We start from the raw sequence: 52,030 nt of genomic DNA, 5'->3' as shown, positions 1-52,030 counted from the left end.
TGCCCTGCCCCCGGCGCCCCCTGTTGTGGTCCCCCGCCAGGGTTGTGGGGGGGGGGGGGGGGGTGGGTGGGGGGTGGGGGGCGGGGGGGGGGGGGGGCGGGGGGGGGGGGCCCCGGCCCCCACGCCGCGTACGGGGTGCTACTTGATCTCGTCGGCGGTGTAGTAGTCGGAGTCGACGAGCACCTTGGTGACGTCGTCCTTGGTGACCACGACCGGGTCGAGGAGGTACGACGGAACGACCTTCTTGCCGTTGTCGTAGGTCTCGGTGTCGTTGACCTCGGGCTCCTCGCCCGCACCGACGGCGACGATCATGTCGACGGTCACCTTGGCGAGCTCGCGGGTGTCCTTGAAGATCGTGGAGTACTGCTCACCGGCGTTGATCGACTTCACCGACTGCACCTCGGCGTCCTGACCGGTCACGACCGGGAGGTCGGCGGTGGTGTAGCCGTTGCCCTTGAGCGCGGCGATGATGCCGAGCGAGAGGCCGTCGTAGGGCGAGAGGACGCCCTGGACCTTCGTGGAGGCGTACGTCTTGGTCAGGATGTCCTCCATGCGCTTCTGCGCGGTGGCGGGGTCCCAGCGCAGGATCGCGGCCTGCTTGAAGTCCGTCTGACCGGAGGGGATGACGATCTCGCCGGACTTGATCAGCGGCTCGAGCACCGACATGGCGCCGTCCCAGAAGAAGGTGGCGTTGTTGTCGTCGGGCGAACCACCGAAGAGCTCGACGTTGTAGGGGCCCTCGCCCTTGGCCTTCAGGCCCTCGACGAGCGAGGTGGCCTGCTGCACGCCGACCTGGAAGTTGTCGAAGGTCGAGTAGTAGTCGACGGCCTCGGTGTCGCGGATGAGGCGGTCGTAGCTGATGACCGGGATCTCCTGCGAGTCGGCGGTCTCGAGGACCTCACCGAGCGCGGTGCCGTCGATGGCCGCGACCACCAGGACGTCGACGCCCTTGGTGACCATGTTCTCGACCTGGGAGACCTGGGTCGGGATGTCGTCCTCGGCGTACTGCAGGTCGACCTTGTAGCCCTCGGCCTCGAGCTGCTTCTTGATGTTGTTGCCGTCTGCGATCCAGCGCTCCGAGGACTTGGTCGGCATGGCTACACCGACGGTGCCCTTGTCGCCGCCCTCGCCGCCGTCGCCGCCGCATGCCGCGAGGCCGAGCGCAAGCGCTGCCGCGGTGATCGTGGTGAGTACCTTGCGCACTTACCTGCTCCATTTCATCTACGGCCGCGTCGGTAGGCCTACGCGCCGCTGTCGGGGGTGCCGGAGACCGGCGCACGGGCCGGTTCCCAGGTGAGTCACATCACAGATGTGAACGCTCACATCGAGACAGGCTGCCTCCTCATGTCCGAATGCGTCAAGTGCAGGACGACGATGTTTCCGACTCGTGACTTACGGGAGGCTCCGTTGATCATCTCCGCCCGCACAGGCAATCCACAGACTGACCGTCTCGCCGGTACGACGAGACGTTCCGGTTGGTCTACCGACGAGTAACAGGCAGAAACGTCCCGTCGTACCCGAGACCGCGATCAGATGTGGGTGACCGCCACCAGCGCGCCCGACCCGCCCGGCCAGGCAACCGCGATCGACTCGTCGCCTTCCGCCTCCGAGCCGTCGGCGACGCGCTTCACCGTGACCGTGAAACCGCCGGCCTCGATGTGGGGCGTGGCGCCGTGGGAGCGGATGGTGACACCGTCGAGGTGCGGTACGGCGTCCGGGGACCACGAGCCGGTGCCGGCCGCGGTGACGACGGCAGCGCGGCGCTCGACCAGCCGGCCCTGGTCGTAGACGTCCATCGGCTCCTGGGTCGCACCGGTGAGCGCCGCGGCCAGCAGCGCCCGGACGGCCACCGGGTCGGCGCAGGCGTCGTAGACGTAGCGCGTGCCCAGCGCCGAGTGCTCGGTGGTCGCCATGAGGAAGTCCTCGGCGCCGTCGAGAGGCGCCTCCCGGTAGGAGACCGGGAGGTGGACGACGGACTCGCCGACCGCGAGGAGCACGCACTCGATCCCGACCCTTCCGGCCGGATCGTCGAACCGGTAGGAGCCGATCGTGCTTGTCAGGTCACCCTCGCACCACGCCTGGGTGGCGAGCCAGGCGCCGAAGATCTCGTTCTTCGACGGAGTCAGCGTGGCCTTGTGAACGATCGACATGACCCGTTATCTACCAGGTCAGGACACCTTGTGGCTATCGCCTTCGCCGTTCGAGGAAGCGTCGGTCCCGGAACCGGCCTCGGCGTCGATCTCGGAGTCGATCTCGGCATCCTCCTTGGCGCGGGCGGCGTCGACCGCCTTCGCGGCCCGGGCCTCGACCTTCTCGGCGAAGGCCCGGCGCTGCGGGTCGAGCACGAAGAAGGAGAGCACGCCGCTGATCACGAACGCGACGATCACCGCGAGGAAGATGTCGACCTCGCCGGCGACCAGCGCCCAGACACCGGCGACGATGCCGAAGGTGGCGACCAGCGACAGCAGCCGCAGGCCGGTGTAGATCAAGAACTCTTTCATCGCGAGGCTCCCTCGGTGAGCTCGACGACCGCCGGGGCTGCGGGCGCAGCGTACGAGTGCTGCGAGGTCGAGGAGAAGTAGTTGATGCCGATGAAGTTGAACCACAGCGTGGCCAGCCCGATCAGCGCCACGATCGCGGCCTTCTTGCCCTTCCACCCGGCGGTCGCGCGGGCATGCAGGTAGCCGGCGTAGACGACCCAGGTGATGAACGCCCAGACCTCCTTGGGGTCCCAGTTCCAGTAGGAGCCCCAGGCCTCGTGGGCCCAGATCGGACCGGAGATCAGCACCCCGAAGGTCCAGACCGGGAACGCGAAGGCGTGGATCCGGTAGGAGACCCGGTCGAGGTTGTCGAGGTCGGGCACCCGCGCCAGCAGGGCGGCGTCGGGGAAGCGCGCCTTGAGGAGGTACGTCACCGAGGCGATGCCGCCCAGCGTGAACCCGCCGGTGGCGATGATCGCCGCGATGACGTGGATGACGAGCCAGTAGGAGTTGAGCGCCTCGGTCAGCGGCGCGACCGGCTCGTAGAGCCCGACCACAGCCAGCATCAGCACCACGACCGTGAAGCCGAGCACCCACGGCGCCATCCAGGACAGCTTCAGCCGCCGGTGGAGAGCGACGTACGCGGCGGCGACCACGAACGAGCCGGAGATCGTGAACTCGTACATGTTGCCCCACGGCACCCGGTTGGGGTCGGCGGCCATCCCACGGCCGACCAGCGCCACCAGGTGGCACACGACCGCGATCGCGGTCAGGAGCAGGCTGAGGCGTCCGAAGAGGGCTGCCCGGTGCTCGCGTACGGCATCGGCGGGGTTCGCCGGGGCCTCGGCCGGCGCGCCGGCGCCGACGAGCTCCTTCTCCGCGACCGCGGCCCTGGCGCGCGACTGCCAGGCCGACCACTCGACCAGCGCGCAGAGCAGCGCCAGGAAGTAGACGACGCCGGCGGCCGTGATGGCCTGGTTGCTGAGAACGCCCCAGGTGTGGTCAGACATCCTTCTCCTCCTGTGTTCGCGCGCCTCGTAAGGTCTCGACAAGGCCGGTGACGACGGCTTCGGTGTCTCCACCGCCGGAGCGGTCGAGGGCGGCGATCTCGACCAGTGTGCGCCCATCGACGCGGCGGGCGCGAACCCACACCCGTCGCGGGCGGATGAAGAGGGACCCGAGCAGCCCCACCAGGGCGAGCGAGACGCCGAGGAGCGCCCACTCCTTGGCGGGCGACTTCGAGATCTGCACCCGGTTCCACTGCTGGACGTCGTCGAAGGAGATCGATCCCAGACCGTCGGGGAGCTCTGCCGTCTCCCCCAGGCGCAGGTTGAACGCCTTGCCGGACTCGTCGGGCGACATCATGTTGGCCTTGGAGGTGTCGAGCGCGTAGACCGACTGAGGCCCGGCATCGAGGTTGAGGTCGCCCCGGAAGCCCTGCAGCGAGAGCATCGCGTGCGAGCCGTCGCCGATGTCGCCCATCAGGTTGACCGGCTCGCCGTCGACCGTGCCCTCGAAGGGGTAGAACAGCCCCTGGAAGCCGATCTCCTCGGGCGAGGCGTACGGCGCCTTCACGACCCCGAAGGAGAGCAGGTTCTGGCTCTGCGGGAGGAAGATCGTCGGGCCGGAGTAGGCGACGTTGCCGTCGCCGTCGCGCACGGTGATCACCGGTGCGTAGCCGTGGGCGAGCAGGAAGACGTCGGTGCCGCCGATGGTCAGCGGGTGGTTGACCCTGAGGTCATAGCTCTTCTCATCGCTCGAACCCGCCGTGTAGCGGATCTTCGAGTTGAACCCGCGCGCGGTCCCGGCGCCCGCGCCGGTGGACAGCCACTCGGCGTGGAAGTCGTCGATCTTGAAGCTGAAGTCGTCGAGGTCCTCGGGGGCGAAGAGCGAGCCGGACTTGAAGTCGTCGTACTGCGAGAGCTCGTTGGCGAAGCCGTACTCCTCCCCCACCAGCACGATCACGCCGCCCTTGTAGCCGAACAGGCTCCCGGTCGCGAACGCGACCAGCACGATGATCAGCGACATGTGGAAGATCAGGTTGCCGGCCTCGCGCAGATAGCCCTTCTCCGCCGAGACGGACTCCCCGTCATCGTCCTTCCGGATGCGGTAGCCGCGGAGCTGCTTCCGCGCCGCGGCGAGCACCTCGGCGGGCTCCTCGTCGGTGACGTACGTCGCCGAGTCGGGCAGCCGGGTCAGCTTGGCCGGGGTCGCCGGCGGCTGGGCACGCATGGCCCGCGCGTAGACGAGGCAGCGCGGGATGATGCAGCCGACCAGGGAGACCATCAGCAGCAGGTAGATCGCCGCGAACCACGGCGTCGAGTAGACGTTGAAGAGCCCGAGCTTCTCGTAGATCGGCGTCAGCGTCGTGTGCGCCTCGCGCCATTGGTCGGCCTTGAGCGAGTCGACCCCGTCCTGCGGGATCAGCGACCCGGGAACGGCCGCGAGCGCGAGCAGCAGCAGCAGGATCAGCGCCGTACGCATCGAGGTCAGCTGGCGCCAGCCCCAGCGTGCCAGCTCGCGGGCGTTCAGCTCGCCCGGGCGGCGTCCGCCTTCGTTCTTCTCCTGGTCGGGAGCGGTAGTAGTACTCATAGCGCGATGCCCTCCCAACGCTGGACGAGCTGGACCTGCAGCCACTGGACGCCGTTGTCCCACCAGCCGGTGAGCATGGCGATGCCGATCAGGATCATCAGTACGCCGCCGATGATCGTGATCGCGCGGGTGTGCCGGCGGAACCAGGTCAGCGCGACGGTGGCCTTGCGCCACATCACCGCGACGAGCACGAACGGGATGCCGAGCCCGAGCGCGTAGACGGCGAGCAGCAGGCCGCCGCGGGCGGCGGTGCCCTGGTCCCAGGCGAGGCCGGCGATGACACCGAGCGTCGGACCGGTGCACGGGGTCCAGGCCAGCCCGAAGAGGAAGCCGAGCAGCGGCGCCGCGGCCAGCCCGACGGCCGGCACCTTGTGGAACTTCAGGTCGCGCTGCAGCAGCGGGATGAAGCCCATGAACGCGACGCCCATGATGATCGAGAGCACACCGAGCACCTTGGTGCCGGTCTGCTGGAACTCGAGCAGCTTGTAGGCGATCCCGCCCACGGTGATGCCCATCAGGACGAACACGACCGAGAATCCGGCGACGAAGAGCAGCGACCCGGCGAGCATGCGGCCACGGCGTACGTCACCGGAGGCGAGGTCGGCACCGGACAGGCCGGTGGCGTAGGAGAGGTAGCCCGGGAGCATCGGCAGCGTGCACGGCGAGACGAACGAGAGGAACCCGGCCAGCAGCGCGACTGGGATCGCCAGCATCAGCGACCCGCTCCCGGCGGTGCTCGCGAACCAGTCGGTCACGACGGTTCACCTGCCGAGGTGATGAGCTCGTCGAGCGTACGAGCCGAGGGGATCTCGCCGCGGATCAGCGCCGCCACCCGTCCCTCGGTGTCGAGGATCGCGGTGGCCGGGATGGCGCGGGGCGCCAGGGAACCCTTGAGGGCGAGGACTGCGGACCCGTCGGGCGAGTAGACCGAGGGATAGCCGATGCCGTAGTGCCGCTCGAACGCCTGCCCCTGCGCGGCCGAGGCGTCGCGGGTGTTGAGCCCGACGAAGGCGACCTCGTCGCCCAGCTCCTCGTAGGCGGCCTGGAGCATCGGCATCTCCTTGCGGCACGGCGCGCAGCCGGTCCACCACACGTTGAGCACCGTGACCTTGCCCCGGGTGTCGGCCAGGTCGAACGGCTTGCCCTCGAGGGTCTCGCCGGTGAGCTCGACCGGCTCGCCGCGATCGGCGACCGGGATCTCCTGGGTGCGGCCGTCACCGGAGATGTAACCGGCTTCGTTCGTGCCGGTCTGCCCACACGCGGCCAGCAGCCCCACCGTCACCAAGGTGAGGAGGAGGCCACCCAACTTCTTACGCACGCGCAGGACTCTTCCTGACAAACCTGAGAGCCCCGTTAATCTTCGTCCATGTCGCCGGCCGAGAACGGCGCGTACTTGTCCTTCGCGGGCAGCATGTCGCCGGCCGGCTCGCTGTAGGAGAGCGCGACGAACTCGTCGTCGACGAAGTGCAGCGAGGTCAGCGAGCACAGCGCGCACTGGCGGCGGCGCGGGTCGTGCAGGAAGCTGCGGCCCTCGATGTGGAGCCGGGTGGTCCAGATCGGCAGCTGGTGGGAGACGATGACCGCCTCGTGGCCCTTCGCCATATCCCGGGCGTCGTGGATCGCGGCCATCATCCTGGCCACGATCTCCAGGTAGGGCTCGCCCCACGACGGCTTGAGCGGGTTGAGCAGCTTCGGCCAGACCTTGGGGTCCTTCAGCGGCCCCATGCCGTCCTTGAAGCTCTTGCCGACGAAGAGGTTCTCCGACTCGAGCACCCGCTCGTCGAGCGAGATGTCGACGCCGAGCGCCTTCGCCAGCGGCCCGGCGGTCTGCTGGGCGCGCTCGAGCGGGCTGGAGATGACATGGGTGATGTCCTGCCCGGCGATCCGGTCGGCGACCCGCTCGGCCATCCGCAGGCCGAGCTCGGAGAGGTTGAACCCGGGCCGGCGGCCGTAGAGGATGCCTTCCGGGTTGTGCACCTCGCCGTGGCGCAGCAAGTGAACCGTGGTCTCGATACTCATGACATCACCTTCGCACTGGCCTCGGCGGCGTACGGAAGCGCCTCCGTGATCTGGGAGATCGCCCGCTCGTCGTGGGCGGAGGAGAGGAACCAGGCCTCGTAGGCGCTCGGCGGCAGGTAGACGCCCCGATCGAGCATGGCATGGAAGAAGGCCTTGTACGCCGCCTCGTCGGTGGTCTTGGCCTCGTCGAAGTTGCGCACCGGCCGGTCGGTGAAGAAGACCGAGAACATCGTGCCGGTGGACTGGATGACGTACGGGAGACCGACCTTGGTGAAGCTCTCCTCGATGGCGGCCTTCACGACGTCGGCGGCCTGGGTGATGTGGTCGTAGACCTCGTCGGTCGCCAGGCGCAGCGTGGTGAGGCCGGCGGTGGTCGCGACCGGGTTCCCGGAGAGCGTGCCGGCCTGATAGACCGGCCCGTCCGGGCTGAGCGAGCCCATCACGTCGGCGCGGCCGCCGAAGGCCGCCGCCGGGAAGCCGCCACCCATCACCTTGCCGAAGGTGACCAGGTCGGGCGTCCAGCCCTCGTGCTTGCCGTCCAGGCCCCACTGCCCCTGCTTGCTGGCCCGGAACCCGGTCATCACCTCGTCGGAGATGAACAGGGCGCCGTTCGCCGTGCAGGTGGTCGCGAGGAACTCGTTGAACCCGGGCTCCGGCGGGACGACGCCCATGTTGCCCGGCGAGGCCTCGGTGATCAGGCAGGCCACCCGGCCTGCGTATTCCTCGAACGCCGCCGTGACCGCGGCCCGGTCGTTGTAGGGCAGCACGACCGTGAGCTCGGTGCTGCTCTCGGGGACGCCCGGGGTGCCGGGGATCGCGTGGGTGACCAGCCCGGAGCCGGCGCTGGCGAGGAGGGAGTCGACGTGGCCGTGGTAATTGCCGGCGAACTTGAGGATCACGTCGCGCCCGGTGAACCCTCGCGCCAGCCGAATGGCCGACATCGTCGCCTCGGTGCCGCTGCTGACGAACCGCACCTTCTCGACCGGCGCCCGCTCGACGATCGCCTCGGCGAGCTCGACCTCGGGAGTGGTCGGAGTCCCGTAGGAGGTGCCCCGGGTGACGGCCTCCAGGACCGCCGCCTGGACCTCCGGATGGGCATGACCCAGCAGCATCGGGCCCCAGGAGCAGATCAGGTCGACGTACTCGTTCCCGTCGACGTCGGTCAGCCACGCCCCCTTCGCCTCCCGGATGAAGCGCGGCGTCCCGCCCACCGCGTTGAAGGCGCGCACAGGCGAGTTCACGCCGCCCGGCGTCACGGCCTTCGCCCGGGCGAAGAGCGCTTCGGATGCCGCTGCGGACAGGGTGGGAGCATCGGTAGGCACGGCGCCATTCTCGCCGAGACCACCCCGGATCCCCACTTTCGGCCTCACCCGTTGGCGATAACAGCCCCTGGAGGCAGACCCGGATCGGCGTTGGAGATGTCGTTGATGCTGAGCGGACCGGCGTACTGCCACACGCCGCCGAGCTCGCCGGCGAGCGGGGCGGACGGGCCGCCGAGGCCGGTGGTCGTCGTCCCGTTCCCGACCTCGAACCCGCCGCGCGCGGTCCACGGCGTCGTGAACGACGCCTCCGGCATCTCACCCTCGGCACTGCCGTCGCCGAACTCCGGGCGCATCCCGTTGAGGTAGATCTCGATCTGCCGGCGTTCGGCGTTGTAGACGCCGATCACGACGTTGACGTCGTCGGGCACCCAGACATCGGCGCGCACCTCCGCGACCGCGGCATCGGCGTCATCGCTCTCGGCCATGCGGAAGTAGACCTGCCCGCCGGATCCATCACTCTTGAGGCGGTAGCCGAGCGTCCACGCGGCGGCGTTGTCGCCCGCCTGCTGAGCGATCACGGCCGACCGCGTCGGGTCGGTGAACCGAACGGATGTGGCCACCGAGAACGACACGGCCGAGTCGGTCACCGGGTGGTCCAACGCGATGCTCTGTTCGGGCGCGCCCGGCAGCGCCAGGACGGCACCTGGGAGGTACTGGTCACCGGCGCCCTCGACGCGGAGCTGGGCACCGTACGAGCGATCGGCCAGTACGCCGGACTCGACCGTGTCGGTGCCGACCCCGAGGTTCCACTCCGCGGCCATGCTGGTCGCGTACCCCTCGTTGGTCTCCAACGACACGCGCTCGGCGATCACGGCCCCGGAGGCCGCGTTGCCCCAGATCCCGACCTCGTCGACCGTCGCGGTGGCGCAGCCGGCCGCAGCGAGGGACGCGCTGCCGCAACCCAACCTCCAGTCGGTGCTGTCCCACGCGTCCGCGGCATACGTCACGCTCGATCGGGCCACACCGTCGACCCAGAGGGTGAGCTCGTCGGCAGCCGCCCGATAGGTGACCGCGAGGTGCGTCCATGCACCCCGGATGCCGGGCGCCGAGGCGAGCTCGGCACCCGTCGCCGAACGGCGTCCGGCGACCCAGCTGGCCGTCTCCGCGTCGTACCCGATCTCAAGCGCATCGCCTTCGGGGGACGCGGCGGAGACCAGGGTCATGGACTCGGCTGCCTCGACGTGGGCCCACAGCGCGACCGTGAAGTCATCGGCGGTCGAGATCCCGGCGGTCGTCGCAGTCGCAGGCGTCCCAGCATCGAACCGCAACCCGACGTCGTCGCGTCCGAGCGGCGAGGTCCCGGCACCTCCGAGGTCCAGCTCGCCGGATTCGGGGTCCGCGCCTGTGTTGGCACCAGGGGCGGACGCGTCGTTGAAGGACCACTCCACCAGGGGCTCGTTGCGCGGCACGAAGAAGTCGTAGCTCGCGAAGGAGCCCCACTGGCCAGCCCTGTCCCGGGCTTGGACGCTCAGCCTTCGCACACCGCTCCCCGCCGACGTGAACTCGATGGATCGCGGCCTTCCGGCCGCTGTCGCGATGGGCTCGCTCAGGCCCGAGGGCTCGTCGCCGGTGGCACCCAGGACCACCCATCGGTAGGCGTCCACATCGACGTCCCCCGCGGCGGCCTTCAGCTCGAAGGATCCGGTCTCGCCGACGTGGTTGCCGGTGTGGGGACAGACCGTGGGCGTCTCGGCGGACCCGCATTCGGGGAAGTCGAGGCTCGACACGACCGGCGCGAGCGGCGCGGCGTCGACGGGTGCGGCCATCGCGGCTCCCGGGGCCAGGGATCCGGCCGCCAGCAGCACGCCGAGACCAGCAACAAGGAGCGACGACGCGGGACGCATGGGGGAACTCCTGACTCCAGGGGATATGAAGAGCGGCGGTCCGGTCCAGGGGCCGGCGCAGCGCACGGAATCTACGCAACGTCGTTACGTGTTTCCCTCGTTTGGCCATCCCGTTCCGGACCTGTGGCACTACGGTTACCGACATGGCGTGGCGACTCCCGTCGCGAAGGACCTGCTCCGTAATCCGACGTGACACTGTTCACATGCAGATCCGGCTGATAACCTACAGTCGTTAGATAAACAAGTTTCGGGATTCAGCGTCACAGACCACGACAACCTGCGTCTCATCAGCGTCTCGTTAACTGGAACGCAATGTGCCAGTAAAACGTGACGCGCGTAACTTTGACGTGAGACGGTTCGTTGTAAGCCTTGCGATATGGGGAGCAAGACCCGGGGCGTTCCATCTCGGGGATTGAGAGGGAGATTCGATGTCCGCTACGCGCTACAACCGCCTTCAGAAGGCGACGGCGCTCGTTCCGCTCGCGCTGTTGAGCGCGGCCTGGACGGTCAACGTCACCGGTCTGACGCAGTCGAGTGCCACCGCATCAGGGACCAGGTATGACGACGCGTTCAGCCTGCCCGACGGGACATCGGTCCCGACCGAGGCGATCGAGGCGCCGGCCAGCGTGTCGGCCTCGACCAACGAGGGCGACAAGTCGCTGCCGGGGACGGCCAGTGCCGCCGGCATCCCGTCGGCCGCGCTCGCCGCCTATCAGCGAGCAGCCACGGTCATCAACGCCGCCGACGCCGCCTGCAAGATCGACTGGCCGCTGATCGCCGCGATCGGGCGGGTCGAGTCGAACCACGGTCGCGCCAACGACAACCGTCTCAGCGCCGAGGGCGTCTCCACCCCCGGCATCTACGGGGTGCCGCTCAACGGCAAGGGCAACGTCTCCCAGATCACCGACACCGACGGTGGACAGTACGACGGCGACACCAGCTACGACCGCGCGGTCGGCCCGATGCAGTTCATCCCCTCCACCTGGGCGATGGTCGGCGTAGACGCCGACGGTGACGGCAAGCGCAACCCGCAAGACATCAACGACGCCGCCCTCGCGAGCGCCGTCTACCTCTGCTCCGGCAACGACGACCTCTCCACCGACCAGGGCGCGCGGGCAGCGGTCTTCCGCTACAACCACAGCCAGTCGTACGTCACCACGGTGCTCGGTGTCGCCGAGGCCTACCGCTCCGGTGACTTCACCTCGATCCCGAACAGCACGATCCCGGTCGACTACGCGATCCCGCGGATGGAGGCTCCCAAGCCCTCGAAGCAGAAGGGCCACGAGCTCCGCGCAGGCGGCCAGCAGACCGGCCCGCGCGGCGGCTCCTCGCAGGCTCCGTCCAACCCGTCCAGCGAGGCCCCTTCCGGGGAGACTCCCGGCGGGAGCACCGGCGGCGGAACCGGCGGCGGCGGTGACGACGGCGGCGCCACCACCGACCCGGGGAAGGCGCTGGAGCCGGTGACCAAGCCGGTCGAGAAGGTGGTCGCAACCGTCGGCGAGCTCACCACTGTCTGCACCAACGCGGTGGTCGACCAGCTCGGCTCCGTTCTCGCCCGCACCGTCCCGCAGAGCACGATCGCCGACTGCGTGGCACAACTGCAGGGCAAGACCCTGCCCGAGGCCACCGATGCGGTCGGCGGCATCCTGACGGGCCTGCTGAGGCTGCTCGGTCTCGTCAAGTAGTTCCGAGGCATACGCGAAGGGCCCCGCCGGACGGCGGGGCCCTTCGCATGTCTGGAGCGCTCAGGCGGCGGGCTCGTCGTCCTCGTACTCCGTGACGAAGGCCCGGCCGGCCTCGCGGACCGCGGCCAGGGAGGATGCGTCGGCGAGCAGTGAGCTGAGGTGGTAGTCGGCGACCGACTCGGCCAGGGCAGCCGAGTTCGCCGAGGCCTTCTCCTCGTCGCGCCGGCCGTGCCAGAGCCGGTGCTGGGCGCCTTCGTTGAGCGAGAGCAGCATCAGCGCGGTCGCGGCCGGGTCGGTCTGACGCAGCTCGCCGCTGTCGACGCCGAGCTCGAGGAGCTGGGCGGCCGCGTCACGCAGCTTGTCGCCGTCCTCCTCGAAGCCCGCGAAGACCTGCGGCTGCGCGAGCGCGGCCACCTCCAGCTCGTAGAAGTCGAGCGGGGCGGTGCACAGCTGACGGACGTCGGTGTAGAGGAAGGCGTAGAGCCGCGGAGCGACCGGGCCGTCCTCCTCGAGAAGCTTCTCCGCGAGGGTGAGCGACTCGCGGTTCTTCTCCATCAAGGCGGAGAGGATCTCCTCCTTGGACTTGTAGTAGTAGTACATCGAGGACTGACGCAGTCCGACGCACTCGGCGATCTGACTGATCGTCGTCGCTGCGACCCCTTGAGCGGTGAAGAGCCTGGATGCCTCTTTGAGGATCTCTTCCCGCGGGTTCGCCGAATCACGTCCACTGTTGCGCGGCCGACCGGTGCGCTTGGGGCTGGCCAACTCTCGATTGGTCACGGGCTGCAGTCTACTCTCAGGATATGTTCCACGTCACAGAGCTGAGCGGCTGATCCGGCGAGAACGTCAGCCTCGCAGCCAGCCAGCCGCTTCGGTGGCCCAGTAGGTCAGAATGACGTCCGCGCCCGCCCTCTTGAAGGCGGTGAGTGTCTCCAGGATCGCCGGTTCGCGGTCGATCCAGCCGTTCGCGGCGGCGGCTTCCAACATCGAGTACTCCCCTGAGATGTTGTACGCAGCCACCGGAACATCGACAGACTCACGCACTCGCTGCAGGACGTCGAGATACGGGAGCCCGGGCTTGACCATCACGATATCGGCACCCTCGGCGACGTCAAGGAGCGCCTCGCGGACGCCCTCCAGCCCGTTGGCGGGATCCTGCTGGTAGGTGCGCCGGTCGCCCTTGAGCGCGGAGTCGACCGCCTCACGGAACGGGCCGTAGAAGGCCGAGGCGTACTTCGCGGAGTAGGCGAGGATCGAGACGTCGGTGTGGCCGGCGCCGTCGAGAGCGTCGCGGGTCACCGCGACCTGCCCGTCCATCATCCCGGACGGGCCGACCATGTGGACGCCGGCCTCGGCGTGGGCGATCGCCATCTGGGCGTAGATCTCGAGGGTGGCGTCGTTGTCGACGGAGCCGTCCTCGGCGAGCACACCGCAGTGACCGTGGTCGGTGAACTCGTCCAGGCACAGGTCGCTCATCACGGTGAGCGCGTCGCCCACCTCGGAGACGACGTCGGCGATGGCCACGTTGAGGATGCCGTCGGGGTCGAGCGCTCCCGAGCCCACGGCGTCCTTCGTCTCCGGGACACCGAAGAGCATGATGCCGCCGATGCCGGCCGCAGCCGCCTCAGAGGCCGCCTTGCGCAGCGACTCGCGGCTGTGCTGGACGACGCCGGGCATCGTCGAGACCGGGACGGGCTCATCGATCCCCTCGCGCACGAACGCGGGCAGGATCAGGTTGGCGGGGCGTACGGCCGTCTCGGCGACCATCCGGCGCATGATCGGCGTGCGGCGCAGCCGGCGGGGACGGATCACGGGCTTCTCGATGCTCATCTGCACTCCATCGTGAATGGGTACGTTCCACGGTAGTGCAACAGCCGCGTGCACCCATACTCGGGAGCACGCGGCTGTCGGAAGTGGAACCGTCGGATCAGGACGTACGCGAACGGCGGCGCGAGGCGGGGCGCCGGTCGGACGGCTTGGCGACCGGCAGACCCTGCTCGACCAGCGACGCACGACGCGCGGCGCCGAAGGCGGCGAGCGCCTCGGTGAGCGCCTCGATCGACGGCTCGGGCGACATCACGTCGACCCGCAGGCCGTGCTCCTCGGCGGTCTTGGCGGTGGCCGGACCGATCGCCGCGATCACCGTGGAGGTGTGCGGCTTGCCCGCGATACCGACCAGGTTGCGGACCGTGGACGAGGAGGTGAAGACCACCGCGTCGAACTTGCCCGTCTTGATCGCGTCGCGGGTCGGCGCGGGCGGCGGGGCCGCCCGGACGGTGCGGTAGGCGGTCACGTCGTCGCACTCCCAACCGAGGTCGACCAGGCCGGCGATGAGGTTCTCGGTGGCGATGTCGGCACGCGGGAGGAAGACCCGGTTGATCGGGTCGAGGTCCTCGTCGTACTCCGGCCACACCTCGAGCAGGCCGGCGGCCGACTGGTTGTCGGTGTTCGGCACCAGGTCGGGGCGGAGGCCCCAGGCCTCGAGCGCCTGCCCGGTCTTCTCGCCGACAGCGGCGATCTTCAGACCGGAGAAGGCGCGGCAGTCCAGGCCGTACTCGTCGAACTTCTCGCGTACGGCGCGCACCGCGTTGATCGAGGTGAAGGCGATCCAGTTGTAGCGGCCCTCGACCAGGCCGCGTACGGCCTTGTCCATCTGCTGCGGGTTGCGCGGCGGCTCGACGGAGATCGTGGGGACCTCCTCGGGCACGGCACCGAAGCCCTTCAGCTTCAGGGACAGCGCCGGCGCCTGCTCCTTGGTGCGGGGCACGAGCACGCGCCAGCCGAAGAGCGGCTTCGTCTCGAACCACGAGAGCGTCTCACGCAAGTTGACCACCTTGCCGATCACCACGATCGCCGGCGGCGCCATCCGTGCGGCACGGGCGTCGACGGCGATGTTCTCCAGCGTCGACTCTACCGTCGACTGCTCGGTCGTGGTGCCGACGCGGGTGATCGCGACCGGGGTCTTGGCCGGGCGGCCGGCCGCGACGAGCTCCTTGGCGATGTCGCCGATCATGCCGACACCGGAGAGGAGGACGAGCGTGCGGCTGTCCGCGTACTGGCTCCAGTCGATCTTCTCGTTGCAGGTCACGACCGCGACCTCTTGGTGGTCCTTGGTCGTCAGCGGGATGCCGGCGTAGGCCGGGACGGCCGACACCGACGAGACGCCGGGGACGATCTCGAAGCCGATGCCCGCCTTGGCGCAGGACTGCGCCTCCTCGGGACCGGAGGCGTAGAGGAAGGGGTCGCCGGTCATCAGGCGCACGACGCGCTTGCCCAGCTTCGCCTGCTTGACGACGGCCTTGGCACGGGCGGCGTTGGCCAGGGGCTGGCCGTCGGTGCCGAATCCGCCGTCGATGAACTCGGGTCCGACCGGTTCCGGGGTCTCCTCACCCTCGGCCGGCTCGACCGGCTCGGGGATGCCGAGTACGCCGCGCACCATCGAAGCGTGCTCGGGGGCCTCGGTCACGACAACATCGGCCTGCTTCAACAGGTCGATCGCCCGTACCGTCAGCAGCTCAGGGTCACCGGGACCGCTGCCGACGAAGGACACCCAGCCCAGTGGGGTGGCCGAGCTGTGCTCGGCCGTCTGCTCGGTGGTCTTTGCTCGGGTCATGCGTTGTGCACCTTGTCCTGCTCGGGAGCGGTCTGGGGGGAACCGCCCGTGTCCATGACAGCCTGGCCGGGGTCAGTGGTGGGATCGTCGGTCAGGTCTGCTGCACCCTCGGCGAGCATCTCCTCAGCGAGCCGGCGCCCGACGCCTGCGGCGTCGTCGAGCGGCCCGGATGCGGAGAGTCGGATCGAGAGCGAGCCATCGAGTGAGAGCGCAACTGCCCGCACCCACAGCTCTGGTCCTTCCTCACCCTCAACCACGTCGGCGAGGGTCCCGATGGGCGCGGCACAGCCACCTTCGAGGGTGGCGAGCACCGCGCGTTCCGCCTCGACGGCCGCTCGGGTGGGCGAGTCGTCGAGGGAAGCCAGAATCTTGCGTACGTCGGCATCGGCGTCGCCCGCGCGGCACTCGACCGCCAGGGCTCCCTGACCAGGAGCGGGCAGCACCTGGATCGGGTCGAGGATCTCGGTGACCTCGTCGAGCCGGTCGATGCGGGCCAGGCCGGCGCGCGCGAGCACGACGGCGTCGAACTCGCCCGAGCGGACCTTGCCGATGCGGGTGTCCACGTTGCCGCGGATGCCGGCCAGCTCCAGGCCGAGGCCGAGGGCCTTGATCTGGGCGACCCGTCGCGGCGAGCCGGTGCCGACCCGCGAGCCCGGCGGGAGCTCACCGAGGGTCAGGCCGTCGCGGGCGACGATCACGTCGCGCGGGTCCTCGCGCGGCAGGATCGCGAGCAGCTCGATGCCGTTCTCGGGGTAGGTCGGCAGGTCCTTGAGGGAGTGGACCGCGAGGTCGATCTCCTTGGCGTGGAGCGCGTCGCGCAGCGCGCTGACGAAGACGCCCGTCGAGTTCGCGCTGGTCAGCGGAGTGTTCGCCGCCTGGGTGCGGTCGCCGTCGGAGACGATCTCGACCATCTCGACGATGTGGCCCTGGGCGCGGAGCATCTCCGCGACGAGGGTCGACTGGGTCACGGCGAGCTGGGAACGGCGGGTGCCGAGGCGAAGAGTTCTCATGCGTGGTCTCCTGGGACGTCGGCCCGGGTCACCGCGGAGACGGCCTCGGGGTCGAGCGCGAAGAGCTCGGCGAGCGCAGCGGCGTAGGACACCGCACCGGTCTCGTTGGCGAGCTCCTTGACCCGGACGGTCGGCTCGTGGAGCAGCTTGTCGGCCACGCGGCGTACGGTCCGGAGGACCTCGGCACGAGTCGCCTCGTCGAGGCCGGGCAGCTTGTTGTCGAGGCGCTCCATCTCGGCGGCCACGACACCGGTGGCCATGCTCCGCAGCGCGACCACGGTCGGGGTCACCGCGGACTGGCGACGAGCGCTCAGGAACGCCGCGACCTCCTGGGTGACGATGTCGCGGACCGCGAGCACCTCCTTGCCGGCGGGCGAGGCGTGCAGCTCGTCGGCGAGGGCGGCCAGGTCGATCAGGGTGGCCCCGGGGAGCGACCCCGCGGCGGGGTCGATGTCGTGGGGCAGGGCCAGGTCGATCAGCGCGATCGGGTGGCCGCTGCGGTCACCGACCATGTCCGCCGGGACGAGCAGCCCGCTGGCGCCCGCGCAGGTGATCACGATGTCGGCGGCCGCGACCTCCGCGGCCAGCTCGTCGAGGGCGGCGGAACGCGCTGAGTACTCGTTGGCGAGGCGCTCGGCGTTGGCCGTGGTGCGGTTGACCACGACGACGTCGGCGGCTCCCAGCCGGGAGACGGTCGCGGTGGCCAGCCCGGCCATCGCACCGGCGCCGACGACGGCGACCCGCTTACCGCGTACGTCACCCACGGCTCGCGCGGCGCGGCTCAGCGACGCGGTCACCAGCGACGGGGCGGCCTGGTCGATGTCGGTCTCCGCGCGCGAGCGCTTGCCGACCCGCAGCGCCTGCTGGAACAGGCTGTTGAGCGCCGGTCCGACCGTGCCCATCTCCTGGCCGAGCTGCAGGGCCGCACGGGCCTGTCCGAGGATCTGGCCCTCGCCGACGGCCATCGAGTCGAGCCCGGCGGCCACCTTGAACAAGTGGGAGACGGCGCCGTCGTCGTAGTGGACGTAGAGATGCGGCAGCATCGTCTCGAGCGTCTGACCGGCGCCCTCGATGATGCGGCGGGAGAGCTCCTCGACGGAGCCGTGGAAGCGCTCGACCTCGGTGTAGATCTCGAGCCGGTTGCAGGTCGCGATGACCGCTGCCTCGCTGACGTGTTCACAACCAGCCACGTCGGTGAGGAGCTTCTGCAGGCCGTCCGCGTCCACCGCGGCCGCCTCGAGCAGCGAGACCGGCGCGGAGTTATGCGAGATGCCGACAACAAGGACACTCATGCCCTGATCCCTTCCTCGGAACCATTGTCCACCGTCCCGTCGGCTTCTGCAGCCTTGCGCGACTCGTGATACGCCAGGATCTGCAGCTCGATCGAGAGGTCGACCTTGCGTACGTCGACACCCGTCGGCACGTTCAGGACGGCGGGCGCGAAGTTGAGGATGCTGCTGATGCCGGCCCCGACCATCGCGTCGGCGACGTCCTGGGCCGCGGTCGCCGGCACCGAGATGACTCCGATGGAGACCTGCTCGGCCGCGACGATCTCGGCCAGGTCGGCGAACGGCCGGACCTCGAGCCCGGCGACCGTCCGGCCCTGCATCGGCTCGGCGGCGTCCAGGAGCGCGACGGTGCGGAAGCCTCGGCTGCTGAAGCCGGAGAAGTTGGCGAGCGCCTGACCCAGGTTTCCGATACCGACGATGATGACCGGCCAGTCATGGGTCACGCCGATCTCGCGGGCGATCTGGTAGCTCAGGTAGTCGACGTCGTAGCCGACCCCACGAGTGCCGTAGGAGCCCAGGTAGGAGAGGTCCTTGCGCAGCTTGGCCGAGTTCACCCCGGCGGCGGTCGCGAGCTCCTCGGAGGAGCAGGACGCGATGTTGCGCTCGGCGAGCGAGGTCAGCGCCCGGAGGTAGACCGGAAGCCGGGCGACTGTCGCCTCGGGGATGTCCCGGTGGGGGTCCTGGGCACCGCTGCCCTCGCCCGTATTCGTACTCCGTGCCGTCACGCTCTGCTCTTTCAATGCCGGCGCCACAGACGGGGGCTTTTTAGCCCGGGATCGCCCTGCGGCTCAGCCACCATACGGAGTTTGTGACCGCGAGAACAAACTCGCAGACCGTCGGCTAGCACACGTGTTTGCGGAGTTGTCAGAGGGGGGTTGTTCAGGGTAATGGGCCGATCGACAGTTATTCTGGGGAGCGCGCCAGCGCTGCCCTCAGCCGCTCCTCGGAGACGCGCCAGAAGTCGTGCTGCTTCCCGTCGACGTACGTCACCGGCACCTCGTTCGTGAATCGCTCGCGCAGCTCCTCGTCGGCGTCGATGTCGACCTCGGCGTAGTCGTCCCCGACCACCTTCTCGAGGACCAGCCGAGCCTCGTCGCACAGATGGCAGCCCTGACGGGAGTAAAAGGTCACACGGGGTTCCATCCGACCATCTTGACACCTGGGCCCCTTCACGGCGTCCGGACCACTACTGTTGGCGAAATGAGCAGCGCCAGCGACCGCCGCCGTGCCGAACTGCGGCGAAAAGACCTCAAACGCCGCTCGGCTCTCGCCGGCGAGGCATCGGCCGCGGCCGCGGAGATCGAGGCCTGGCTCTATCCGACGACCGGAGACCCGACGGCGGCAGCGTTCTTCGACGTGGACAACACGATCATGCAGGGCGCGACGATCTTCCATCTGGCCCGCGGCCTGCACCGGCGCAAGTTCTTCCGGACCCGGGACATCGCCTCGGCGGCGTACAAGCAGGCCTATTTCCGGGTGGCCGGGGTCGAGGACCCGGCCCACATGGAGTCGGCGCGCTCCTCGGCCCTGTCGTTCATCCGCGGCCATCGCGCCGAGGAGGTCGAGAGCTTGATGGAGGAGATCTTCGAGGAGGGCATGGCCCACCGGATCTGGCCCGGCACCCGGGCGCTGGCGCAGACCCACATCGACCAAGGTCAGCGGGTATGGCTGGTGACCGCGGCGCCCGTCGAGGCCGCCCGGGTCATCGCCCGGCGACTCGGCCTCACCGGCGCCCTCGGGACGGTGGCGGCCACCGAGGACGGCGTCTACACCGGCGAGCTGGTCGGGGAGATGCTCCACGGGCCGGCCAAGGCGGAGGCGGTCAAGGCGATCGCCGCCCGGGAGGACCTCGACCTCTCCCGCTGTGCCGCCTACTCGGACTCCTACAACGACCTGCCGATGCTCTCGCTGGTCGGTCATCCGTGTGCGATCAACCCGGACGCGCGCCTGCGCGCCCACGCGCGCGAGAAGGGCTGGCCGATCCGGGACTACCGCACCGGGCGCAAGGCGGCCCGAGCCGGCGTGGTCACCGCGGCGCTGGGCGGTGCGGCCACCGGGGCGATCGCGGTGGCGATCGCGCTCCGCGGACGGCGCGAGTGATCACACCGTTGGCGACCTGTATGCAGTGACGGGTATTCGCTGCCTTGTCGGGAAAATGCCACCACACGCCGACGCAACTTCGGCTCGGGACCTGACATCGGGATGCCCTAACCCGTAAGGTTGGGCTCGCTCAGGGGGAGTCTTCGGGAGGGACCCACATGTCGCGCCGCGCCAATGACGTCCATCGTCGCTTGGATGCGCTGCGCGCTGCGGTCGAGCTCTTGATGAACGAGGGCTACGAACCCGCCTACGCCGGGGTGGCCGGTGCGTCCGGTCCGCTCGCCGAGCCCGAGCGTCGCGGCTCGGGTGGCACCCACGAGTCAACGCCCCGCTCCGACAACGAGCCGGACGACGACACCGAGCTCGCCGCCTCCTCGGAGGAGAGCGAGGCCGACCGCACCCGGCTGATCGCGCTGGTCGAGCTCGCCCGCAAGGGCGACAAGGAGGCGTTCGGCCTCCTCTACGACCACTACAACGGCGCGGTCTACCGCTTCCTCTTCTACCGGACCCGCTCCACCCAGGTCGCCGAGGACCTGACCTCGGAGACGTTCTTCCGGGCGCTCCGCTCGATGACCGGCTTCCGCTGGCAGGGCAAGGACTTCGGCGCCTGGCTGATGACCATCGCCCGCAACCTGGCCACGGACCACTTCAAGGCGGGACGTACGCGCCTGGAGACGACCACCGAGGACATGGGTCAGCACGACTCCTCCTCGGACGGGCCCGAGAAGATCGTGATGGCCGGAATCACCAACGAGATGCTGCTCGGCGCTCTCTCCAAGCTCCCCGACGAACAGCGCGACTGCATCATCATGCGTTTCCTCCAAGGGCTGTCGATCGCGGAGACAGCCGCTATCCTCGGGCGCAGCGACGGAGCCGTGAAACAGCTCCAGCTGCGCGGGATCCGCAATCTCGCCAAGCAGATGCCTGACGGGATCCGCTGATGACTGTGTTCCGCACCACCTTGAATGCTCGACCGGTTGCCGTAACCCGCGGCCGGGGCGACTCGTTGTCCGACATGGCAGCGCCTTGTGCGCAGCTGTTTCGACGAATCCCTGACAGCCGACACCGAGTAGGAACCCCCCGATGAGCCCGGCATTCCCGGCGCGAAAGCGTGCCGACGAGTTCGACCGAATGGTCGCGGCCACTGCCGCGACGGATCGGCGTGCCTCGCAGTCTGCCGACGAGCTTCGTGATCTGGCCGTCTTCGCTTCGTCGCTCTCCACTCTCAGCGACTCAGCCGTCCCCAGTCGCGACTTCTCCGTCTCCCTCCGCGAGCGCCTCATGGCGGCCGCCGACACCGAACTCGTGCCCGCGCCCCGCACCGAGAAGACCGTCGAGCGCAAGCTCACCGTCGGTCCCGTTCGCAGGCCGCGCCGGCAGCGCAATCTGGCCGTCGCCCTCGCCGCGATGGCGATCGTCGGCGGCACCGCGGGTGCCGCGGCCGCGTCCCAGACCGCTCTGCCCGGTGACTCGCTCTACCCGGTCAAGCGTGCCGTGGAGAACGTCTCGGCAGGCTTCACCGTCAGCACCCAGGCCCGCGGCATCCGGATCCTCGAGGACGCCGGCACCCGCCTGCGCGAGGCCAAGTCGCTCGTCGCCGACGCGCCGATGTCCGACTCCGAGCGGGTCACCACGACGCTGGAGACCTTCTCGCGACAGGCCGCCCACGGCTCCGACCTGCTGATCAGCGACTTCGAGCAGTCCCAGGACAACGACTCCCTCGCCCAGCTGCGTACGTTCGCGGCCGATGGCGTCGAGGAGCTGGCCGAGCTGAGCCCGAAGGTGCCCGAGCGGGCCGAGCCGGCCGTCTCCGACGCCGCGCAGACCCTCGTGCTGATCGACCAGGCCGCCGCCCAGCTCTGCCCCACCTGTGAGGGTGGCATCACCGAGCTTCCCGCGACGCTGGTCTCCAGCCTCACCTCCGACATCGACGGGCTGCTTCCGGCCGACACCGTCGTCGAGGCCGAGGCGCTGCCGCCGCTCACCCAGGACGACAACGCCCTCGACCTGCCCTCCATCGACCCGGACAAGATCGGTCCCGGCTCGGTGACCGACCCCAAGGGCACTCAGGACGACCCAGCGAAGCCCTCCGAGGAACCGGAAGAGGACGGCAGCATCCTGCCGAGCCCCAGCACCCCCACCGACGGCGATCCTTCCGAGGACCCGGACACCGACCCCGAGACCGTGACGGACCCCGTCACCGGTCTGGTCACCGGCGTCACCGGCCTGGTCGGCGACGTGCTCGCCGGCGCCACCGGTCTCCTCACCCCGTAAAGCACCACGCCGAGGCGTCACTGCCGTCGGCCGAGTGGGCACGCGTGTGCCATCTCGGCCGACGCGAGTGACGTCTCGGCCGACGGGGGCGACGCCTCGGCTGGGTGGGTCGGCCGGGGTGGGTGTCAGCCGAAGACGGAGGCGCGCTCGCCCAGCAGGCGGTAGAGGGTCTGCTGGATCGTCTCGCGCACCTGGTCGGTGACGTTGAAGACCAGCATGGGGTCGTCGGCCTCCGCGGCGTCGTACGCATCGGTGCGGATCGGCTCGCCGAACTCGATCAGCCACTTCGACGGGAGCGGGATGAGACCCAGGGGCCCGAGCAGCGGGAAGAACGGCGTGATCGGCAGGTAGGGAACGCCGATGACCTTGGCGAGGGCCGGGATGTTGCCGACCAGCGGATAGATCTCCTCAGCACCGACGACGGAGAGCGGCACGATCGGGACGCCGGTGCGCAGCGCTGAGGAGACGAAGCCGCCGCGCCCGAAGCGCTGGAGCTTGTAACGCTCGCTGTAGGGCTTGCCGATGCCCTTGAAGCCCTCGGGCCAGACGCCGACCAGCTCGCCGTTGCGCAGCATCCGCTCGGCGTCCTCGCTGCAGGCCAGCGTCGCGCCGGCCTTGCGGGCGATGTTGCCGACGATCGGCAACCGGAAGACGAGGTCGGCCCCGAGCGGGCGCAGGTCACGCCCGAGCTCGTCGTGGATCGAGACCATCGTCATCAGGCCGTCCATCGGGATGGTGCCGGAGTGGTTGGAGACGATCAGGGCGCCACCGTCGGTCGGGATGTTCTCGATGCCGCGGACCTCGACCCGGAACCACTTCTCCTTGATCGGCCGCAGCACGGCCAGCATGAAGCGTTGGGTGAGCTCGCGGTCGAAGCCGTATTCGTCGACGGAGTAGTCGCCCGAGATCCGGCGGCGCAGGAACACGATGAAGCGAGCGAGCTGCTCTTCCCACTCGGTTCCGAAGACCTCTTTGGCGGCGATCTCCAGAGCCGCGGCCCAGTCGGCCGCCGGGATCGCCCGCAGCGGGTGGCGCTCGCGCGCCGTGGTGCCGGTGAAACCCTGGGCGGCGGACTCAGTCACCGGGCGCTCCTGTCAGTCGGCTCTCCAAGGCGGCCAGCGCACGGTCGGCACGGTTCACGGACGGCATCACGCTGTCCGCAAAGTCTACGACCGTGGCTTCGGTCGTGTATCGAGGTTCGAAGCCCAGCAGGGAGCGCATCCGCGTGGTGTCGACGCCGCGACCGTAGGTCAGCAGCGCCCTCAGCTCGGCGGGATACTCGCCGCCGCCGAACCTCGCCAGGCCGAACATCGGCTCAGGGATCGGCACGGTCATCCGCTGCAGCCGTCTCGCGACCTGCGAATGGGTCAGCACGCCGTCGCCGGCGACGTTGAACGTCCCGGGGACCCCGGTGCGTACGGCATGCTCGAGGACGCCGTAGAGGTCCTGCTCGTGAAGAAACTGAAGGCGCGGGTCGAAGCCGAGCACGTTGGGTACGACCGCTCGCCGGAAGTGGGCAGCGATCGGGCTGACCACGCTCGGTCCGAGGACGTTGGCGCAGCGCAGGACCGTCACGGCGATGTCCGGGCGACGACGGGCGAAGCCGCGTACGTAGGACTCGATGTCGGCCACGTCGCGGGCATAGCCGGAGGACGGGGTGCGCCGCGGCTCCATCGACTCGGTGAACATCGCCGGATCGCGGCTGCTCGCCCCGTAGACCTGGGTCGTCGACTTCACCACGACCTGGCGCAGGGACGGCGCGGTCTGACAGGCCGCGAGGAGCTGCATCGTCCCGATGACGTTGAGCTCCTTCATCGTCGAACGACCCCCGGTGGTGCCGGGGGTCGCGATGACGCTGAGGTGGACGACGGTGTCGACCTCCTCCTTGGCGATCACCTTGGCGATCACCGGGTTGCGGATGTCGGCTCGGACGAATCCGACTTTGCCGATGTCGCCGCGAGGCGGTGCGACATCGACGCCGATCACTCGCTCGACGTTCGGGTGGCGGGCGGCAGCGCGCGCAAAACGGCGCCCGAGGTCACGCGAGACCCCGGTGACCAGGAGGACCCGACCGGGTCCAGAGCGTTCCGCCACCTACGCCACGTACGTCACTTGCCGAGCTTGCGGCGCTGGACGCGAGTCTTCTTGAGCAGCTTGCGGTGCTTCTTCTTCGCCATGCGCTTGCGACGCTTCTTGATGACAGAACCCACGGGGAACCCTTCACGATCGTTGCAGAGAATGCCGGCCCGGTGCCGACGCGGCCACTCACCGCAGCGCGCGGCAAACAGACCTAGGGGGTAAGACTAACGAAGCCAGGGCACCCAGAGAGAATCGGTGACCCGATGCGACCGGTGTTGCCCCCGCGCCCTACGTGCCCGGGCGCGGGGTCCGACAACTAGCCCGCGTTGTAGAACGAGCTCTTGAGGTATTCGTTCGCGTCGTCCTCCCGAACCCGGAAGGAACGACCGACACGCACCGCAGGCAGCTCGCCCGAATGAACCAACCGGTAGACCGTCATCTTGGATACGCGCATCATCGACGCAACCTCGGCAACGGTCAGGAACTTGCTGTCAGAGATGTCTCCAGAAGGAGTAACCATCTGCTTCCACCGTTCTCTCTCGAGTGATCGCGACGCCAGCGGCTTCCCCACCTCTGGTCCATGAACGCGATCCCAAAGTGAGAATAGGGCCTGATGTGACTGATGGGGAAGGGGACACCCTTGAGAATCTCACATACCACCGGCGTGTCGAGTTGCATTTGGGCGCGACGAACTGCGGTTTCTAGACCGTCCCGAAACTAGGTGACCGGGCTACGGCATCGGGTCGAGCCCGTGCAGCGGGAACACCGCTGTGCGAGTCGCGTGGACCTGCCGGTCCAGCCACGTGCCGGGGTCGTATCCGCTCCCCCAGTCGCGGTAGGCCGGTTCACGTCCGTCCGTCATGCGCAACGGCGCGACCCTCCCGAGGCGCGTCTGCACGTGCTCGCGCCAGCCACCTGGCACGTCGAGCGTCGGCTCCAAGGGATTCCCCGACACTAGCGCAAGAAGGTGGGTCCATGCGCGTGGCACGACGTCGACGACCGCGTACCCACCCCCGCCGAACGCCACCCACTTGCCCGCGCACACCTCGTGCGCGAGCTCGTGGAGTGCGACGTACGCCGCCCGCTGGCCGTCCACGCTCAGCGCCAGGTCGGCGAGGGGGTCGTCGGTGTGCGAGTCGCAGCCCTGCTGGGTCACCAGGATCTCCGGCTGGAACTCACGGACCAGGTCGGGCACGACGGCGTGGAAGGCACGTAGCCAGCCGTGGTCGGCCGTGCCGGGCGGCAGGGCGACGTTGACCGCGGTGCCCTCGGCTTCGGGTCCGCCGATCTCCTCGGCGAAGCCGGTGCCGGGGAAGAGCAGCTGGCCGGTCTCATGGATCGAGATCGTCAGGACGCGCGGGTCGTTCCAGAAGGCCCGCTCCACACCGTCCCCGTGGTGCACGTCCACGTCGACGTACGCGACCTTCTTCACGCCCTGGTCGAGGAGCCACTGGATGCCGGCGGCGACGTCGTTGTAGATGCAGAACCCGGCAGCGCGCCCGCGCATCGCGTGGTGGAGGCCGCCCATGATGTTGGCGCTGTGCAGGCTCTCGCCGGAGTAGACCTGGCGGCAGGCCTCGATGCTCGCGCCGACGATGTGGGCGCTGGCGTCGTGGATGTGCGCGAAGACCGGGTCGTCCTCGGTGCCGAGGCCGTGGGCGAGATCCGACTCGCCGCTTCGGCCGGCCTTGATGACCGCCTCGATGTAGCTCTCGTCGTGGATGGTGAGCAGCTGCTCCGGGGTGCCCATCGGCGCCTCGACGACCTTCAGATGGTCGAGTACTCCGAGCTCGCCGGCCAGGCGCATCGTCAGGTCCACCCGGATCGGCGCCATCGGGTGAGTCGGGCCGAAGTCGTAGTCGGCCAGGCTCTCGTCGAAGACGACCGTCGAGTGCCCCTGGCAGGTGTTCGGCCCTGTGATCGTCGTCATGGGCCACACGGTATCCGTGAGGTGTGCGACACTGGATGGGTGTTCAGCATTCGTTCCACGCAGTGGTGGTCCGCCTCCTAGGCGGTCCACCTCTTGTCGAGCACTCACATCAGGCCGCCCACGGGCGGCCTTTCTGTTTGTGAACGTCGCTGACCCGTGGGCCTCACCACCCGAAAGGTCCATCATGACGAAGCGACTCTCCCTCATCACCCCCTCCGGCCGACTCACCCTCGGCAACCTGCTCGGCGCACTGCGACCCATGGCCGCCTCGGCCGACCCGGACGCCTTCTACGGGCTCTCCGACCTGCACGCGCTGACGCTGCCGCACGAACCGTCGGTGCTGCGTACGCGAACCGAGGAGATGGCCCTCCTCCTGATGGCCTCCGGGCTCGAACCGGCCACCTTGTTCATCCAGTCCCACGTCCCCGCGCATCGCTCGCTCGGCTATCTGCTCGAGTGCGTCGCACATACCGGCGAGCTGGGCCGGATGATCCAGTTCAAGGAGAAGTCGCGCCGGGTCGGGGCCTCGGTGCGCGCCTCGCTGTTCACCTATCCGGTGCTGATGGCGGCCGACATCCTGCTCTACGGTGCTTCCGAGGTTCCGGTGGGCGACGACCAGCGCCAGCACGTCGAGCTCGCCCGCGACATCGCGATCCGGTTCAACACGACGTACGGCCGGGTCTTCACGGTGCCGGCGGCGGTCCATCCGGCGGCCGGGGCCCGGATCATGGACCTGGCCGATCCGACCCGCAAGATGTCGAAGTCGGCCGGCGACGAGCATCCCGGGTCGATCTTCCTGCTCGACGATGCCGATGTCGTACGTCGCAAGGTGGCCCGCGCCGTCACCGACTCCGCCGGGGACGTCTCCCGCGACCCCGAGCGGCCGGGGGTCACCAACCTGATCGACATCCTCGAGGCTTGCGGCGGATCTTCTGCCGGGCTGTCCGGCTACGGCGAGCTGAAGTCCGCAGTCACCGACGCGGTCGTCGCCGAGCTCGAGCCCATCCAGAAGCGCTACCGCGAGCTCGCCGCGGACCGGACGTACGTGACGGAGGTGTACGCCACCGGAGCGGCTCGGTGCCGGGAGGTCACCGCGCCGGTCCTGGCCGCTGCGGAGGCGGCGATCGGACTGGCGTGAGGTTCCTCCAGCAAGGCGATGTCCTGAGCTTGTCGAAGGGTATGCAGACGAAGGAACACATCCCGAGCGGAGTTCCGCGCGGGATGTGTTCCCTGAGCTGCATACCTTGACGGAGGAACCGTCAGATCCGTACGTCCGCCAGCTCCCCCACCCGCGCACCCTGCGGCCGCAGGTAGACCACGAAGGTGACCAGGGCGCAGATGGCGTAGAAGACGGTGAAGGCGACGAACGCCGACTTCGTGGCGTCGAGGGGGTTGTCGACCCAGGGGCTGTTGAAGGCGATCGGGATGAGGAAGCCGCCGACCGCGCCGACCGCGCCGATGATGCCAACCGCGGCGGAGGACTTCTTGGTCGCGCCGACGAGGGCGGCCTCGCGCTCATCGGTGCCCGGGGTGGTGGCCAGCTCGGCCTCGCGACGGAAGATCGAAGGGATCATCTTGTACGTCGACCCGTTGCCGATGCCGGTCGAGGCGAAGACCAGCATGAAGAAGCCCAGGAAGACCGGGAACCACGACTGGTTCGCCGCCGCGATCGCGGGCGAGGCATCCGGGTTCGGGGTGAGCTGCATCAGCGTCCACAGCACCGCGAGGGTGAAGACGACCATCCCGACGAACGCACCGAGCGTGACCTTCGCGCCACCGAAGCGATCGGCGAGCCAGCCACCGAACGGCCGGGTCGCGGAGCCGACCAGCGCGCCGAGGAAGGCGAAGTAGGCGAAGTAGATGCCGGTGCCGAGCGGTGCGGGCTCGGGCACCCAGAAGTTCAGCTTGATCAGCAGCGGCATCGCGGCGGAGTAGCCGATGAAGGAGCCGAAGGTGCCGATGTAGAGGAACGACATGATCCAGGTCTGCTTCGACTTCACCACCGAGAGCTGCTCACGCACGGACGACTTCGCGGAGCTGATGTTGTCCATGAAGAAGAAGGCCGCGAGGATCGCGATGACGGCCAGCGCCGCGTAGACGAACGCCGCCCGCTCCAGGTGGATGCCACCGGACGAGGCCTTGACCAGCCCGAAGATGCCCGCACCGCCGACGATGACCGGCAGCAGGAACTGGATGAGGGCGACGCCGAGGTTGCCGCCGGCGGCGTTGAGGCCGAGTGCGGCGCCCTTCTTCGAGGCGGGGTAGAAGAAGTTGATGTTGGCCATCGAGGAGGCGAAGTTCCCGCCGCCGAGGCCGGCGGTCGCGGCGATGAGGCAGAAGACCCAGTAGGGGGTGGACGGCTGGGTGACGGCGTACGCGAAGCCGAGGGTCGGCACGAGCAGCAGCGCGGCCGACATCATCGTCCAGTTGCGGCCGCCGAACTTCGGCACCGCAAGGGTGTAGGGCACCCGCAGCAGCGAGCCGACCAGGTTCGGGATGGCGATCAGGAAGAAGAGCTGCGACGGCGTGAAGTCGAAGCCCTGGGCGACCAGGAAGGCCGAGGAGACCGACCAGATCAGCCAGACCGAGAAGCCGAGGTGCTCGGCGAAGATCGACCAGATCAGGTTGCGGCGGGCGGTCTTCGCCCCGGTCTCCTCCCAGAAGGTGGCGTCCTCCGGACGCCAGTCGTCGATCCAGTGGCGGCGGCTCATGTGGGCTCCTCAGGTGCGGGCGGTCGGCGAGATGCCACTCACCATCGCCAGCCCACGTTTCAGCCGGCGCCAACCCTCGCGCGCAGGCCCGTCAACTTCCGCTCACGACCTCACAGGGCTCACAACCTCACCGCTGCCACCGAGAACGCCGTTACCCAAACCGGGCGATTCGATCGCCACCGGAGGCAATGAGACTGAACAACGACCGGCGACGACGCGGTCGCCGGTCCGTACAGACAACACAAGGGGGACACACAATGTCCAGACTTCCAAGGTGTCTGACGGCGGCTGTCGCACTGATCATCGGTGCGGCGCTCATCGCCACCACCCCGGCAGCACAGGCTCACTCGAAACCCAAGCTGCCCAAGGGCGTACTCGCATCCGGCCTGCTCTCCCCGCTCAGCGCGGCGGTGGACGAGGACGGGACGGCGTACGTCTCCTCGAACTTCGCCGGGCAGATCCTGAAGGTCCGGCCGGGCAAGTCGCCGAAGGTCGTCTACACCGACCCGAACGGCTACGAGGTCGGCGGGCTCTCGGTCCACGACGGCGTGGTGATCTTCGTGGTCACCCGGTCCAACCGCGAGACCTTCGAGAACACGGGCAGCTGGCTGAAGCGGCTCTACCCCTCGGGCAAGGTCAAGACGGTCGCCGATCTGCACGCCTACGAGACGAAGCGCAACCCCGACGGCCATACGCGCTACGGGTTCCGCGACGGCGACACCGACTGCAACGCGAAGTGGCCGGCCGACATCGGCGCGCCCGCCGCGTACAAGGGTGGGATCGACTCGCACCCGTACGCCACCGCGCTCACGCACGGTCGCACCTACGTCGCGGACGCCGGCGGCAACAGCATCCTGTCGGTCTCCTCGCACGGTCACATCCGGACCGTCGCGACCCTGCCGGGGATCCCGTACACGTTCACCCCGGAGGTGGTCGCCGGCTTCGGGCTCGACCCGTGCTTCGAAGGCCGGACCTACTACTTCGAGGGAGTCCCGACCGACGTCGAGACCAGCCACCACGGACGTCTCTACGTGTCCAGCCTGCCGGGCGGACCGGAGGGTCCTGAGCTCGGTCCTCGTGGCAGCGTCTTCAAGATCGACGCCAGGACGGGACACAAGAAGCAGGTCGCCAAGGGCTTCCTCGGCGCCACCGGTGTCGCGGTGAGTCCGCACGGCACGATCTACGTGGCCGAGATGTTCGGCAACAAGATCACCGCCGTACGTCACGGCCACCGCTGGACCAAGGCGTCACCGCCGACTCCAGGAGCGGTCGAGTGGACCAGGTGGGGCGTGGTCGCCACGATCGACGTCCTCTCCGGCACCGACGGCACCTCGGCACCGGCCGGGAAGCTGGTCAACCTGGGCTGACACACGAACGAGGTGTTCAGTATTTGCTGCTGTTCAGTTAGTCTGAACGGCAGTAAATACTGAACGGACGTGATGATGGCCATCGACCCCGACGCTGCAGTGACACACCTGAACGACCTCGGGCTGACCCTAGAACTGGAGTCGACGGAAGAGGTCCCCAACGGTGACATCTTCTGCTGGGCCACGCTGAGCCGCGGGGGCGTTGCCGCACCGTACACGTTCCTGGGCACCCGGCGAGTCCGACTGGCCGACGCTCGAGGAGCACTGGTCCTCGCCGGAGATCGGCCCCTGTTGCTCTGGACTCATCACATCCCACCGAAGACCGCGGACGCTCTTCGTCGCGCCGGCATTCAGTACGCAGATGAGGCGGGCAACGCTCATATCGAGTTCGGCGATGTCTTGGTGGATATCCGCGGACGTCGACCGAGCGGACCTGCACCACAGTCGCCGACAACCACGGCCACCAACCTCTTCAGCACCAGCCGGTCTCAGATCGTCTTCGCCCTGCTCGCCTGGCCGGCGCTCTGGAAGGCCCCCCAGCGCGAGATCGCCCAAGCGTCCGGCGTATCGGTGGGGCTGGTGAACGACACACTGCGACTGCTGCACGGGTCGGGCTACGACTTGCCCGCGTCCGGGAGGCGGAGCGGCGCCCTTCTCGATCACTGGGCCGCGGCTTTCCCCAGCGGACTCGCCCCTCGGCTACGGCTTGCCGACTTCCACGGGGACATCGACGTCGAGAATCTCCGCGGCACCTCCATCTACATCAGCGGCGAGAGTGCCGTGCGCGACGTGATTCGGCCCGCGACCCTGACCATCTACGTCGACGACCTCACGCAACCGGACGGGCCAAGCCTCCCGATCTTGAACCGCTGGCGCACCGACGGCACCATGAACGTGTTCGTACGCCGGAAGTTCTGGCGCGATCCCGGTGCGGAAGAACGCCCATCCGAACCGCGTCGACTCAGCCCGTGGCCACTTGTCTACGCCGACCTCTTGGCAACCGGAGACCCGCGCCTACGCACCGTCGCACAGGATCTGCGTGACCATGAAGCTTGACCTGGCCCGCCTTCCGAGCGGGACACTCGACCCGGTCAGCGACGTCGTCGGCGCAGCCCTGCAGGCCGCTCCAGATCTCCGCCCTGACGACGTCATGCTCGTCGGCGCCCACGCACGCGACCTATGGCACGTCTCGCTCGGGCATGAGACCAAGACAAGGCCCACCCACGACATCGATCTCGCGATCGCCCTGGCTTCCTGGGACTCGTACAAGGCTCTCACCAGCGCTTTCTCAGCAATGGGCAGCAACCAGATCAGATACCGCATCGCGGGCATCGACGTCGATCTTCTTGCATTCGGTGAGGTGGAGGATCCTGTCGGCGTCGTCACCCCGCCGCCTCGTACGGATGGCGTCAGCGTGTGGGCGTTCGACGAGATCTACAACGCCGCAGCGCCGCTCGACCTGGGGCTCGCGGGCGCGATTCGGCTGCCAACACCCTCCGGATACGCCGCAGCCAAGCTCGCCGCCTGGCTTGATCGTTCCGCGTACGGCGAGTTCAAGGACGCCCAAGACATCGGCGTCGTGCTGTCGTGGTACTCCGACTCCGCAGAGGTCAGCGATTCCCTCTACGAGACCGAAGCGGGCAATGAGGTTCTGGCCACCGAAGAGTACGACTCGACGCTTGCCGCCGCGCATTGGCTCGGTCGCGATGTGGGGATCCTCATCGGCGCGGAGCGAACCGCCGAACTCGTTGAGCGGTGGCCCGGCGACAAGCAGAACCTGGGCGCATATCTCGGCCTGGCCTTCGCACCGACCTCTTCACCCGAACATCGGCGGCGTCAGGAGCGCATCGACGCCCTCTCGAGAGGGATCGGACATGCACTGACCTGAGGCGAGGTCGCTTGACCACCTGTGTACGCGGCGGGCGGCTCGAGCCGCCCGCCGCGTACGTCTTCCTTCTCGGGCCTCAGCCGAGGTAGCGCTCCCACGGGCCGGTGATGGCCAGGGTGTAGCCGGGGTCCTGCATGTTGACGAAGAGGACCTTGCCGTCGGGCGAGAAGCAGGGGCCGCAGAACTCCGAGTCGTTGAGGTCGTTGCGGGCGATGGCGTACGCCGGGCCGCCGGGGAACGCGCCGAGCACGTGCGAGGCGCCGGTGCCGTCCTCGGCGAGCACCAGCGAGCCCCAGGGGGTGACGGTGACGTTGTCGGGTCCGTCGAAGGTGAGGTCGGTGTACTTCGGCGCCGGGGCATCGTCCTCGGACTGCGTCTGGTGCGGGAAGTACGTCACGAGCTGGATGGTCTCGGCCGCGTAGTCGTAGAACCAGACCATGCCGTCGTGCGGGCTGGCGTCGGCGGGGAGATCGGTGTCCTCCCAGGCGTAGGAGTTGACCACGTAGACACCCTCGTCGGTGCCCCACACGCCCTCGAACTTGCGCCCGCGGGTGACCTCGCCGTCGGCGAACTGCTCCCGACAGGGAGTCGACTGCGCGTCGCGCTCGGGGACGGTCTTCCACGTCACCGGGAAGGGCTGGCCCAGCTGGGCCGAGGTCAGGTAGGCCACGTCGGGCAGCACCGAGCCGTCGGGCAGGATGATCTGCATCGCGGCGAGCGTGCCGGCGTCGTCGGCCAGCTCGGTGAGCACGCCCGGACCGAGCCTCACCCCGGCCGGGGCGGTCCAGCGGTAGAAGAGCCCGTTGGGCTCGTCGGCATCCTCGGAGAGGAACACCTTCGTCCTGGTCCTGTCGATCGCGAGGGCCTCGTGGTCGTAGCGGCCGAAGGCCTTGATCGGGCGCGGGTCGGCCGAGCCGTCGGCCCAGACCTCGAAGACGTAGCCGTGGTCCTTCTCGTAGACCCCGGTGCTGCCGTCCTCGCCCTCCCACTCCTCACCGGCGTCGTTGACGGTCTCCTCGCAGGTCAGCCAGGTCCCCCACGGCGTCGGGCCACCGGCGCAGTTGGTGGAGGTGCCGGAGATCGCGACGAACTCGCCGAAGTTGGCGCCGCCCGCGTCGGTGGTGATCACGGTGCAGCCGCCCGACGGCGCGCCCGGGTCGTAGACGGTGCCCTCGACGAGCGGCACCGGTACGCCCTCGCCCGGCTCGATCTCGTGGTTCTGGATGAGCGTGTAGCGACCGCGCCTACCACCGAGCACCATCATCCCGTCGTGGTTGGACGGCGTCTTCTCCCCCGTCTTCAGGGTCGTCTCACCGGCGGAGGTGACGATGGCGTACGCGAACCCCTCGGCCAGCGCGAGGATCCCCTTGGGGTCGTCCACGAGCGGCGGGAACGGCTCACGGGCGCGCCTGCGTCCCGGGGTACCGGGCCGCGCGGGCTTCGCCTCGGCGAGAGCGGGGACGGCACCGGCGACGGCCAGGCCGACCCCGGTCGCGGCTCCTCCGGTGAGCAGGGAGCGTCGAGTTGCGGGCATGGGTTGAACTCCTCGAGCGAAGGTAGGGGATCCCGAGACAGGTCTCAGCCCTCAACCCAAGCCACTCCGCAACACCTGCGCGCGCGCCCGAGATGAACCTCAGGCGACGGCGCCGTGAAACGTAGGCGGGGGGGCGACCCGAGCCGCCCGCCGCCTATGTTCGCCCTGGGCCTCAGCCGAGGTAGCGCTCCCACGGGCCGGTGATGGCCAGCGTCAGACCCGGGGACTGCATGTTGACGAAGAGCACCTTGCCGTCCGGCGAGAACGCCGGTCCGCAGAACTCGGAGTCGTTGAGCTGGTTGCGCGCGATGGCGTACGTCGGGCCGCCGGGGAACGAGCCGAGCACGTGCGAGGAGCCCGAGCCGTCCTCGGCGAGCACCAGCGAGCCCCACGGCGTGACGGTGACGTTGTCCGGGCCGTCGAAGACCAGGTCGTCGTAGGCGGGCCGGTCGTTCTCCCACGCCTCGTCGTTGTGCGGGAAGTACGTCACCAGCTGGATGGTCTCGTTCTTGTAGTTGTAGAACCACACCATGCCGTCGTGCGGGACCGCGTCGGCCGGCAGGTCGGAGCTGTCCTCACCGGCGTAGGAGTTGACGACGTAGACGCCCTCGTCGGTGCCCCACACGCCCTCGAACTTCTTCCCGCGGGTCACCTCGCCGGTGGCGAACTGCTTCCGGGTCGACACCTCGCGCGCATCGCGATCGGGCACCGGGATCCAGCGGACCGGGAACGGCCGGTTGAGCTGGGTGGAGGTCAGGTAGGCCACGTCGGGCAGGATCGAGCCGTCGGGCAGGATGATCGCCATCGCACCGAGCTCGCCGGCGTCGTCGGCCAGGTCCTCCGCGATCCCGGGCCCGAGCTTGTAGCCGCGCGGGGCCTTCCAGCGGTAGAACAGCCCGTTCGGCCCGGAGGCGTCCTCGGAGAGGTAGACGTGGCGGCGGTCCTCGTCGATCGCGAGCGCCTCGTGGGCGTAGCGACCGAAGGCCTTGATCGGGAGCGGCAGCTTGCGACCGTCGGGGAAGACCTCGAAGACGTACCCGTGGTCCTTCTGATAGCCGTTCCCCGAGCGCGTCTCGGTCTCTTCGCAGGTCAGCCAGGTCCCCCACGGGGTCGGGCCGCCGGCGCAGTTGGTGAGCGTGCCGGAGATGCCGACGAACTCGCCGAGGTTCTCGCCGCGCGCGTTGGTGGTGATCACGGTGCAGCCGCCGGCGGCGGTCGCACCCGGGTCGTAGACCGTGCCCTCGACGTGCGGGACGCCGTACGTCGCGTTGCGGCCGAGCTCGTGGTTCTGGATCACCGTGTAGGTGCCGCGGCGGCGGCCGGCGAAGACCGCGTTGCCGTCGTGGGCGCCCGGGGTCAGCTCGCCGCTGTCGAGCTTGGAGACGCCCGCGCGGGTGATGATCGTGTACGAGAAGCCCTCGGCCAGCGCCAGGATCCCGTCGGGGTCGTCGACGAGCGGCGGGAAGACCTCGTACGGGGTGGGCGCGTACGTTCCGGCGCCGGATCCGCGCCCGTTCCTCGCGGTGGCACCAGGGGTGGATTCGGCGAGCGCGGGCATGTTCCCGGCAATCGCGATCCCGACGCCGGCGGCAGCGCCGCCGGCGATCAGAGAGCGACGGGATGCAGGCATGGTGGTACTCCTCGAGCTTGGTAGGGGATCCCGAGACTGGTCTCGGCCCTACTCAAGCCACTCCACATCACCCGCGAGCCCGCGCGAGGTGAACGTCAGGCGGCGACGCCGTGAAACGTACGCCGGAGGCGCCTCAGGCCGCTCTGAAAAGGCCGCTCAGGCCGGTCTTCCGGGCGGGGCCGGAGCGCCCGCTCTCCCACGCGTACCCGCACCTGCAGCACATCAACCGCCGGCGGCCCCCCACCGAACGCGAGAGAACCCGGATCTCCTCGTCTTCGGTGCACTTGGCACACATAGCCGAAGTCATCGAGTGAACTCCTCGCACTTCTCAAGTGAACAGAATCTGTACAACTCCGCCCAGGGTGACATATGCAGGCGCCGATCCACCAGATGAGAACCTCCTGTGGATGAACTGTAAAGCGCTATTGACCAGCGGGAACATCGTCGGCGTTGGCCACGCCGTAGGGGACGTGGACCCCGGCGATCGACCCGACCGCCTCGTCCAGGTGGGTCGACTGGTCGTCGAAGAAGATCAGCGGGCGGAGCACCTCGAGCACACGTACCTTCTCCACGCCACCCAGGAAGAACGCCTCGTTGACGTGGACGTCCCAGGACTGCAGCGACCGGATCGCCCGCTCGTGGGCCGGAGCGCCGCGAGCGGTGACCAGCGCGATCCGCAGCCGCGGCTCATAGTCAGGGGACTCCAGGCGGCGCTGCTCCTCGATCCGCTGGATCCGGTTGAGGTCGCGCAGCAGCGGCTGCAGCGGCCCGGGCTCGAGCGGCTCGGCCTTCCGGCTCGCCTCATAGACCCGGTAACGCTCGATCCCCTCCTCGCGGAAGACCCGCTCGGAGCCGTCGTCGGCGAGCACACCGTCGAAGTCGAAGGCGACGACGACGGAGCGGTCCGTCTCGTCGTACGTCGCCGCCGACGGCAGCACGTGCCCGGCCGGGAACCCCTCCCGGCTGGCCGCGATGACGTCCTCGCGGTTGCCGCTGAGGAACAGTGACATGTCGAGCGCGCCGATGTAGGGGTGGGGCGAGCGGCCCTGGGTGAAGACCGCGCGGGTCATCGACAGGCCGTGGTGCTCGATCGAGCGCATCACCCGCAGCCCGGTGTTGGGGTCGTTACGCGAGACCACGATCACCTCGACGAGACCGTCGTCGGCGTCGGGCGCCAGGTCGTTGAGGCTCAGCAGCCGCTTGATGAACGGGAAGGCGACCCCCGGTGCGAGCGGATCGTCGATCCGATCGTCCTGGTAGCGGCGGTAGGCCTCTTCACCGTGCTCGCGGAAGTACGCATCCGACTCGGTGAGGTCGAAGAGCGCGCTCGAGGCGATCCCGACGACCAACCGGTCACTCAGCTCATATCCCACGCGTCGCAACCTACCGTCCACGCGGGTACGGCGAGCTCGGATCGGGTACTGACCAGTCGGAAGAGGAGGCAGAGATGTCGACGAGCGAGCAGGAGCATCAGGGCGAGAAGACGATGCCGTCGGAGGTCACCGGCAAGGTGGGGTTCTTCGACCACTTCGCCACCCGCGCGAGCGACTTCGTGTCCCGCGCGTGGTTCTTCATGATGTGCGTGCTGCTGGTGGTGGTCTGGGCGCCGTCGATCGTCGTGCTGCCGGATGTGGACACCTGGCAGCTGATCATCAACACGGCGACGACGATCGTCACGTTCCTGCTGGTAGCGCTCCTGCAGAACACCCAGAAGCGGGCCGACGACGCCGTCCAGCAGAAGCTCAACGCCATCGCCGAAGGGCTCTCCGGGATGATGGAAAGGCTGGCCCGCGACCATCCTGAGCTGCGCGACGACCGCGACGAGCTGCGGAAGGCGGTCGGCCTGGAGGAACGGGAGAGCGCCGAGTGAACGCCCCCTGCCTCAGTCCACCTTGGTGACGCGGAGGAACTCCTGGACGTCGAAGACGGCACGGAAGACGCCGGCGCCCTTGGGGAGCAGGGGTGCGACCTCGGAGTAGGGGACGACGCGCGGGTCGGTGACGCGGTGGTCGACGCCGTCGTGGACGATCGTGGCCGAGTTGGCGGCCAGCACGTTCTGGGCCCAGTCGACCTTCGAGGTGTAGGGCAGATTGATGATGAAGCCGTCGGGGGTCGGGAACGGCGTGATCGGGGTGGCGTACTCCCGCCCGCTCGCGCGGCCGACGTGGAGGACGACGCCGTTGGTGACGCCCTCCATCCCGGCGGTCTTCAGGGCCTCGGAGGCGAACCGCTTCGAGAAGGCGCGGATGCGGTCCTGAAGCCACGGCGACTTGTTGCGCATGCCGATCACGAAGGCCGCCCCCGCGCCCGCTGCGCCGACGGCCAGGAGACCCGGGATCACTCGACTCAATCGCATGCTGCCAACGTACATCGGCGGGTGACAGATACCGTGTGCGTCGTCACACTGGAGGTCTGATCCACCGGAGGGAAGGAGCGCGGATGCGGCGCTGGCTGCGCACCCCGTTGGGCACTCACCTGGGCACCGAAGCCGACCGGGCGACCTTCCGCACCCTCCACAACGCATCGCTGGCGAGCCCTGCGCTGCGTGGCGGCCTGACCGTCGACAGCGCCGAGCGCGCCGCCCCGCACCTGCAGGCGCTCCTGGCCGCCCCCGCGCTCGCGATCACCGACACCGACGGCCTGCTCGCCTGGGAGGGCATCGGCACTCACCACCAGGAGCACGTGACCAAGCTGGCCGAGGGGACGCTGGAGCGCGGCGCGACCAGGTTCTACGACCGCGTCGACCTGGAGTGCGGCCAGGCGGGCTGCCCGCTGCACTCCGCCGTGGTCAGCCCGCTGGTCGTCGACGACCACCTGGTCGGCACGCTGCAGGCGTACGCCCCGGACACCTCGGCGATGATGGTCCGCGCCACCGACGAGGTCGCGACGTGGGTCTCCGGTCAGCTGGAGCTCGCCGAGCTCGACGCGTCTCGGCGGCGCCTGATGGAGGCCGAGGTGCGCGCGCTGCGCGCTCAGATCAGTCCGCACTTCATCTACAACTCGCTGGGGGCGATCGCCAGCTTCGTACGCACCGATCCGGAGCGTGCGCGCGAGCTGCTGCTGGAGTTCGCGGACTTCACCCGCTACTCCTTCCGGACCCACGGCGAATACACGACGCTGTCCGAGGAGCTCCGCTCCGTGGAGCGCTACCTCCTGCTGGAGCAGGCCCGGTTCGGCGAGCGGCTCTCGGTGCGACTCTCGGTGGCTCCCGAGGTGCTGCCGATCGCGGTGCCGTTCCTGTGCCTGCAGCCGCTGGTCGAGAACGCCGTACGCCACGGTTTGGCCGACGCGCAGACCGGCCACATCTCCATCCGGGCCGCCGACAGCGGCACCGAGTGCGTGATCGAGGTCGAGGACGACGGCGCCGGCGAGGACCCGGAGAAGGTGCGCAACGCGCTGGCCGGCGGCGCCGACTCGGTCGGGCTCGGCAACGTCGACGCCCGGCTCCGCAACGCCTACGGCGACGACTACGGTCTCGTCGTCGAGACCGCCCCCGGTGCCGGCACGAAGGTCATCCTCCGAATCCCCAAGTTCGCCCCAGGAGTGCACACATGAACGGCCGAACCACGCAGGCCTTCGCCGCGCGCCAGGGGGCGCCGGGAGGCCGGCTCCGCATCCTGGTCGTCGACGACGAGCCGCCGGCGGCCGACGAGCTCTCCTACCTGCTCACCCAGGACGCCCGGGTGGCGGAGGTACGCACCTGCCTGAACGCGACCGACGGGCTGCAGCAACTGCAGGGGTCGGGCGTGGACGCGGTGTTCCTCGACATCCAGATGCCCGGCCTCAACGGGCTCGAGCTGGCCCGGCTGCTAGCGCGGTTCAAGACGCCGCCGGCGGTCGTGTTCGTGACCGCTCACGAGGAGCACGCACTGGAGGCGTTCGACCTGCGTGCGGTCGACTACGTGCTCAAGCCGGTCCGCGCCGAGCGGCTGGCGGAGACCGTCACCCGGCTGATGGGCAGCGTGCCGGAGGAGGAGCCGAGCGGTGACGTACAGATCCCGGTCGAGCTCGGCGGCGTCACCCGCTTCGTGTGGCGCTCCCAGATCACCCACGTCGAGGCACAGGGCGACTACGCCCGGCTGCACACGGCCGACGCCTCCCACCTGGTGCGGGTCCCGCTGACCCAGCTCGAGCAGGAGTGGGCCTCCGCCCGGTTCGTACGCATCCACCGCTCGCTCCTCGTCAACCTCGCCCACGTGACCGAGGTGCGGTCGGAGGCCGGACGCTGCTCGGTCGTAGTCGGCGGCGCGTCCCGCGGGACCGAGCTGCAGGTCAGCCGGCGCCACACGCGCCAGCTCAAGGACCTGCTCGCCCGGCGAAGCTGACATGACCGAGCCCCAACGCGTACGCGTCACCGGACCGCCCCGGCGACGCCCGGCCGTCCGCCGGGTCGACGTCGACGAGGACACCCGTCTCGGCGAGGTCTACCTCGGCTCGCTGATGCGCGCCCAGCTCTCGATCGCCGTACGCACCCTGGTGGTGCTACTCCTCGGCGTCGGCTCGCTCCCGCTGCTGTTCTGGCTGGCTCCGGGCCTGGTCCGCACCGCGCCGTTCGGCGTCCCGCTCCCCTGGCTGCTCCTCGGGGTGCTGGTCTACCCGTTCCTGTTCCTCCTCGGCCGCTGGTACCTGCGCGGAGCGGAGCGCAACGAGGCCAGCTATGCCGACCTGCTCCGCTCGGACGACGAGACGCCATGACCTTCGACTCCGCCCCGGCGATCGTCGCGGTCAGCCTGGTCACCCTGGCGACGCTCACCATCGGCACCTGGGGGCTGCGGTTCAGCCGGACCACGAGCGACTTCTACGTCGCCTCGCGGTCGGTGCGCCCCGGCCTCAACGCGAGCGCGATCGGTGGGGAGTACCTCTCGGCCGCCTCCTTCCTGGGCGTCGCCGGGCTGGTGTTCACCTCGGGCGCGGAGATGCTCTGGTATCCGATCGGCTGGACCGCCGGCTATCTCGTCCTGCTGACCCTGGTCGCGGCCCCTCTGCGCAGGTCAGGCGCATACACACTGCCCGACTTCGCCGAGGAGCGGCTCGCCTCGCGCGGGGTGCGGCGGCTCTGCTCGCTGCTGGTCGTGACCATCGGCTGGCTCTACCTGCTGCCCCAGCTGCAGGGCGCCGGACTGACCCTGGAGCTGGTCGCGAGCGCACCTCGCTGGGTGGGACCGGTGCTGGTCGGGACGGTCGTGCTGGTCAGCGTCTTCTCGGGCGGGATGCGCTCGATCACGTTCGTGCAGGCCTTCCAGTACTGGCTCAAGCTGACCGCGCTGCTGGTGCCCGTCGGAGTGCTGGTCGCGGTCTGGGGCGCCGACGGCGCGCCCCGCGCCGACCTCAGCCAGGCCTGGTCGCTGCCCATCGGCACCGACACCACGACCGGCCTCTACGCCACCTACTCGCTGATCGCGGCGACGTTCCTCGGCACGATGGGCCTGCCGCACGTGGGCGTCCGCTTCTACACCAACCCCGACGGCCGCGCCGCTCGCCGCACGACCCTGGTCGTGCTCGCCCTCCTCGGCGTCTTCTACCTGCTGCCACCGATCCTCGGCCTCCTCGGGCGCGTGTACGGAGCCACCCCCGCCTCCGCCGACACCCTGGTGCTCGAGCTGCCCGGTCTGATGGTCCCCGGCTGGGCGGGTGACGCCCTCACCGGACTGGTCTGCGCGGGCGCGTTCGCGGCCTTCCTCTCGACGTCGTCGGGACTGGCGATCGCCGTCTCCGGCGTGCTCTCCCAGGACGTGGTCGTCCCCCTGCTGCGCCGCCGGGGCAGCCGCTACGGCGGCGTCGCCGCCTTCCGGATCGCCTCCCTGGTCGCTGTCATCGTCCCGGTCGTCGGCGCCCTGCTGACCCCCAGCGTCGGGGTCGCCCGCGGGGTCGCCCTGGCCTTCGCGCTCGCGGCGGCCACCTTCTGCCCGTTGCTCCTGCTCGGCATCTGGTGGCGCCGGCTGACCGCCTACGGCGCCGCCACCGGGCTGGTCACCGGCCTGGTCACCACGGGGTCGGCCGTGGTCTTCACGATCAGTGGGTCGCGTACGGGCACGTGGGTGGATGTCGCGCTCGCCCAGCCCGCGCTGTGGGCGGTGCCGCTCTCCTTCGCCGTCATGATCCTCGTCAGCCTCGCCACATCTGCCCGCATCCCCACCCACACGACCAGCCTTCTCGTACGCCTCCACACCCCCGAACCCACGCTCGCGTCCCCCGACCGCCGACCGCAGACGTCATCGGCCTAGCGCCGGCCGGCTCCGAGTACGCCCCGAAAGTCGTGCATCTGGCCGAAAACGCGCCCGCGCCGACGCGTCGCTCGCTAGTCTGACGGACCGTTCCTGGGCATGCCTGGGTCCTTCGCGTCGATCCGGGAGCCGGCGATGGATGAGAGTTCGGACGTCGGCGCCGACCTGGGTCTGTACGTGACAGCTGCCGGTGGCCTGCTGGGCGTCTGGCATGCGGCCGGCGGACGTGAGGTCGACGGCTTCGCAGACGTGGCGCTGACAGCACTCGCGGGAGTGCTCGGCGCCTTCGGCGGGCTCCTTCTCGGACTGCTCGTCGGAGTGGCGCTCCTGGTCGTCCACTCGGTCACGGTCGCACCTGCGGTCGGGTGGTGGCGGCATCGGAGGTTCGGACGCGCGGCGCTCGTCGTCCTGGCCTGGGCGACAGTCATCACCGCCCTGCTCTGGTGGTGGCCCGACCGCTTCCTCCCCGCCGGCCTGATCATGGGCTTCGGGGGCTGGTCCGTGTTCCTGGCCCGGCGGCGGTTCGGCGAGTCGGAGCACCTCGCCGCGCGGGCCGTCCCGCACCTCGGCGGCGTCGCCGTCGCCACCCTGGTGGGCGAGCAGCTCGTCTTCGGCAACCTGCTCTCCACGACGTACGTCGCACCCGTGCTCCTCCTGATCATGGCGTGGCTCTCCTGGTGCGGCTGGCGGACGATGCGCACGTCGCGACGGATCACGGTGCGTGCCGCGGCCGACATCGTCTGGTCGGTCCAGCTCGGGCTGCTGCTGTCGCTGGCGCTGGTGTGGCTGGCCGGCGTCCTCTCGCTCACCCCGACCCAGGTCACGGCGACCCGTGCCGTGCTGGAGCGGGTGCAGGCGCTGACCGGGGTGCACTGGGCGTACTGGCTGACCGCCTACACCGCGATCGCCGTGAGCAGCTTCCTCGTGCTGCGGTGGCCGCAGCGCTTCGGCGAGGTCCGGCTACCGGTCCTCGGCGTGCTCAACACGGGGAAGCGGACGCTGGCCGGGGTCAACATCGGCCTGATGGTCGCGTTGGTCTTCACCATCACCGCGGTGCCCGTCTCCGAGGGAGCCTGGAAGCGGCAGGTCGAGGAGCGGTACGCCCTCGAGACGCGACAGGTTCAGCGCTCGGAGGGCGAGGAGGCGGCGTACGAGCAGATCCACCAGTACGTGACCGCGAACCGCCGCGGCGCCGCCCGGCTGAAGCCGCTCGTCGTGGCGGTCCACGAGGCCGCGCCCACCGAGCCGGGACAGCCGGTCTCGGACAGCGGCCTCGCCATCGCTCGTCAGCTCGGCCGGTTCCAGGCGGCGACCCTCCACCTCGGGGACCCGCGTCCGGCGCCGGTCGCGGTGCTGTCCGGTGATCCGGATGTGAGCGAGGCGTTCGCGGCGCTCGACGAGGCACAGCGGGCCCGGTCGCAGCAGGAGACCCGGTCCGGCCGGTTCGCGGACGCCGCGGCGGCCGCGGTCGCCAGCACCCTGGACATCCCCGACATCGGACGCAGCGAGGTCGTCCACATCGTCAAGGCCTACCTCGGCGGGTTGGTCGAGGAGGGCCGGGTGCGAGACCTCCTCCAGAGCTGGGCGGCCGGCGAGTCGGTCCGGCCCGCGATCAGCCACCTGGTCTCCATCGACGTGCCCGCCCTCTACGACGCCGCCTACGATCTGGCGCGGAGGGCAGCGGTCCGGGCGGGGGTGGACGTGTGGGCGTTCAACGCGACGTACGGCCTCGGTCTCACGATGCCGGGCGAGTCGCGGCAGCTGTCCGAGGTCGTGATCCTCGCTCGCCAGACCCACCACCTGACCGACCGCGGCAGTCCGTGTCCGGGGTGTGTGCATCCGCCCGAGGGCGGTGGCACCCAGACCGGTGGCGGCACGTCAGGTGGCGGCGGCCGGCGCGGGTAGAGCAGCCACTCGACGTACGAAATCGACCGCTCGTCGCTCGACTGCACCGCCCACCGAGGGACCGCGCGTCACCCCGCGACGACCGGCCCGACCGACCCCTAATGTGACTGCGATCACACGTCGTCCGTCATCCACCCCCACGGAGGACGGCCTCGTCAACGAAAGGGTTAGACCGTGAGCCAAGAAGCACACGACCAAGCCCACCGGCACGATCCGGTCTACGACAGCCTGCACGCCACCGCAGAGTTCCGCGCTCTGCGGTCGGCGTACCGGAAGTTCGTGTTCCCGGCCACGGTGGCATTCCTGGTGTGGTACCTCCTCTACGTCTTCTGCTCCAACTGGGCGGAGGACTTCATGAACACCAAGCTCGTCGGCAACATCAACGTCGCGCTGGTCTTCGGGCTCCTCCAGTTCGCGACCACGTTCGGCATCGCCTACCTCTACGCCAACTACTCCAACAAGCGCCTCGACCCGCTGGCTCGGAAGCTCGACGAGGAATACGAGATCGAGAAGAGGCAGCTCTGATGGACGGTAGCCAGATCCTCACCACGGTCCTCTTCCTCACGGTCGTCGCGATCACGATCGGCATCACCTTCTGGGCGAGCCGGCAGACGAAGACGGCGGCCGACTACTACGCCGGCGGCCGCGGCTTCTCCGGCTTCCAGAACGGTCTCGCCATCGGCGGCGACTACATGTCGGCGGCGTCGTTCCTCGGCATCTCCGGCGCCATCGCGCTGTCGGGCTACGACGGGTTCCTCTACTCGATCGGCTTCCTCGTCGCCTGGCTGGTGGCGCTGCTGCTGGTCGCGGAGGTGCTGCGTAACTCCGGTCGCTACACGATGGCCGACCAGCTGGCGTACCGGATGAAGCAGCGCCCGGTCCGCCTGGCGGCCGCGACCTCCACCGTCGTCGTCTCGATCTTCTACCTGCTGGCCCAGATGGTCGGTGCGGGCGCCCTGGTGGCCCTGCTGCTCGGCGTCGAGGACCAGGTGGTCAAGAACATCGTGATCCTGTTCGTCGGCGCGCTGATGATCTTCTACGTCACCGTCGGCGGGATGAAGGGCACCACCTGGGTCCAGATCGTCAAGGCCGTCCTGCTGATGACCGGCTCGGCGCTGATCGTGATCCTGGTGCTCGCCCAGTTCGGCTTCAACCTCTCCGAGCTGCTCGGTTCCGCCGCCGACGCCTCGGGCAAGGGCGACGCCTTCCTCCAGCCCGGACTGAAGTACGGCGCGAGCTTCACCAGCGAGCTGGACTTCGTCTCGCTCGGGCTCGCCCTGGTGCTCGGCACCGCCGGCCTGCCGCACATCCTGATCCGCTTCTACACGGTCCCGACCTCGGCGGACGCTCGCAAGTCGGTGCTGTGGGCGATCGGCCTGATCGGCGTCTTCTACCTGTTCACGCTGGTCCTGGGCTTCGGTGCGGCCGCGCTGGTCGATCCGTCCACCCTGGACAAGGCCGGCAACCTGGCGGCACCACTGCTCGCCCAGGAGGTCGGTGGCGGTGAAGGCTCCATCGGCGGCGCCGTACTGCTGGCGCTCATCGCCGCTGTCGCCTTCGCCACGATCCTCGCCGTGGTCGCGGGTCTGACGCTGACCTCCTCGGTCTCCGTCGCCCACGACATCTACAACTCGGTGATCAAGCGTGGCAAGGCCACCGAGAAGGAGGAGATGAAGGTCTCGCGCTGGGCCGCGGCGGGCATCGGCCTGGTCGCGATCCTGCTGGCCATCCCAGCACAGTCGCTGAACATCGCGTTCCTGGTAGCGCTGGCCTTCGCGGTCGCCGCGTCGGCGAACCTGCCCGCGATCATCTACAACATGTTCTGGAAGCGGTTCAACACCCGCGGCGCGGTCTGGTCGATCTACGGCGGCCTGATCTCCTGCGTCGGCCTGGTCTTCTTCTCGCCGGTCGTCTCCGGCAAGGTCGACCCGGTCACCGGCGACAGCCTCTCGCTGTTCCCGGCCGGCATCGACTTCTCCTGGTTCCCCCTGGAGAACCCCGGCCTCATCTCCATCCCGCTCGGGTTCTTCCTGGGCTGGCTGGGCACGGTGACGTCGAAGGAGCCGGAGACCGCTGAGCGTTACGTCGAGCTCGAGGTGCGCGCCCTGACCGGCGCCGGCTCGGAGAAGGCGATCACGCACTGATCCCTCACGGCGGGCCGTCGTACACAGTGTTGTACGACGGCCCGCCATCATTCTTTCCCCCGCACTACCCTGTGGCTTGAGCCACACATTTTTCGTACGTAGGAGTCACTGTGAGCGACGAGACCCTGTCCAACCTGCTGCACGAGAAGCGCCGGTTCGAGCCCCCGGCCGAGCTTGCCGCCGCTGCCAACGTCAAGGCCGATGCGTACGACGCCGCTGCCGCGGACCGCGACGCGTTCTGGGCGTCCGCCGCGGAACGGCTCACCTGGGCCAAGCCGTTCGATCGCGTCCTGAACTGGGACAACCCGCCGTTCGCGAAGTGGTTCGAGGGCGGCGAGATCAACGTCGCGTACAACGCCGTCGACCGGCACGTCGAGGCCGGGCTCGGTGACCGGGTCGCGATCCACTGGGTCGGCGAGCCCGCGGATGACAAGCGCACCATCACCTATGCCGAGCTCAAGGACGAGGTCTCCCGGGCCGCGAACGCCTTCGAGGCGCTGGGCGTCGGCAAGGGCGACCGGGTGGCGATCTACATGCCGATGATCCCCGAGGCCGTCTTCGCGATGCTGGCCTGTGCGCGGATCGGCGCGATCCACACCGTCATCTTCGGTGGCTTCTCCGCCGACGCCCTCGCGACCCGCGTCGTCGACTGCGGCGCGAAGCTGATCGTCACCTCGGACGGCGGCTACCGCCGTGGCGCACCCTCGGCCCTCAAGCCCGCCGTGGACGAGGCGGTCACGAAGGTCGAGGCGACTCAGCCCGGCCTGGTCGAGAACGTGCTCGTGGTCAAGCGCACCGGCCAGGACGTCGACTGGAACGACTCGGTCGACAAGTGGTGGTCGGAGGTCGTCTCGACCGCGTCGACCGAGCACACGCCGGTCGCGCACGACGCCGAGCACCCGCTCTTCGTGATGTACACCTCGGGCACGACCGGGAAGCCGAAGGGCATCCTGCACACCACCGGCGGCTACCTCACCCAGGCGGCGTTCACGCACTGGGAGGTCTTCGACCTCAAGCCTGAGACCGACGTCTACTGGTGCACCGCCGACATCGGCTGGATCACCGGCCACTCCTACATCGTCTACGGGCCGCTGGCCAACGGCGCGACCCAGGTGCTCTACGAAGGCACCCCGGACTTCCCGGAGAAGGGCCGCTGGTGGCAGATCATCGAGGAGTACGGCGTCACGCTCTTCTACACGGCCCCGACCGCCATCCGGACGTTCATGAAGCAGGGCCGCGCCATCCCGGACGGCCGCGACCTCTCCTCGGTCCGCCTGCTCGGGTCGGTCGGTGAGCCGATCAACCCCGAGGCCTACATCTGGTACCGCGACGTCATCGGCGGCTCCTCGGTGCCGGTCGTGGACACCTGGTGGCAGACCGAGACCGGCGCGATCATGATCTCGCCGCTCCCCGGGGTCACCCACGGGAAGCCGGGGTCGGCGATGAAGGCGCTGCCGGGCGTGGGCGCCGACGTGGTCGACGACAACGGCGCCTCCGTGCCGGACGGTGCCGGGGGCTACCTCGTGCTCACCCAGCCGTGGCCGTCGATGCTGCGTACGATCTGGGGCGACGACCAGCGCTACGTCGACACCTACTGGGCGCGCTTCAAGGACCAGGGGTTCTACTTCGCCGGCGACGGCGCGAAGAAGGACGAGGACGGCGACGTCTGGGTCCTGGGCCGCGTCGACGACGTCATGAACGTGTCCGGGCACCGGCTCTCCACGACCGAGATCGAGTCCGCCCTGGTCTCGCACTCCTACGTCGCCGAGGCCGCGGTCGTCGGTGCGACCGACCCCGACACGGGACAGGCCGTGGTGGCGTACGTCATCCTGCGCGACGGGTCGCCGCAGGACTGCGAGAAGGAGCTCTCCGACCACGTCCGCAAGGAGATCGGCCCGATCGCGAAGCCGCGGCAGATCATGATCGTGCCCGAGCTGCCCAAGACGCGCTCCGGCAAGATCATGCGGCGGCTGCTCCGCGACCTCGCCGAGGGTCGCGGCGTCGGTGACACCACCACGCTTGCCGACCAGACGATCATGGACCTGATCGCGGCGGGTCAGGCGACGTCGACCGAGTAAGCCGCAAACTCGTGGTGCCGAGTCGGCGCATCTGACCCCGTGTCTCGCGAAGCGGAGCGAGCGGGAGGGGTCGGATGCGCCGAGACGACCGAAGTGAGGTCGAGCGGCGAGCTTGCTCGTCCGCTCGCGCCGAGCGAGGGAGTAAGCGCGCGAAGCGCGCACTCGGCGTTGCCGTACGGCTGCTAGCCCTATTTGCCGTACTTCACCCGGCGGATGAAGTAGCTGTCGGTCCAGATCGGGTCCTTCTTGACGGTCTCGCCGGAATTGGGTGCGTGCCAGACCCAGCGGCGTCCGTCGCGCTTCCCGGCGTAGATACCGACGTGGTAGACGCCGCCGCTGCCGTAGAAGAAGACCAGGTCGCCCTTGCGCGGCTTCTTGACCTTGAAGGTGTGGCCGACCTGGGCCGATGAGCTGTGCGGCAGCTTGCGGCCGAGCTTCTTGTAGACCCACTGGGTCAGGCCGGAGCAGTCGAAGGCGCGTGGGCCGTCGCCGCCGTAGGAGTACGGAGAGCCGGCGCGGCTCTTGGCGCGGCGTAGGGCCCGGATGCCCCGCGACTTCTTCTTTTTCTTGGCCTTCTTCTTCTCGGTGGTCGTGGTGGAGGTGGTGGTCGAGGCCGGGTGCGCGCCGGTGTGGGCGCTCGTGCCCGGTGAAGGTGCGGCCGTGGCCGCCTGGTTGGGTACGGCGACGAGTGCGAGGCCGACCACGAGTGCGGTCGCCAGGCCGATGCTGATCCGTCTGGGCGCGCGCGACAGCGCGCGGATACTGGATCCGATCATTTCGAGGTTCCCCCGATGCAGCGACGCCTGCGAAGGTCGACCTGTCGGATTCGGGCTGCTGATGCCCGGGCGCTGGAATCCCTGTGTTCCGTCTACGCCTTCACCCCGAGCCGGCCTGCCTTGTCTCTGGCTCCCGGCGTGCTGCTTGGCTCCCCCGTGCCCGCCACCCTGGTCGGATCGACTCTCCTCCGGCTGTGACGGGCCTCGGCGCGACCGGAGCGACCCTCACCGTTCAGTGCGGGCTCAACCACTATGCAACGAAATCCGGTGCCGGTCGGGGCATTTGTGCAGCAACTCACTCTAATTTTTGCTGGTTTGCATACGTTTAATTCTGTTTGCGTTGTGCTTCTGGCCGAGTATGAGCTCGCGCTGATCACCCTGCTGCCCCTGACGGCGGTGCTTGCTAGGGTCGTCGGCAGGTGTGCCGGGAAGTCTGGTCGGCGTGACTTCGTCGACCCCTGAGCCCCTGGAGGCCACCCGTGACCGACACCCGCAACCGCCTCTTCACCCGCGGCTCCTGGCTGGAGACCTCGCGAACGGCCGAGATCCTGCGCGCAGAGACGACGGGCGGCGTACTCCTGATCATCGCTGCGATCATCGCGGTCATCCTGGCCAACAGCCCCTGGCAGGAGGCGTACGAGGCCGTCCGCGACTTCCGGGTCGGGCCCGAGTCCCTTCATCTCGACCTCACCATCGGGGCCTGGGCGGCCGACGGCCTGCTCGCGATCTTCTTCTTCGTCGCGGGTCTGGAGCTCAAGCGGGAGTTCGTCTCCGGCGACCTCCGCGACCCCCGCCGGGCCGCGCTGCCCATCGCGGCCGCGGTCGGCGGCATGGTCGCACCGGCGCTGGTCTACGTGGCCGTCAACCTGATCGGCGACGGCTCGCTGGCCGGCTGGGCCACACCGGTGGCCACCGACATCGCCTTCGCGGTCGCGATCCTGGCGGTCATCTCGACGCATCTGCCCACGGGGCTGCGTACGTTCCTGCTGACGCTCGCCGTCGTCGACGACCTGCTCGGCATCATCGTCATCGCGGTCTTCTTCACCTCCGAGCTGCACATCGGCTACCTGCTGCTGGCGCTCGTTCCGATCGGGCTCTTCGCGGTGCTCGTGCAGCGCCGCGTACGCAACCCCTGGCTGCTCCTCCCGCTCGCCCTGATCGCCTGGGCCCTCGTCCACTCCAGCGGTGTCCACGCCACCGTCGCCGGGGTGCTGCTCGGGTTCACCGTGCCCGTCATCGCCCGCAACCCCGAAGCCAAGCGCGGGCTCGCCGAGCACTTCGAGCACCTGATCCGGCCGATCTCGGCCGGCGTCGCGGTGCCGATCTTCGCCTTCTTCGCCGCCGGTGTCTCCCTCGGCGGCTGGGACGGGGTGACCAGCGCGCTTCGCGACCCGATCACGCTCGGGATCATCCTCGGTCTCGTCGTCGGCAAGACCGTCGGGATCTCGGGGTCGACCTGGCTGCTGGCCCGGTTCACCCGTGCCTCGCTCGACGACGACCTCGCCTGGACCGACGTGATCGGGATGGCGATGCTGGCCGGTATCGGGTTCACGGTGTCGCTGCTGATCGGTGAGCTCGCCTTCAGCTCGGATCCGGCGGCTCACGACCACATGAAGGTGGGCGTTCTGTTCGGGTCCGTGCTGGCCGCTGCCTTGGCGACGGTCGTGCTGCGGGCACGCAACAGGGTCTACCGCCGCATCGAGGAGATCGAGACTCTCGACGCCAACGAGGACGGCGTGCCGGACGTGTTCGAGGATGATCAGGGTCGGGACCGGTAAGGTCGTGGGCGCTCCCCAACACACGTTCAGCGAAGGGTTCCCATGGCAGTCGACATCGTGAAGTCCCCGGGCGGCGAGGACCCGACGATCGGCAAGCTCGTCGTCGACGCCACCCGCGACATCTCCGAGCTCGTCAACAAGGAGATCACGCTCGCCAAACAGGAGCTCAAGGTCTCGATGACCAACGCCGGCGTCGGCATCGGTCTCTTCGCCGCCGCAGCCTTCCTGCTGGTCCTCGCCGTGATCATGCTCTCCGTCTCGGCGGCCTACTTCATCCACTGGACAGGCCTCGGCCTGCAGTGGTCCTTCCTCATCGTCTTCGGCTTCTACGTACTCCTCGCCGCCCTCCTCGGCTTCATCGGCGTACTCAAGGTGAAGAAGGTCAAGGCCCCCGAGAAGGCCATCGCCCAGGGCAAGGAGATCCCCCGGGCTCTCAAGGGCCAGCGCTGACCCACCCGCCGAGTCGGTGGTTGTGGCGGACGAATCGGTAGTTCTACCGAACGAGTTCGGGCCACTTACTGTCCACAGGCGCCCTTCAGGCTGAAGTTATCCACAGCCGGCGAAAACGGCAGTGAATTTCGTACGCCCCGGGCGCACAGTGGCTCACATGAACCTGTCAGTTGTCGGCGCTGCCTCGGCTCTGCCAGCGCGCCCTTTTACCGCCAGCGAGCTCAACGAGCTCTCCATCCAGAGGTACGACCTCCGCGTCGCCGTCGAGCGCGGAGAGGTCCTCAGACCCTTCCGCGGTGTCTTCATTCCCTCCGACGTCGAGGACACTTCGGAGACGAGAGCGGCAGCGGTTTCCCGCGTCGTATCTCCACACCACGTCGTGTCCGACCGCACCGCCGCGTGGATCCACGGGATCAACGCGTACTCGCTCAGTGAACAGACCCAGATCCCAGCAGTCGAGACCTGCGCTCGTCGCGGCAACGCGCCGACGCGCCTGGAAGGGGTCGACGGCCGCTCACGTGATCTCCTCGACCGGGACATCATGTTGATCAACGGTGTCAGGATCACAACCCCCTTGCGGACCGCACTAGATCTCGGTTGCAACCTGAGGCGCCGCGAGGCGATGGCCGCCCTCAACGAGTTCGCCAAGGAGCACGGCATCACCCGGGCCGACCTCAACCAAGAGCTTCCCCGTTTCAAAGGCCGACGCGGTGTCGTCCAGCTCCGAGAGCTTGTTCCGCTCCTCAACCGCCACGTCGAGTCCCAGCGGGAGTCATGGACGTTGCTGGCGATCAGCGACGCCGGCCTACCACTGCCCGAAACACAGGTCTGGGTCAATGTCGACGGCATCCCCACATATCGCCTCGACTTCGCCTACCGCCTCGCCAAGGTAGCCGTCGAGTACGACGGCGAAGACCATGACGACCCGGAGCAGCAGATCTACGACGAGGAGCGGCGCGGCTGGCTGGTCGACCACGGCTGGATCGTCATCATCGTGCGCAGAGGGGACTTCACTGGCGATCGACTCGACGCCTGGCTCCGGGAGATCAAGGACGCGCTCACCCCGACCTACTCCTCCCGCCGCTTCTGACCAACACTCCCCAGTCCCCGACGAATCCGCAGTTGTGGCGCGGGGGGGGGGGGGGTGGTGGGGGGGGGGGGGGGGGGGGGGGGGGGGGGGGGGGGGGGGGGCCCCCCCCCCCCCCCCCCCCCCCGCGGCCGGTGTCGAGCACGACCACCCGGCCGAGCGTCAGCCCGAGCCAGGCGGCGCCGATCCCGGCGACCACCGAGGCGAGCAGGTAGAGCATC

General features: G+C 69.1%; 48 protein-coding genes. 20 read left to right on the top strand and 28 right to left on the bottom strand.

Translation table 11 applies throughout. The features are described from left to right. Nucleotides 1–138: 138 nt before the first annotated feature. The 10 genes from chvE to ACIRON_RS30090 form a co-directional block, all read right to left on the bottom strand. Nucleotides 139–1,203, bottom strand: a complete 1,065-nt coding sequence (chvE, locus tag ACIRON_RS30135) for a multiple monosaccharide ABC transporter substrate-binding protein (protein ID WP_091043092.1) — start codon at nucleotides 1,201–1,203, stop codon at nucleotides 139–141. Between the two features lie 326 nt (nucleotides 1,204–1,529). Next, a complete protein-coding gene (locus tag ACIRON_RS30130; RefSeq protein ID WP_402998870.1) occupies nucleotides 1,530–2,150 on the bottom strand; it encodes a hypothetical protein in 621 nt (206 codons plus the stop codon). Between the two features lie 18 nt (nucleotides 2,151–2,168). Next, on the bottom strand, nucleotides 2,169–2,501 hold the full coding sequence (locus tag ACIRON_RS30125) for a DUF4229 domain-containing protein (RefSeq protein WP_402998867.1): 333 nt from the start codon (nucleotides 2,499–2,501) through the stop codon (nucleotides 2,169–2,171). Next, complete coding sequence (gene ccsB, locus ACIRON_RS30120) at nucleotides 2,498–3,490, bottom strand: c-type cytochrome biogenesis protein CcsB (protein ID WP_402998864.1); 993 nt, start codon at nucleotides 3,488–3,490, stop codon at nucleotides 2,498–2,500. Before ccsB ends, ACIRON_RS30125 begins: the two co-directional genes overlap by 4 nt. Beyond that, on the bottom strand, nucleotides 3,483–5,072 hold the full coding sequence (locus tag ACIRON_RS30115) for a cytochrome c biogenesis protein ResB (protein ID WP_402998861.1): 1,590 nt from the start codon (nucleotides 5,070–5,072) through the stop codon (nucleotides 3,483–3,485). The genes ccsB and ACIRON_RS30115 overlap by 8 nt, the downstream gene beginning before the upstream one ends. Next, nucleotides 5,069–5,827, bottom strand: coding sequence for a cytochrome c biogenesis CcdA family protein (locus ACIRON_RS30110; protein WP_091043105.1), 759 nt, complete (start codon nucleotides 5,825–5,827; stop codon nucleotides 5,069–5,071). Before ACIRON_RS30110 ends, ACIRON_RS30115 begins: the two co-directional genes overlap by 4 nt. Further along, nucleotides 5,824–6,390 (bottom strand): TlpA disulfide reductase family protein, encoded by a 567-nt coding sequence (locus tag ACIRON_RS30105; RefSeq protein ID WP_091043107.1) that lies wholly within the window; start codon nucleotides 6,388–6,390, stop codon nucleotides 5,824–5,826. Before ACIRON_RS30105 ends, ACIRON_RS30110 begins: the two co-directional genes overlap by 4 nt. Nucleotides 6,391–6,425: 35 nt before the next feature. Next, the gene (locus ACIRON_RS30100) at nucleotides 6,426–7,091 is read right to left on the bottom strand and encodes a histidine phosphatase family protein (protein WP_402998856.1); all 666 of its coding nucleotides are present in this window, start codon (nucleotides 7,089–7,091) and stop codon (nucleotides 6,426–6,428) included. Then, nucleotides 7,088–8,413, bottom strand: a complete 1,326-nt coding sequence (gene hemL / locus ACIRON_RS30095) for a glutamate-1-semialdehyde 2,1-aminomutase (protein WP_402998853.1) — start codon at nucleotides 8,411–8,413, stop codon at nucleotides 7,088–7,090. Before hemL ends, ACIRON_RS30100 begins: the two co-directional genes overlap by 4 nt. A 44-nt stretch (nucleotides 8,414–8,457) precedes the next feature. Beyond that, entirely contained in the window at nucleotides 8,458–10,257 is a 1,800-nt protein-coding gene (locus ACIRON_RS30090) for a LamG-like jellyroll fold domain-containing protein (RefSeq protein ID WP_402998850.1), read from the bottom strand. Nucleotides 10,258–10,685: 428 nt separating this feature from the next. Here ACIRON_RS30090 and ACIRON_RS30085 point away from each other — a divergent pair, with 428 nt between their 5' ends. After that, the gene (locus ACIRON_RS30085) at nucleotides 10,686–11,942 is read left to right on the top strand and encodes a lytic transglycosylase domain-containing protein (protein WP_402998848.1); all 1,257 of its coding nucleotides are present in this window, start codon (nucleotides 10,686–10,688) and stop codon (nucleotides 11,940–11,942) included. A 60-nt stretch (nucleotides 11,943–12,002) separates the two neighbouring features. On the opposite strand, the gene ACIRON_RS30080 is transcribed toward ACIRON_RS30085, so the two are convergent. The 7 genes from ACIRON_RS30080 to ACIRON_RS30050 form a co-directional block, all read right to left on the bottom strand. Further along, nucleotides 12,003–12,722, bottom strand: coding sequence for a TetR/AcrR family transcriptional regulator (locus ACIRON_RS30080; RefSeq protein ID WP_402998845.1), 720 nt, complete (start codon nucleotides 12,720–12,722; stop codon nucleotides 12,003–12,005). Nucleotides 12,723–12,788: 66 nt separating this feature from the next. After that, a complete protein-coding gene (gene hemB / locus ACIRON_RS30075) occupies nucleotides 12,789–13,772 on the bottom strand; it encodes a porphobilinogen synthase (RefSeq protein ID WP_402998842.1) in 984 nt (327 codons plus the stop codon). A 97-nt stretch (nucleotides 13,773–13,869) separates the two neighbouring features. Then, nucleotides 13,870–15,555 carry a uroporphyrinogen-III synthase gene (locus ACIRON_RS30070; RefSeq protein WP_402998839.1) on the bottom strand — a complete coding sequence of 562 codons (1,686 nt, stop codon included), beginning with the start codon at nucleotides 15,553–15,555 and terminating at the stop codon, nucleotides 13,870–13,872. Further along, the gene (gene hemC, locus ACIRON_RS30065) at nucleotides 15,552–16,565 is read right to left on the bottom strand and encodes a hydroxymethylbilane synthase (RefSeq protein WP_402998836.1); all 1,014 of its coding nucleotides are present in this window, start codon (nucleotides 16,563–16,565) and stop codon (nucleotides 15,552–15,554) included. Before hemC ends, ACIRON_RS30070 begins: the two co-directional genes overlap by 4 nt. Then, nucleotides 16,562–17,857, bottom strand: a complete 1,296-nt coding sequence (locus ACIRON_RS30060; protein WP_402998833.1) for a glutamyl-tRNA reductase — start codon at nucleotides 17,855–17,857, stop codon at nucleotides 16,562–16,564. Before ACIRON_RS30060 ends, hemC begins: the two co-directional genes overlap by 4 nt. Beyond that, a complete protein-coding gene (locus tag ACIRON_RS30055; RefSeq protein WP_402998831.1) occupies nucleotides 17,854–18,579 on the bottom strand; it encodes a redox-sensing transcriptional repressor Rex in 726 nt (241 codons plus the stop codon). The genes ACIRON_RS30060 and ACIRON_RS30055 overlap by 4 nt, the downstream gene beginning before the upstream one ends. 178 nt (nucleotides 18,580–18,757) lie before the next feature. Beyond that, nucleotides 18,758–18,997, bottom strand: a complete 240-nt coding sequence (locus tag ACIRON_RS30050; protein WP_357338520.1) for a glutaredoxin family protein — start codon at nucleotides 18,995–18,997, stop codon at nucleotides 18,758–18,760. Between the two features lie 57 nt (nucleotides 18,998–19,054). On the opposite strand from ACIRON_RS30050, the gene ACIRON_RS30045 reads away from it, so the two are divergent. The 3 genes from ACIRON_RS30045 to ACIRON_RS30035 all read left to right on the top strand — a co-directional run bounded on the left by ACIRON_RS30045 (nucleotide 19,055) and on the right by ACIRON_RS30035 (nucleotide 22,228). Further along, a complete protein-coding gene (locus ACIRON_RS30045) occupies nucleotides 19,055–19,954 on the top strand; it encodes an HAD family phosphatase (protein WP_091043132.1) in 900 nt (299 codons plus the stop codon). 191 nt (nucleotides 19,955–20,145) lie between these two features. Continuing rightward, nucleotides 20,146–20,895 (top strand): sigma-70 family RNA polymerase sigma factor, encoded by a 750-nt coding sequence (locus ACIRON_RS30040; RefSeq protein WP_402998826.1) that lies wholly within the window; start codon nucleotides 20,146–20,148, stop codon nucleotides 20,893–20,895. A gap of 142 nt (nucleotides 20,896–21,037) precedes the next feature. Further along, entirely contained in the window at nucleotides 21,038–22,228 is a 1,191-nt protein-coding gene (locus ACIRON_RS30035; RefSeq protein WP_402998823.1) for a DUF5667 domain-containing protein, read from the top strand. Between the two features lie 125 nt (nucleotides 22,229–22,353). Here the strand turns inward: ACIRON_RS30035 and ACIRON_RS30030 are convergent, their stop codons facing one another. The 5 genes from ACIRON_RS30030 to ACIRON_RS30010 form a co-directional block, all read right to left on the bottom strand. Then, nucleotides 22,354–23,310, bottom strand: coding sequence for a lysophospholipid acyltransferase family protein (locus ACIRON_RS30030; protein ID WP_402998820.1), 957 nt, complete (start codon nucleotides 23,308–23,310; stop codon nucleotides 22,354–22,356). Next, nucleotides 23,303–24,322: an NAD-dependent epimerase/dehydratase family protein gene (locus ACIRON_RS30025; RefSeq protein ID WP_402998817.1), complete on the bottom strand. Its 1,020-nt coding sequence runs from the start codon at nucleotides 24,320–24,322 to the stop codon at nucleotides 23,303–23,305. Before ACIRON_RS30025 ends, ACIRON_RS30030 begins: the two co-directional genes overlap by 8 nt. Before the next feature lie 14 nt (nucleotides 24,323–24,336). After that, nucleotides 24,337–24,438, bottom strand: a complete 102-nt coding sequence (locus tag ACIRON_RS30020) for a 30S ribosomal protein bS22 (RefSeq protein WP_008356322.1) — start codon at nucleotides 24,436–24,438, stop codon at nucleotides 24,337–24,339. A 185-nt stretch (nucleotides 24,439–24,623) separates the two neighbouring features. Further along, complete coding sequence (locus ACIRON_RS30015; RefSeq protein WP_008356311.1) at nucleotides 24,624–24,827, bottom strand: helix-turn-helix domain-containing protein; 204 nt, start codon at nucleotides 24,825–24,827, stop codon at nucleotides 24,624–24,626. A gap of 210 nt (nucleotides 24,828–25,037) precedes the next feature. Beyond that, nucleotides 25,038–26,237 carry an acetoin utilization protein AcuC gene (locus ACIRON_RS30010; RefSeq protein ID WP_402998814.1) on the bottom strand — a complete coding sequence of 400 codons (1,200 nt, stop codon included), beginning with the start codon at nucleotides 26,235–26,237 and terminating at the stop codon, nucleotides 25,038–25,040. 184 nt (nucleotides 26,238–26,421) lie between these two features. On the opposite strand from ACIRON_RS30010, the gene trpS reads away from it, so the two are divergent. Further along, nucleotides 26,422–27,375, top strand: a complete 954-nt coding sequence (gene trpS, locus ACIRON_RS30005) for a tryptophan--tRNA ligase (RefSeq protein WP_402998811.1) — start codon at nucleotides 26,422–26,424, stop codon at nucleotides 27,373–27,375. A 121-nt stretch (nucleotides 27,376–27,496) separates the two neighbouring features. Here the strand turns inward: trpS and ACIRON_RS30000 are convergent, their stop codons facing one another. Beyond that, complete coding sequence (locus tag ACIRON_RS30000; RefSeq protein WP_402998808.1) at nucleotides 27,497–28,948, bottom strand: MFS transporter; 1,452 nt, start codon at nucleotides 28,946–28,948, stop codon at nucleotides 27,497–27,499. Between the two features lie 257 nt (nucleotides 28,949–29,205). Between ACIRON_RS30000 and ACIRON_RS29995 the strand changes: the two genes are divergently transcribed. The 3 genes from ACIRON_RS29995 to ACIRON_RS29985 all read left to right on the top strand — a co-directional run bounded on the left by ACIRON_RS29995 (nucleotide 29,206) and on the right by ACIRON_RS29985 (nucleotide 32,203). Next, entirely contained in the window at nucleotides 29,206–30,315 is a 1,110-nt protein-coding gene (locus ACIRON_RS29995; protein WP_402998805.1) for a ScyD/ScyE family protein, read from the top strand. 75 nt (nucleotides 30,316–30,390) lie between these two features. Further along, a complete protein-coding gene (locus ACIRON_RS29990; protein WP_402998803.1) occupies nucleotides 30,391–31,371 on the top strand; it encodes a type IV toxin-antitoxin system AbiEi family antitoxin in 981 nt (326 codons plus the stop codon). Next, entirely contained in the window at nucleotides 31,355–32,203 is an 849-nt protein-coding gene (locus tag ACIRON_RS29985) for a hypothetical protein (protein WP_402998800.1), read from the top strand. The genes ACIRON_RS29990 and ACIRON_RS29985 overlap by 17 nt, the downstream gene beginning before the upstream one ends. Before the next feature lie 76 nt (nucleotides 32,204–32,279). On the opposite strand, the gene ACIRON_RS29980 is transcribed toward ACIRON_RS29985, so the two are convergent. From ACIRON_RS29980 to ACIRON_RS29970, 3 genes are all read right to left on the bottom strand, one after another. Beyond that, nucleotides 32,280–33,737, bottom strand: coding sequence for an alkaline phosphatase PhoX (locus ACIRON_RS29980; RefSeq protein ID WP_402998798.1), 1,458 nt, complete (start codon nucleotides 33,735–33,737; stop codon nucleotides 32,280–32,282). Nucleotides 33,738–33,909: 172 nt separating this feature from the next. Then, nucleotides 33,910–35,367 (bottom strand): alkaline phosphatase PhoX, encoded by a 1,458-nt coding sequence (locus ACIRON_RS29975; protein ID WP_402998795.1) that lies wholly within the window; start codon nucleotides 35,365–35,367, stop codon nucleotides 33,910–33,912. 422 nt (nucleotides 35,368–35,789) lie between these two features. After that, nucleotides 35,790–36,740 (bottom strand): 5'-nucleotidase, encoded by a 951-nt coding sequence (locus ACIRON_RS29970; RefSeq protein ID WP_402998792.1) that lies wholly within the window; start codon nucleotides 36,738–36,740, stop codon nucleotides 35,790–35,792. 74 nt (nucleotides 36,741–36,814) lie between these two features. Here ACIRON_RS29970 and ACIRON_RS29965 point away from each other — a divergent pair, with 74 nt between their 5' ends. After that, nucleotides 36,815–37,237 (top strand): low affinity iron permease family protein, encoded by a 423-nt coding sequence (locus ACIRON_RS29965; protein ID WP_402998789.1) that lies wholly within the window; start codon nucleotides 36,815–36,817, stop codon nucleotides 37,235–37,237. A gap of 12 nt (nucleotides 37,238–37,249) precedes the next feature. Here the strand turns inward: ACIRON_RS29965 and ACIRON_RS29960 are convergent, their stop codons facing one another. Next, entirely contained in the window at nucleotides 37,250–37,723 is a 474-nt protein-coding gene (locus tag ACIRON_RS29960; RefSeq protein WP_402998786.1) for a hypothetical protein, read from the bottom strand. Nucleotides 37,724–37,806: 83 nt separating this feature from the next. Here ACIRON_RS29960 and ACIRON_RS29955 point away from each other — a divergent pair, with 83 nt between their 5' ends. From ACIRON_RS29955 to acs, 8 genes are all read left to right on the top strand, one after another. After that, a complete protein-coding gene (locus ACIRON_RS29955; RefSeq protein ID WP_402998784.1) occupies nucleotides 37,807–38,922 on the top strand; it encodes a sensor histidine kinase in 1,116 nt (371 codons plus the stop codon). Then, complete coding sequence (locus ACIRON_RS29950) at nucleotides 38,919–39,692, top strand: LytR/AlgR family response regulator transcription factor (protein ID WP_402998781.1); 774 nt, start codon at nucleotides 38,919–38,921, stop codon at nucleotides 39,690–39,692. The genes ACIRON_RS29955 and ACIRON_RS29950 overlap by 4 nt, the downstream gene beginning before the upstream one ends. Before the next feature lies 1 nt (nucleotide 39,693). Beyond that, the gene (locus ACIRON_RS29945; RefSeq protein ID WP_402998779.1) at nucleotides 39,694–40,062 is read left to right on the top strand and encodes a hypothetical protein; all 369 of its coding nucleotides are present in this window, start codon (nucleotides 39,694–39,696) and stop codon (nucleotides 40,060–40,062) included. Continuing rightward, on the top strand, nucleotides 40,059–41,591 hold the full coding sequence (locus ACIRON_RS29940; RefSeq protein WP_402998777.1) for a cation acetate symporter: 1,533 nt from the start codon (nucleotides 40,059–40,061) through the stop codon (nucleotides 41,589–41,591). Before ACIRON_RS29945 ends, ACIRON_RS29940 begins: the two co-directional genes overlap by 4 nt. 135 nt (nucleotides 41,592–41,726) lie before the next feature. Beyond that, the gene (locus ACIRON_RS29935) at nucleotides 41,727–43,496 is read left to right on the top strand and encodes a hypothetical protein (protein WP_402998775.1); all 1,770 of its coding nucleotides are present in this window, start codon (nucleotides 41,727–41,729) and stop codon (nucleotides 43,494–43,496) included. A 174-nt stretch (nucleotides 43,497–43,670) separates the two neighbouring features. Further along, complete coding sequence (locus ACIRON_RS29930) at nucleotides 43,671–44,021, top strand: DUF485 domain-containing protein (protein WP_402998774.1); 351 nt, start codon at nucleotides 43,671–43,673, stop codon at nucleotides 44,019–44,021. Next, nucleotides 44,021–45,640, top strand: coding sequence for a cation acetate symporter (locus ACIRON_RS29925; RefSeq protein ID WP_402998771.1), 1,620 nt, complete (start codon nucleotides 44,021–44,023; stop codon nucleotides 45,638–45,640). Before ACIRON_RS29930 ends, ACIRON_RS29925 begins: the two co-directional genes overlap by 1 nt. Before the next feature lie 110 nt (nucleotides 45,641–45,750). Next, nucleotides 45,751–47,718 (top strand): acetate--CoA ligase, encoded by a 1,968-nt coding sequence (gene acs / locus ACIRON_RS29920; protein ID WP_402998769.1) that lies wholly within the window; start codon nucleotides 45,751–45,753, stop codon nucleotides 47,716–47,718. A gap of 188 nt (nucleotides 47,719–47,906) precedes the next feature. On the opposite strand, the gene ACIRON_RS29915 is transcribed toward acs, so the two are convergent. Then, nucleotides 47,907–48,494 (bottom strand): C40 family peptidase, encoded by a 588-nt coding sequence (locus tag ACIRON_RS29915; RefSeq protein WP_402998767.1) that lies wholly within the window; start codon nucleotides 48,492–48,494, stop codon nucleotides 47,907–47,909. A gap of 479 nt (nucleotides 48,495–48,973) precedes the next feature. Between ACIRON_RS29915 and nhaA the strand changes: the two genes are divergently transcribed. From nhaA to ACIRON_RS29900, 3 genes are all read left to right on the top strand, one after another. Next, nucleotides 48,974–50,272, top strand: a complete 1,299-nt coding sequence (gene nhaA / locus ACIRON_RS29910) for a Na+/H+ antiporter NhaA (protein ID WP_402998765.1) — start codon at nucleotides 48,974–48,976, stop codon at nucleotides 50,270–50,272. A 42-nt stretch (nucleotides 50,273–50,314) separates the two neighbouring features. Next, on the top strand, nucleotides 50,315–50,722 hold the full coding sequence (locus ACIRON_RS29905) for a phage holin family protein (RefSeq protein ID WP_402998762.1): 408 nt from the start codon (nucleotides 50,315–50,317) through the stop codon (nucleotides 50,720–50,722). Nucleotides 50,723–51,101: 379 nt separating this feature from the next. Next, a complete protein-coding gene (locus ACIRON_RS29900) occupies nucleotides 51,102–51,812 on the top strand; it encodes a DUF559 domain-containing protein (protein ID WP_402998760.1) in 711 nt (236 codons plus the stop codon). Nucleotides 51,813–52,030: the final 218 nt, after the last annotated feature.

The organism is Nocardioides sp. NPDC101246, assembly GCF_044767415.1.
Classification (GTDB): domain Bacteria; phylum Actinomycetota; class Actinomycetes; order Propionibacteriales; family Nocardioidaceae; genus Nocardioides.
Note: the sequence above shows the minus strand (reverse complement) of the source record. Positions and strands in the feature narration are given on the sequence as shown.

What these genes read in the sequence shown, in the direction of transcription:
- hemC (WP_402998836.1), bottom strand. Translation starts at nt 16,565, where the DNA reads ATGAGAACTCTTCGCCTCGGCACCCGCCGTTCCCAGCTCGCCGTGACC.
- ACIRON_RS29950 (WP_402998781.1), top strand. Translation starts at nt 38,919, where the DNA reads ATGAACGGCCGAACCACGCAGGCCTTCGCCGCGCGCCAGGGGGCGCCG.
- ACIRON_RS29940 (WP_402998777.1), top strand. Translation starts at nt 40,059, where the DNA reads ATGACCTTCGACTCCGCCCCGGCGATCGTCGCGGTCAGCCTGGTCACC.
- ACIRON_RS29915 (WP_402998767.1), bottom strand. Translation starts at nt 48,494, where the DNA reads ATGATCGGATCCAGTATCCGCGCGCTGTCGCGCGCGCCCAGACGGATC.
- ACIRON_RS30130 (WP_402998870.1), bottom strand. Translation starts at nt 2,150, where the DNA reads ATGTCGATCGTTCACAAGGCCACGCTGACTCCGTCGAAGAACGAGATC.
- ACIRON_RS30010 (WP_402998814.1), bottom strand. Translation starts at nt 26,237, where the DNA reads ATGACGACGATCACAGGGCCGAACACCTGCCAGGGGCACTCGACGGTC.
- ACIRON_RS29935 (WP_402998775.1), top strand. Translation starts at nt 41,727, where the DNA reads ATGGATGAGAGTTCGGACGTCGGCGCCGACCTGGGTCTGTACGTGACA.
- ccsB (WP_402998864.1), bottom strand. Translation starts at nt 3,490, where the DNA reads ATGTCTGACCACACCTGGGGCGTTCTCAGCAACCAGGCCATCACGGCC.
- ACIRON_RS30100 (WP_402998856.1), bottom strand. Translation starts at nt 7,091, where the DNA reads ATGAGTATCGAGACCACGGTTCACTTGCTGCGCCACGGCGAGGTGCAC.
- ACIRON_RS29965 (WP_402998789.1), top strand. Translation starts at nt 36,815, where the DNA reads ATGTCGACGAGCGAGCAGGAGCATCAGGGCGAGAAGACGATGCCGTCG.
- ACIRON_RS29980 (WP_402998798.1), bottom strand. Translation starts at nt 33,737, where the DNA reads ATGCCCGCAACTCGACGCTCCCTGCTCACCGGAGGAGCCGCGACCGGG.
- trpS (WP_402998811.1), top strand. Translation starts at nt 26,422, where the DNA reads ATGACGAAGCGACTCTCCCTCATCACCCCCTCCGGCCGACTCACCCTC.
- ACIRON_RS30090 (WP_402998850.1), bottom strand. Translation starts at nt 10,257, where the DNA reads ATGCGTCCCGCGTCGTCGCTCCTTGTTGCTGGTCTCGGCGTGCTGCTG.
- ACIRON_RS30050 (WP_357338520.1), bottom strand. Translation starts at nt 18,997, where the DNA reads ATGGAACCCCGTGTGACCTTTTACTCCCGTCAGGGCTGCCATCTGTGC.
- ACIRON_RS30035 (WP_402998823.1), top strand. Translation starts at nt 21,038, where the DNA reads ATGAGCCCGGCATTCCCGGCGCGAAAGCGTGCCGACGAGTTCGACCGA.
- ACIRON_RS30085 (WP_402998848.1), top strand. Translation starts at nt 10,686, where the DNA reads ATGTCCGCTACGCGCTACAACCGCCTTCAGAAGGCGACGGCGCTCGTT.
- hemB (WP_402998842.1), bottom strand. Translation starts at nt 13,772, where the DNA reads ATGAGCATCGAGAAGCCCGTGATCCGTCCCCGCCGGCTGCGCCGCACG.
- ACIRON_RS30045 (WP_091043132.1), top strand. Translation starts at nt 19,055, where the DNA reads ATGAGCAGCGCCAGCGACCGCCGCCGTGCCGAACTGCGGCGAAAAGAC.
- ACIRON_RS30000 (WP_402998808.1), bottom strand. Translation starts at nt 28,948, where the DNA reads ATGAGCCGCCGCCACTGGATCGACGACTGGCGTCCGGAGGACGCCACC.
- ACIRON_RS29975 (WP_402998795.1), bottom strand. Translation starts at nt 35,367, where the DNA reads ATGCCTGCATCCCGTCGCTCTCTGATCGCCGGCGGCGCTGCCGCCGGC.
- ACIRON_RS30060 (WP_402998833.1), bottom strand. Translation starts at nt 17,857, where the DNA reads ATGAGTGTCCTTGTTGTCGGCATCTCGCATAACTCCGCGCCGGTCTCG.
- ACIRON_RS30015 (WP_008356311.1), bottom strand. Translation starts at nt 24,827, where the DNA reads ATGGTTACTCCTTCTGGAGACATCTCTGACAGCAAGTTCCTGACCGTT.
- ACIRON_RS30070 (WP_402998839.1), bottom strand. Translation starts at nt 15,555, where the DNA reads ATGACCCGAGCAAAGACCACCGAGCAGACGGCCGAGCACAGCTCGGCC.
- ACIRON_RS29905 (WP_402998762.1), top strand. Translation starts at nt 50,315, where the DNA reads ATGGCAGTCGACATCGTGAAGTCCCCGGGCGGCGAGGACCCGACGATC.
- ACIRON_RS29925 (WP_402998771.1), top strand. Translation starts at nt 44,021, where the DNA reads ATGGACGGTAGCCAGATCCTCACCACGGTCCTCTTCCTCACGGTCGTC.
- ACIRON_RS29990 (WP_402998803.1), top strand. Translation starts at nt 30,391, where the DNA reads ATGGCCATCGACCCCGACGCTGCAGTGACACACCTGAACGACCTCGGG.
- ACIRON_RS29995 (WP_402998805.1), top strand. Translation starts at nt 29,206, where the DNA reads ATGTCCAGACTTCCAAGGTGTCTGACGGCGGCTGTCGCACTGATCATC.
- ACIRON_RS29945 (WP_402998779.1), top strand. Translation starts at nt 39,694, where the DNA reads ATGACCGAGCCCCAACGCGTACGCGTCACCGGACCGCCCCGGCGACGC.
- ACIRON_RS30115 (WP_402998861.1), bottom strand. Translation starts at nt 5,072, where the DNA reads ATGAGTACTACTACCGCTCCCGACCAGGAGAAGAACGAAGGCGGACGC.
- ACIRON_RS29960 (WP_402998786.1), bottom strand. Translation starts at nt 37,723, where the DNA reads ATGCGATTGAGTCGAGTGATCCCGGGTCTCCTGGCCGTCGGCGCAGCG.
- ACIRON_RS30125 (WP_402998867.1), bottom strand. Translation starts at nt 2,501, where the DNA reads ATGAAAGAGTTCTTGATCTACACCGGCCTGCGGCTGCTGTCGCTGGTC.
- ACIRON_RS29955 (WP_402998784.1), top strand. Translation starts at nt 37,807, where the DNA reads ATGCGGCGCTGGCTGCGCACCCCGTTGGGCACTCACCTGGGCACCGAA.